Raw genomic sequence first — 57,671 nt, 5'->3', positions numbered from 1 at the left:
AAAGGCAGCATTCTGGTGCTGGCGGTGTGGGTGGATGTGAGCACGCGGACGGGGCGGCGGTGAGGGGTGTCTAAGCTGTTCGGACCTCGTTCAGGAGTTCGGGGTGTCGATCCAGCAGTCTTAAAAGCTTGATCAAAGAAAGGGGCGGTTTCGTCTTGCCGTTTTCATAGCGTGAAAAAGCATTGACACCACCGCCGAAAATTTCCGCTGCCTCGCGTTGATCAAGCGCCAGCTTCTTGCGAACCGTGGTGATGAACGCAGGGTCCACAAGCGATGCGTTCACCTGCCTGTTGAACTCAAGCATCGCATTGCTGACCCGTGTGGATTCGAACGAAGCCAGGACAACCTCGCCACACGCAGGGCAATAATCGCCCGTCACCAGAGGAATCAACGTCGATTCGGTTTTGTACGTGTATGGCATATCACGTCTGTCATGCATCAGCTCTGTAGCGCCACAGGATGGGCATTTCATGTTCACAGCTCCTTGAAGGACACGATGAGCACATCATCAATGACCGTCAGTTTCAGATAGATCTCACCCGCAACCGTCTTGCAACGATAAACGTCCTGCCAGATCCGATGGTCCGCATGCGTTGTCATGCTTTTGTAGAAGTCCGATGGCACCAACGCTCCGGCGATCGCGACAATTTCGTCAAAATCGAAACCTAGCGCCGCGCCCCCCATCAGAGCTGAACGCGTTGAGCGCACCTTACCGGCTTCAATCAGGCTTCTGACGACCGTTAGTTTGCAGTGAGGTGTCCTTTTCTCGATGCTCAAAAAATTAACCTACTTGGTTTAAATTGGCAAGTAGGTTAATTGAGATGACTCGCGCAGGCTACGCGGGGTTTGTAGCCGTGACAGAGGTTTTCGAGGTTTACGATGAATGCAGCCTAAACGATGCTGTTGCAGTTCTTACGCCTAGACAGAACCAGCAGTAGTGGCAACTTGAGATCATCAACATAAACCTGTTAGCTTAGAGCGAATGGAATCAGGAGACGTGCTAATCGTTACCAAGCTGGACCGACTTGGCCGCAACGCAATGGACGTGCGTCAAACGGTTGAACATCTGGCGGCAACTGGCATCCGTGTTCACTGCCTCGCCCTTGGCGGTGTAGACCTTACAAGTGCAGCGGGCAAGATGACAATGCAGGTTCTGGGAGCAGTAGCGGAATTCGAACGTGACCTGCTGATCGAGCGTACGCAGTCTGGGTTAAAGCGTGCGAAGGCAGGGGGAAAGAAGCTGGGCAGGCCTGAGGCGAAGGCCACGACTAAAGCAGTGTTGGAGCAGAGAGCGCTCAACAAGACGCAGGTGGAGGTCGCCGAGGCGCTTGATATCGGTATCGCTACAGTAAAGCGGCATTGGAACAAGGCATAAGACAGCGGTTTGGCCCTAGCGGCTTTCAGCGGCCTTTGAGCTCATATTTCGCCAAAGCGTTACGCGTTACCAGTCCCCGGAAATTAGGGGCATCAAAGAGCCCCCCCAATTGGTATGGTTTCAGCGAGTCTCCACATACCGTTCTGTATATTTCGCTCGCAATCTCAACTCCGTGGACCAAGACTGGAAAGTCTCGATTTTGGAACGGGATAGGCCTGCCATTTTCGGACCTTTTACGTACTGAGCGCGCACACACCTTTCTGGTTGTTTACCTCGGTACAGACAGTACAACATGGTGGTGGATTCCCTCCACGACACGCCCTATGAATAGGCGAATGTCAGCAACATCTGATTGCGTGATCGGCCATCTTTGCCCCGGATAGCTTGGCGACATATCAGCTTCATGAGCAATCTTGTTGCGCCTATCCACAATCAATCGAAGCCTCTCCTTGACATCCTTATCTGCAATGTAACTCCCAACCACTTCCCATAGTTTAATATCGGAAAAAAGCCTAACTGCATCAGCAATCTTGTCCGGCTGTTGAAACGAGAGAAAACTGTGCCTCTCTCGCACGTCAGCCTCAAACCAATCAAATGTCGTTGACTGGATACCCCCAAGCATTGCCCCGACTGAGACGCGATACTTTTCAAAAGCAGACGTTGAAGGGCGATGGCCTTTAATAACTTCTATCATGCCCGCAACGGTAAGCTCGTGAATGTAGAAGTCCAGTGCACTTACAGCGAGGACCACCTGAGCTCTAAGCAAGTCACTCGAATCTATTGCTGACGTCGTTAGCGATTGCAGAGCACTATAAAGCCCACCTAGGTGCTCTACTCGTACCAAACTCTCGCGAGCGGCCTCAAGGGCTTTCTGCATATTCAGTCAGCGAGATAATCCTATCAGCTGCCTCCGAAAAGAGAGTACCAAACTTCAACATAGATCTCTTTGTCCGCTCAAGCACAATGCCCGTCTGCTCTAACTGCTCATCGCTTAACGCGTAGACCGGCACCTTATGCTTCTGGGATAGCGCAATAAGGCCATTGAAGTCGGACATCTGGAGTAGCGGCTCTCCCGGCTCCACCCCTATGGACGTGTAAGCTTCTGCGTCCATCAGCATCCCACAAGCATCAAGCGCTGGCACAAGCTTAGTCTTAACACCCGCCTCGATCTCGTCAATCCATTTTTGGAAAGCAGCGGACGCAGTAACTCCCTCCCTGACCCTGTACTTCTGAATCACCGTCCCGAGAAACTTCGTCTCGATTACCGGAAATGGGTAAGTAGCTTTTTGCAGAACGTTAGTTGAGTGAGCCTGATTTGCCCACGCCTTCCACTTCGGAAGTACGTTAGACAACGAATCTGTAGCCATAACAGAGAAGTAGTCAGGACTCATGGGGACTAGGAAAAAATCACTAGTCATTAACAGATTCTGATTGATAGGGCCGAGACTTGGACTCATATCTACGATAATATAATCGCAGTCGTACTGCTTAGCGGTCAACTGAAAAAGATGATGAAAGGAGCCGGGGAGATTCTGAAGCGTCACTAACGAGCCGGATAGCTCTTGAGCAATACCCAAGGTGACTTCATACTCTGCTAGCCCTATATGCCCCGGTATTAAATGCAAATTAGGTTGACCTACAATTGCCTCACACTTAACAGGGGTGATTGGAGCAGGACGAGATTCAAAAGCGGGTGCTAAACCATCGCGAATATTCCTTACTCCGTCGGAGTTGTATATCTCCGCAAAATCGTCACTCCCTTTAAAACCTAGTACCATTCCAGTTAGATTGCACTGCGGATCACAGTCAGCGAGCAAGACCTTCTTACCTTTCTGAGCTAGCATCCAGCCCAGATTGAATGCGGTAGTTGTCTTACTTACCCCGCCCTTGTGGTTGAACAGGGAGATTTGAATAGCCAATGAATGTCGCTCCTTGCGTGCTTGGAAGACTGGACCTCCACGATGCTCGTCGAAGTGTCGAGATCTAATGCAGATCAGCCCAGCCAAGCTATCAAAGCGCCATCGCCGCGTCTACCGAAATACGGCCCGCCGAGGTACGTACAATCCCTACGTACAATCCAGAAACGAAAAAGCCCCGCAAGCGCTTGCCTGCGGGGCTTTACTTATAATGGCGGAGAGATAGGGATTCGAACCCTAGGTACCGGTGAAGGTACAACGGATTTCGAATCCGTCCCATTCGGCCACTCTGGCATCTCTCCAACGGCGCGCATCATAACAGCATCGAGGCGTAACGCGAAGCCCTTAGGCCATTTTTTTTCGTGCTATCAAACGCTTGCGTCGTTTTTACAGCTTAAAGCGGTACGCCCAGACGGTTGGCGACTTCTTCGTAGGCTTCGATGACGTCACCGAGGCCCTGGCGGAAGCGGTCCTTGTCCATCTTCTTGCGGGTGTCTTTGTCCCACAGACGGCAGCCGTCGGGGCTGAATTCGTCGCCCAGGACGATTTCGCCGTGGAAGACGCCGAATTCAAGCTTGAAGTCGACCAGTAGCAGGCCTGCGTCGTCGAACAGCTTCTTCAGGACTTCGTTGACCTTGAGCGACAGTTCTTTCATGCGGACCAGTTGCTCGGCGGTGCCCCAACCGAATGCCACGACGTGGGATTCGTTGATGAACGGGTCGCCTTTGGCGTCGTCCTTGAGGAACAGTTCGAAGGTGTACGGATCGAGCTTCGTACCTTCTTCGATGCCCAGACGCTTGACCAGGCTGCCGGCGGCGTAGTTACGCACCACGCACTCGACCGGGATCATGTCCAGCTTCTTGACCAGGCATTCGTTGTCGCCCAGCAGCTTGTCGAATTGGGTCGGAACGCCCGCTTCTTCCAGCTTCTGCATGATGAAGGCGTTGAACTTGTTGTTCACCATGCCTTTACGGTCGAGCTGTTCGATGCGCTTGCCGTCGAACGCCGAGGTGTCGTTACGGAACAGCAGGATCAAGCGGTCGGCGTCGTCGGTCTTGTAAACCGATTTGGCTTTGCCGCGGTAGAGTTCTTCACGTTTTTCCATGATGGGCTCCGCTTGCTAAGTAGTTGGGCTAGGCGATGTGTCGCCAGTCGAGCCCTGAATCTTGATCGGCCAGTTGCAGCCAGTCCGGGTCGCACCCGAGGGTGTCAACAAAACATTGCCGGGCCAGATGCGGCAGGTTGTTCTTGCTGCTGAGATGAGCCAGCACGAGGTGCTGCAAGCTCTGCCATCCCAGTTCGCTCACCAGGTTGGCGGCCTGATGGTTGTTCAAATGTCCCGTTTCACAGCCTACACGCTGCTTGAGAAAGACCGGGTAATGGCCCCGGGCAAGCATGTCGCGGCAGTGGTTGGCTTCGATCATCAAGGCATCCAGGCCGTGATAACGCTGCAGCACGTTCGGGCAATAAGACCCCAGATCGGTCAACAGGCCAAAGCGGCGTCGACCGTCATTGAAGACGAATTGCGTGGGTTCGAGCGCATCGTGCGAGACCGACACCACGTCGATGTCCAGCGCGCCGACCTGCAGTCGCTCGCCACCCGTGAGCAATCCGGCCGCCTCGACCGGCTTGCGCATCCCGCGCAAGGTGCCGCCACTGAGGTAGACCGGCAAATTGTAACGCCGAGACAGCAAACCCACGCCATGCACGTGATCGGCATGCTCGTGGGTCACCAGAATCGCGCTCAATTGTTCGCCGGCGACACCCAGCCGAGCCAGGCGTCGCTCGGTTTCCCGCAGGGAGAAACCGCAATCGACCAACACGTACGTATCGTTGCTTGCGACCAGCGTGCCGTTGCCACGGCTGCCGCTGCCCAGAACCGCGAAGCGCACTTAACCCAGGTTGTCTTGAATAACGCTCAATACGCGGCGGGCAACATCTGCCGGCGCAACGGTATTGATGTTCTTCTCGACCGTGACCTGAACGTTGTCACCCACCTTGCTCAGGCGAACCTGATAGCGCTCGGCGCGTGCATCAATCTCTTCCTTGCTGGTCTTGCTGCCGAACATGCGGCCGAAGAAACCGGGCTCGTTTTCAGGCTTCTGAGCCTTCTCTGCGAGGTTGATGTAGTACAGGCCCAGGCTGCGGTTGATGTCTTCGACACGCCAGTCACCCTGGTCCAGCGCACGGCCTACACTCGACCATGCACGATCCAGATCGGCACCCAGGTTCAGGACCGGGTTGCCGCTGCCGTCTTCACTCAGGGCGACACGGCTCGGGGTGTCAAAGTCACGCGCTGCCAGCAGGGAGATGGAACCGCCCTTCTCGGCGTTGCGGCTCATGCTGGCCAGCAGATCGTCGGTCAGCGCTGCATCCAGCCCCAGGTTGGTGGTGCGGTTCGGGAACGCCACATCGGCAGTGCTGCCTGCAGGACGCTCGACGCTGACCACATAGACTTCACTGGTGTTGCGCTGCACGCCCGGCTCGATACGGACCCGCACTCGGGTTTCCGAGTCGGCCGACACGCCGCTGGCGGTCAGACGCTTGGCCACCGAAGCGGACAATTCGTCGAGGCGCTGCCATGAGGAGCTGAACTCACCGGTCTGCGGACGCTCTTCAGCGATGCGAAAACCGTTGTCCTCGAAGTACTGATGGGCAACCGGCCAGACTTCGGCAGGCTGGCGCTGAGCCAGAATCCAGTGAGCGTCACCGCTCTTCTGCAGACTGAAATCGCTGGACTCGGAGGCGGTTCCCAGCGGCAACGGACGCGGAACGACGTATTCACCGTCCTTCTGCGTGCTGTCGGCGACATTGCGCGGGATCGGCAGCAGCGGGTCAAGGCGCTTGACGCCGGAAACGTCGGCAGGCACCTGCATCGGTGCTGTCTGGGACGCTTGAAGGTAATCACTGCCGCGATCACGGAAATAACCGTCTTCGCCCCAGAGCCAACCGCAACCGCTGGTGCTGGAGATAATCAAGGCAAGTGCAGAAAGTCCGGCCAATCGCTTCATTGCGTAGTGCTTCCTCAATTAAACCAGGACGCCGGACTGGCGCATGGCCTGTCGCAGCGGTTCGTGACAGGCTTCGCTGAGCCAGGTGAGCGGCAGACGGATACCGTCAGGCATCAGACCCATTTCATGCAAGGCCCATTTCACGGGGATAGGGTTGGATTCGATAAACAGTGTGTTGTTGAGCGGCATCAGCTTTTCGTGAATCGCACGGGCCGCTTCGGCATCGCCGCGCATGGCCGCAGCGCACAGATCGCTCATGGCGCGCGGTGCAACGTTGGCAGTGACAGAGATATTGCCCTTTCCACCCAGCAGCATCAATTCGACGGCAGTGGCGTCGTCACCGGAGTAGACCAGGAAATCGCTGCTGACGCCTGCAAGGATGTCACGGGCGCGCTGCAGGTTACCGGTGGCTTCCTTGATGCCGATGATGTTCTTCACGGCAGACAGGCGCACGACGGTCTCTGGCAGCATGTCACAGGCGGTACGGCCCGGCACGTTGTAGAGAATCTGCGGAATGTCGACCGCATTGGCGATATGGCTGAAATGCTGGAACAGGCCTTCCTGGGTCGGCTTGTTGTAGTAAGGCGTCACCAGCAGGCACGCGTCGGCACCTGCGGTCTTGGCGTTGGTGGTCAGTTCGACCGCTTCACGCGTCGAATTGGCGCCCGTACCGGCAATCACCGGAATGCGTCCAGCCACCTGATCGACCACGCGACGGATAACCTCGATGTGTTCGTTCACATCAAGCGTCGCCGACTCGCCTGTGGTGCCGACGGCAACAATGGCGTTGGTGCCCTCTTGCAAGTGGAAGTCCACCAGTTTGCTCAGGCTGTCCCAGTCCAGACGACCTTGTGCATCCATGGGTGTGACCAGTGCCACCATACTGCCCGCAATCATGCAACCGCTCCTGCCGGAAAAAGAGAGCCGTAATGGTACTGGCGCTATCATGCTTGTACAAGCGAAGTACCGCGCTCTGAGCATTCCCCTGAGCGATGGTTTTCGCTACCCTTCGTCCTTTGATCGGTACTGGTCACCTGCGCACCTCGCTCAATCGGTCGAATTTGTCGCCAGAAGCCCCGCCCCAGCGCGTTCCAGCCCAGCCATGGCCAGGCCATGCACGCCAGACGCACCGGGGCTCAGGTCGGTGTCTCGCGCTCTCGATTGTCGAAAAAGCCCCGCAAGACCAAAAAAGTACCGACCGCTCATCGTCTAGGAATGCTGCATGTCGTCCACCCCCACAGTTCGCGAACAATTCCTTGTCATCAGTGCCCTTGGCGCAAACCCCATGGAGCTGACCAACGTCCTGTGCCGAGCCAGCCATGAAAATCGCTGCTCGGTGGTTACCTCGCGCCTGACCCGCCACGGCGAGTGCAGCGCACTGATCCTTCAGGTTGCCGGCAGCTGGGATGCCCTGGCGCGCCTCGAAACCGGCCTGCCGGGCCTTGCCAAGAAGCATGCGTTCACGATCAGCGTCGTGCGCAGCGCCACCTCCGAGAGCCGCCCGGAAGCCCTGCCCTACGTGGCCTACGTCAGCTCGGCGTACCGCCCGGACATCATCAACGAGCTGTGCCAGTTCTTCATCGACCACAACGTCGAACTGGAGAACCTGATCTGCGACACCTATCAGGCCCCGCAGACAGGCGGCACCATGCTCAACGCCACCTTCACCGTCACGTTGCCTGCCGGTACGCAAATCAGCTGGCTGCGTGATCAGTTCCTCGATTTTGCCGACGCACTGAATCTCGACGCGCTGATCGAACCCTGGCGCCCACAAGCACCGATGTAAGGAATCCTCATGGCCGTTGCAGTAGATCAATCCGTTCCCGACTTCCAGGCAGCCGCCACCAGCGGCCAGACCGTCACCCTGTCAGAGCTCAAGGGCCAGCAGGTGGTGATCTATTTCTATCCGAAAGACAACACGCCGGGCTGCACCACGCAGGGCCAGGACTTTCGCGATCATATCGCGCAGTTCCAGGCTGCCAACACCGTCGTGCTGGGCGTGTCCCGCGACAGCCTGAAGACCCACGAGAACTTCAAGGCCAAGCAATCGTTCCCGTTCGAACTGATTTCGGACAAGGACGAAGCGGTCTGCCAACTGTTCGACGTGATCAAGCTCAAGAAGCTGTATGGCAAGGAATACCTTGGCGTCGATCGCAGCACCTTCCTGATCGACAAGAACGGTGTGCTGCGTCAGGAATGGCGTGGAGTGAAAGTGCCGGGTCATGTAGCCGAAGTACTGGCCCAGGCCGAAGCCCTGAACAAGGCTTGATGTGGCCAATCGCTGCGGTGCGCAATGTACCGCAGCGACATTCGCCCGACGCTACAGCAGTGGCGCCACGGTTGGCTCATTGCGCGGCCAGGCATCAAGGACGGCCTTGAACAGGGTCGCCAGCGGAATCGCGAAGAAAATCCCCCAGAAGCCCCACAGCCCGCCGAACAGCAGCACAGCGCAGATGATCGCGACCGGGTGCAGGTTGACCGCCTCGGAGAACAGCAACGGCACCAGCACGTTGCCATCCAGCGCCTGAATGATGCCGTGCACCATCATCAGGTAGATGAACTGATCGCCCCAGCCCCACTGAAACAGGCCGATCAATGCAACAGGCACGGTCACCACCACTGCGCCGACGTAAGGCACGACGACTGAAATGCCTACCAGCATCGCCAGCAGCGCTGCGTAATTGAGCCCCAGCGCGACGAAAGCGACGTAGGTCACGCCGCCGCAGATGAAGATCTCGATCACCTTGCCACGAATATAATTGGCGATCTGGCGATTCATTTCTTCAGCAACGCGATTGAGCAACGCCCTCTCGCGCGGCAGATAACCCCGCGCCCACCGCCCGATCATGCGGCGGTCCTTGAGGAAAAAAAACACCAGAATCGGCACCAGCACCAGATAGATCATGAGGTTGACCACCAGCGGCAGACTCGACAGGGACAGAGTGACTGCCAGTTGGCCGAACTTGCCGATCTCGCCACGAGCCACCTCGATGGCCTGCAGCACCTGCTCATCGGAGACCAGATGCGGATAGCGCTCCGGCAGCAACAGCAGCAGGGACTGCCACTTGGCGAGCATGCCCGGCAGTTCGTTGAACAGTGTAATGAGCTGGTGCCACAGCAATGGCACCAGCACCAGCAGGAACACCAGCAGCGCGCCGATGAACAACGCAAACACGAACCCTACCGCACCCACTTCCGGCACGCGAAAACGCTCCAGAAAATTGACCACGCCCTGCATCAGAAACGCCAGCACCAGCCCGGCCAGGACCGGCGCCAGCATTCCGCCCAGCGTCAGCACCAGGGTAAACGCCAGAAACAACAGAACGGCCAGAACCACGGCTTCTTCGTCAGAGAAGTAGCGTTGCACCCAACCGCGAAGCACATTGAACATCAAACATCCCTTTCAGAAAAATCGCGGCTGATTACGCCTTGCGCAGCCAGTAACGGTAGACTCCCGCTTCCACCTCTTCATGCACAAGCTCATGGCCAGCCAGCCTGGCAAACGTACGGAAATCACGCTGGGAACCAGCATCGGTCGCGATGACTTTCAGCACGGCACCGCTGGCCAGACGATTGAGCTCCATCTTGGCCTTGAGCAGGGGCAACGGACAGTTGAGTCCGCTCGCATCAAGCTCGGCGTCACACGCCTCGGGGCGCGCTACTGGGTCAGACATCGTTTCTCTCCTGGCGGACACATCGAATTACAAAGCTGGCTGCGAAAGGCATCGCTGGCCAGCCAGCAAGAATACCTCACTCTGGTCAGCACGCCATTTAGCCAGCTACAGTACAGGCTCTTCAGAAAAGAGCTCCGTGCATGAATTTTTTGCGTCCCACACTGCTCACGCTCGCCTGCCTGTTTTCCGTACCGAGCATGGCCGATGATCTGCCATCCCTTGGCGACGCGAGTTCTTCCATCGTTTCTCCCGAGCAGGAACACAAACTGGGCCGCGCCTGGCTGGGCCTGCTGCGTGGCCAGGTCAGCCAGCTCTCGGACCCTCAGCTAAAGGATTACGTCGAGACGACGGTCTATCGCCTGGCCGAAACCAGCCAGGTCCAGGACCGGCGCCTTGAATTCATTCTGATCAACAGCCCCCAGCTGAACGCCTTCGCCGCACCCGGCGGGATCATCGGCGTCAACGGCGGCCTGTTTCTCAATGCCCAGACCGAAGGCGAATACGCTTCGGTGCTCGCCCACGAACTCGCCCACTTGTCTCAGCGTCACTTCGCCCGAGGCATCGAGGCGCAGCAGCGCATGCAGGTGCCGGTCATGGCCGCCATGCTGGCCGGTATCGTGATGGCTGCCGCCGGGGCCGGTGATGCAGGCATCGCCGCGATTGCCGGCTCACAGGCTGCGGCCATTCAGGAACAGCGTCGTTTCTCGCGCCAGAACGAGCAGGAAGCCGATCGCATCGGCATCCTCAACCTGGAAAAAGCCGGCTATGACCCACGCAACATGCCGACCATGTTCGAGCGTTTGATGCGTCAGTATCGGTTCGATGCCAGGCCGCCAGAGTTCCTGCTGACTCACCCGGTCAGCGAGTCGCGGATCGCCGACACCCGCAACCGCGCCGAACAGGCCAAACCGGGCGGCAAGGAAGACAGCGTGCTCTATCAGCTGATGCGGGCACGGGTTGCGCTGATCTACGAGGAAACACCGGGCATCGCCGCCAAACGCTTCCGCGCCCAGCTGGTTGAAAACCCGAAATCGGAAGCCGCACGCTATGGCCTGGCCATCGCACAGATCAAGGGCGGTCAGCTCAATGAGGCCCGCGAGAGCCTCAAGCCATTGCTGGAGAAATCCCCGAACGACATCACCTACAACCTGACGCAGATCGAACTGGACATCACCAACAACCGCCTGCCTGACGCGCAGCAACGGGTCGACCGCATGCTGGCGCTGTACCCGAACAACTACCCGCTCAACGATGTGCGTATCGACGTGCTGCTCAAGCAGAATCGCACCGCCGAAGCCGAGAAAAGCCTTGAGGCGCTGCTCAAGACGCGCCCCGACGATCCGGACATCTGGTATGTCGTGGCAGAAACACGCGGTTTGAACGGCAACACGGTCGGTCTGCATCAGGCTCGCGCCGAGTACTTCGCACTGGTGGGTGATTTCCGTCAGGCCATCCAGCAACTGGACTTCGCCAAGCGTCGCTCTGCCAACAACTTTCAGCTGGCTTCACGTATCGACGCGCGGCAGAAGGACCTGATCGAGCAGGAACGCATGGTCAAGGAAATGATGAACTGACCGCACTGCACCCTCAGTCACAGAAACACAAAGCCCGACCTGACAGTCGGGCTTTTCGTTTGCGCGCCAATACACGTCAGGCGTTGCCTGCCTGCTTCATACGCGCCGCTTGGGTGAAATCCAGCATGCGCTGCAACGGGCGTATAGCGTTGGGTATCAGCGCCGGATCGACGAATATCTCGTTGGAGCCCTCTCTCAGGCACTGCAACGTGCGTTCAAGGGTGTTCATCGCCATCCAGGGACAATGCGCGCAACTGCGGCACGCCGCACCATTACCGGCCGTTGGCGCCTCGATGAAGACCTTGTCCGGGCACAGTTGCTGCATTTTGTAGAAGATGCCGCGGTCTGTGGCCACGATAAAGGTCTTGTTCGGCAAGCGTTGCGCGGCGGCGATCATCTGGCTGGTCGAGCCCACGACGTCGGCCAGTTCGATGACGGCCTCCGGTGACTCAGGGTGCACCAGAATCGCCGCGTCGGGATACAGCGCCTTCATGTCCTCGAGCTGCTTGGATTTGAATTCCTCGTGGACGATGCAGGCGCCGTCCCACAGCAGCATGTCGGCACCGGTTTCGCGCTGAATGTAGCGCCCAAGGTGCTTGTCCGGTGCCCAGATGATCTTCTCGCCATTGTCCATCAGGCTCTCGACGATTTCCAGGGCGCAGCCCGAGGTCACCACCCAGTCAGCGCGGGCTTTGACCGCAGCCGAGGTGTTGGCATAGACGACAACGGTACGCTCCGGATGCTGATCGCAGAACGCCGAGAACTCCTCCACTGGGCAACCGACATCCAGCGAGCAGGTCGCTTCCAGCGTCGGCATGAATACCCGTTTCTCCGGATTAAGGATCTTGGCCGTCTCACCCATGAAACGTACACCCGCCACCAGAACCGTGCTGGCTTTGTGGTTATTGCTGAAACGCGCCATTTCCAGCGAGTCAGCCACACAGCCACCGGTTTCCTCGGCCAACGCCTGTATCACCGGATCGCAATAATAGTGCGCCACCAGCACCGCATCCTGCTTCTTGAGCTCGGCTGCGATTTCGGCACGGTAATGGGCCTGCTCTTCTGGGCTCAACGCCTTGGGCTGTTTGGCATCAAGATGCGCTTGTACCAGAAAGCGTTCGGAAATCTGTGTCATGTTCGCGGGACCTGAAGGCGCTAGAGCGCGAGAGGCAAGTTTACACCCGAAAGACAGGCATTAAAAAAAGCCGGCGGCGCTCATTGTGACGAGACCTTCCGGCTTTTGCGCAGGCGGCAGTCCTGCGCATGAAGGTGGGGCCGATTCTAACTTTAAAAAGCTGATTTAACAGCAGTTTTAAAGAGCGCCCGCACAATGAGAATGACTCGTATTTTGTGAAGCGGTATGCCGATCATTCTTAAGAAATCGATCCTTTAAAGGTGCGGAACGACGGTCTTGCAATTACCCGTAATGGGCTCTCCTGAAAATGCCTTGTGAACGAACTTCAGCGAATCGGTCAGCGAGCCGTTTACCGTCCCCGAATGATCCAGTTCGGGATAAAAATGCCATTCGATTCGGCTGCCTGCTTTACAGGCATCAGCCACCAAAGCGGTCTGCTGGTCAACGGAGACGTCGTGATCTCGCCCGCCGGTCCCGATGAAGATTGGAATATCCGACTTCAATGTCGGGTAGACCGACGCGAGGTTTATCAGGTCGAGCACGGGCTTTGGTGAACGCTTGAAACTGTTGTCGAACGTCAGATGATCCGCAATCACTTGCTGTTCGATGGCATGGAGACAGGCGCGCTGGCTGAGTTTGTATGCTGCAATCGCACGCTCGCTCAGGTAGTCGGCAGCTACAAAAGATGGATCGAGCAACGTCCCGGTATTGAGCCTCAACAGGTTATACGAGAACGTCGACGGCGTTGATCCGCCCGCCTTGCTTGATCGTTTGTGCACACCGGCGTAAGGCGTGCCTGTAGCGACCACGCCAACAATACTCAACTCAGGCGCATACGTGCTGGCATAGACCGCCGTGGCGAAAGCTGCACGTCCACCTTGAGACTGACCGAATACCACAACCCGTTTCGAGAGGGGGAAACCGCTGCCCATGACGGCTCGAATGCTGTCGAGAATGTCAAATGCGAGTGGACGAGTCAGCCCATATGGGTGCGGCCCTGGCGTACCAAGCCCCTGATAATCGGTCGCGACCACAGCGTAGCCTTGCGCAAGCCATTGATTCAGGTAACGGGTATCACGCGCGCTTCGCCCTGCGAAAGACGGCGCGCAGACATCGGCACTGCCCACCGTGCCATGTGCCCACGCCATCAGCGGCCAGCCACCCGCCGGCGGATTGCCCTGAGGAATGAACAACGCACCAGAGACGATGACCGGCTCAAGGCCTTCAACGCCCTCGGTGGAGGTGTATAGAAAGCGGATATTTCTGGACGCTTCCTCAAGACTCTGCGAGGCCGCCATTGGCTCGGCGCGCAGCATCTTTCCCGGTACCGCTGGCACGCTTTCGGTCCAGATGTAAAAGTCCGGGACACCGCCATCGCCCACAGAAATGCGATCAACGGCGCCACTGCACCCGCTCTGCAGTGCCATCAGCATCAGCAACACGAACAAAGCGCTCATCAAACGGCACATCGAGCCATGCAGTGGGTACATATCAGCCTCGTCTTCCAGCGCGTTTAAAGCCCATTGATAAAAAAGCCTCCTACCCCTTTCCGGCAACAAAGCCTGTCGACGCTACCGGCTTTTCTGCCCCTCTTCCCATGAAGAAATGTTAACCGGAGACGCGAATTCTTTAAGTTACGCTTATCGACGCACTGACTGCAGGCCCCCCCGCCGACACACTGTATGAAGGTCTGGTCCCGCTCCAAACGGCGATCACGACCTTCTGCGCAGTACATGGATCCGCTAAAACATGAAAAAGATTACCTGCTTACTCACCCTGCTTCTTGCATCCAGCGGAGCAATGGCCGGATCGACGCTTGATGAACAGAATATGGTCTCTTACATCGATAGCCGCCGTGCAGAACAGATAGCGCTACTTGAGCAACTTGTGAACATCAACAGTGGCACCGACAACGCAGCCGGTGTCATACGAGTCGGCAACATCATGAAGCAGAAATTCGAAGCCTTGGGTTTCGACACCCGCTGGCATGAACTGCCGACGGAAATGAAACATGCCGGAAGCCTCGTCGCGCGGCATGAAGGAAACAGGTCTGCAAAACGACTGTTACTGATCGGCCACCTGGATACGGTTTTCCCGGAAAACAGCAACTTCCAGACGTTCACTTACACCGAAGGCGGCAAGAAAGCCAAAGGCCCTGGGGTGATCGACGATAAAGGCGGCATGGTGACAATGCTCTATGCCCTTCAGGCCCTGAAGAGCACCGGTGCGCTCGACACCATGAACATTGTGGTCGTACTGGTCGGCGACGAGGAGTTTGCCGCCAAGCCAACCACCCTTTCAAGAAGCGTACTGATAGACGAAGCGAAAAAAAGCGACATTGCGCTAGGGTTCGAATTCGCTCTGTCGCCCAACCAGTTGGTGACTGATCGCAGAGGCTTGAGCGAGTGGTTTCTGACCAGCACCGGTCTGGATAACCACTCTGCGACCATCTTTCAACCTAAAACCGGCTATGGCGCGGTGTATGAATCGGCTCGTGTGCTTGACGAGATTCGCTCGACGCTTTCCACCGAAGACGGCCTGACCATCAACCCCGGCCTGATGCTTGGCGGCTCTACTGCAAGCGAGGACGTCGCGAGCGGGCAAGGCACGGCTTCCGGCAGAAAGACCACGGTGGCCAAATCAGTGCTCGTGCACGGCGACCTGCGCTTCAAGAACGACGAGCAACGACAATCGGCAGAGACTCGGCTGAAGGAAATCGTCAGCCGCCCGTTACCGCAGACCACCAGCGAAATAACGATCAAGGCGATCATGCCCGTCATGGCCGAACGCGACAGCAACCAAAAATTGCTGGAGGCCTACAGTCGCGTGAGTCGAGACCTGGACGGCCCGGCGCTGGAGTCTGCACCGTCCGCTGACCGGGGTGGAGCAGACGTGTCCTATGTAAACCCTTACGTGAGCGCCAGCCTTGATGGACTGGGTGCCTGGGGCACTGGCGCGCACAGTGAGAACGAAACACTGGACGTGAGCTCTCTGCCGATCGCGACCAAGCGGGCTGCGATTTTCATGAGCCGTTATTGATAACGCGCTTTCGCAGCGTTTGTATTTCGCTCTACGGGCGTCCGGAGCATCGAGCATCCGCGGCGATTCACGCATTCGATGTTTCGAGCGATAGCCACACGTCTTATTTCTCGATTCAGCGTAAACAAAAATTCATTGTGAAAACTACCGAAACGCCTGCACTGTCATGCGTAAACTCCGCCTGCTGATGTGATCTGTCTTTCGTCAAACGCTGGATAAGGGCACTGTCGCATCAGGTACAACCGTACATTCGCCGGTCAATGACTCCATGAAATCCTGACCGACAGAGTCGGCAATCAGAACCGGAGAAATGGTCATCATCGCCACGCAGGGATTGATAAGAATTTAAAAATGATTGCACACACGATACGAAGAATTCTTGCGTTGGCTTTGACATCGGTGGCCATGACAGGATGCGCCATTCCTGAATCCGAAGCGCTGAACAATCCCTCCCATCAACCGACAGCGACACGCCCGTCCACACACTTGAAACTGGACATTTACACCTCCACGAAAATTGACGCGATCCTGAAAGCCCAACAAGAAAGCCTTGAGCCGACAGACCAGAGAGCCAACGCGATTTCAGCGTCTTTCATGGGTACGCCGTATCGCGCCAACATGCTGAAGGGTTCGAACAACGCTGCAGAACAGTTGGTCATTGATTTTAGAGGGCTGGATTGTTTTACCTATCTGGAATACGTGGAAGCGCTGAGAAAATCCTCATCGAAACCGGATTTCGTACACAACCTGATCGAGACCCGTTACAAAAACGGCACCCTCGGTTTTTTGAACCGCAGGCATTTCTTCAGCGACTGGGCGAGCGATAAAGACCACAGCCTGGCAGACGATTTGACTGCTCAGATAAGCCCCCACGCAGTCAGCATCGAAAAGAACCTCAATGCAAAGAGCGATGGGACGTTCTACCTCCCCGGTTTGCCCACAGTCAGGCGCATGATCACGTATATCCCCAGCAAGTTCGTCGACAAAAAAGTGATCAGTCGCTTGCAGACGGGTGATTACATCGGTCTCTACACATCGCTTCCGGGGCTTGACGTGACTCACGTCGGTTTCTTCATAAGAACGGACAAAGGCCCGGTTTTGAGGCATGCCTCGTTGAAAAAAGGAAAGGTGGTCGACCTGCCCTTTCTGGAGTACGTGTCGCAGAAACCGGGAATCATTGTTTACAGATCCAAAATACAAGCTGACTCATCACCTCCCCTCCTGACACATCTCCCGCGGGATGGCGCCAGACATTTACCTATCACGCCTTAACGTTCTTTCTATTAGAAATCTTCGTGAAGAAGGCTAATCTGAGTGGGCGTGGCGAAAGCCGTGTGGTTTTACCCTGATGATAAGAATGCGCTCAAACCTGCGTTGCGCGTTGTGGGCCCGTCTCGCAGCAATCTGTTCACCGCAATGCAACGCAACGTATCCGTGGAGATGGCCTGATCATTGGTCGAGAGACGGGTATGAACGCAGCGCTGTTGAGTTCCATCCCTACTGTCTGAAGTCCCGCGAGTGGACCGGATGGCGGCACGCAATGACAAAAAGGTGTACCAAGCATGTCAACTGAATCGAAATGCCCCTTCAACCATGCTGCTGGCGGCGGCACCACCAACCGTGACTGGTGGCCCAAGCAGCTGAACCTGAAGATTCTGCATCAGCATTCCTCGCTCTCCGACCCGATGGGCGAGAGTTTCGACTATGCCAAAGAATTCAAGAGCCTTGATTTCGAAGCGGTCAAACAGGACCTGCGTGCTGTCATGACTCAGTCCCAGGACTGGTGGCCGGCAGACTTCGGCCATTACGGCCCGCTGTTCATTCGCATGGCCTGGCACAGCGCCGGGACTTACCGTACAGGTGACGGCCGTGGTGGTGCAGGTGCCGGTCAGCAACGCTTTGCACCGCTCAACAGCTGGCCCGACAACGTCAGCCTGGACAAGGCACGTCGCCTGATCTGGCCAGTCAAGCAAAAGTATGGCCGCAAGATTTCCTGGGCTGACCTGATCGTGCTGACCGGTAACGTCGCGCTGGAGTCCATGGGCTTCAAGACGTTCGGTTTCTCCGGCGGTCGTCCGGATGTCTGGGAGCCGGAAGAAGATGTGTACTGGGGCTCCGAAACCACTTGGCTGGGTGGCGAAGAGCGCTACGGCGCGCAGAAGAAAATGCAGCAGCCGGGCGACGGTACGCTGGTGGCCGAGCCTGAAAACCACGCGAACGAAGAAAGCCGCACCGATAAAGGCGAGCGAAATCTGGAAAACCCGTTGGCCGCAGTGCAGATGGGCTTGATCTACGTCAACCCGGAAGGGCCTGAAGGCGTGCCTGATCCGGTTGCGTCGGCGAAGGATATCCGTGAAACCTTCGGCCGCATGGCGATGAATGACGAAGAGACCGTGGCCCTGATCGCTGGCGGTCACGCCTTCGGCAAGACCCACGGCGCAGGCCCCGCCGACAACGTCGGTCCTGAGCCCGAAGCCGCCGGCCTTGAGGAACAGGGATTTGGCTGGAGCAACAAGTTCGGCACCGGCAAGGGTGGCGACACCATTACCAGCGGCCTCGAAGTGACCTGGACGTCGACGCCGACGAAATGGAGCAACGAGTACCTCGAAAACCTGTTTGGCTTCGAATGGGAACTGACCAAAAGCCCGGCTGGCGCGCATCAATGGACACCCAAGAATGGCGCGGGCGCTGGCAAGATTCCTGATGCCCACGACCCGGCCAAGCGTCATGCGCCCAGCATGCTGACGTCGGACCTGGCGCTGCGCTTCGATCCGGCCTATGAGCAGATCTCACGACGCTTCCTGGCCAATCCTGATCAACTGGCCGACGCATTTGCCCGCGCCTGGTTCAAACTGACTCACCGCGACATGGGCCCGCTGGCCCGTTATCTCGGCCCGGAAACACCTGCTGAAGAGTTGCTGTGGCAGGACCCGATTCCGGACGTCGATCACGCGCTGGTAGATGACCAGGACATCGCCGCACTCAAGGCCAAAATCCTCGCGTCGGGCCTTTCGGTCCCGCAGCTGGTTTCAACCGCATGGGCAGCAGCCTCCACCTTCCGTGGCTCGGACAAACGCGGCGGTGCCAATGGCGGTCGTCTGCGCCTGGCGCCACAGAAGGATTGGGCTGTGAACCAGCCTGAGCAGTTGGCAGGTGTCCTGAAGACACTTGAGGGTATCCAGAGCGAATTCAACGCAGCCCAGTCGAGCGGCAAGAAAGTTTCACTCGCTGACCTGATCGTCCTGGCAGGCAGTGCAGGTGTCGAGCAGGCTGCGAAAAATGCAGGCCAGCACGTCACGGTTCCGTTCACCCCGGGCCGCGCAGACGCGTCTCAGGAGCAGACCGACGTCGAGTCGTTCAGCTTCCTGGAACCGATTGCCGATGGCTTCCGCAATTACCAGAAAGGGCATTACAAAGTCTCGGCAGAATCGTTGCTGGTCGACAAGGCGCAACTGCTGACCCTGACCGCACCGGAGATGAGTGTGCTGCTGGGCGGTCTGCGGGTCTTGAACATCAACGTCGGCCAGAGCCAACACGGCGTGTTCACTGACAAGCCGGGCACCCTGACCAACGACTTCTTCAAGAATCTGCTGGACATGAGCGTCGAGTGGAAAGCGACCTCGGGTGCCAACGACACCTTCGAGGCTCGTGATCGCAAGACCGGCGCCGTCAAATGGACCGGCACCCGTGTCGATCTGGTCTTCGGTTCACACGCTCAACTGCGTGCGATTTCCGAGGTTTACGGCAGTTCGGATGCGCAGGAGAAGTTTGTCAGAGACTTCGTCGCGGCCTGGACCAAAGTGATGAATCTGGATCGCTTCGATCTGGCTTGATGTTCTGGATGCATCAAGTGCTCAGGAACGCCTCCCTTGTGGAGGCGTTTTTTTGTCTGATATCGAGCAAAAAGCCCCGCCTGCACGATTAGATTACAGATTTCAATCTCCCCTTGCCGCCGGCAGCGACCTCGGAAAGCACCTAACGGTTGGGCAGCGCAGACGTCAATAACGTGCAAGGCAACGTCGGACGGTTGATCGCCAATACACGGAAGTTCAAAGACAGTCTTGGCTACTGATCGCGGTTCAGCAACAGCAGCAGCTAGCTGACGCCGCAGCCAGGTCGTTGAAGGATAGCTTCGCACCCGTCTGACCACGCCTGCAACGCGCCTTAGATGCTGCGCAACACCCACTACCTTCCCGCTGGTTCCAGCAACACGAATGCCTTCGATCAATCAAGCTGCAAGGTACTCGTGACGCAGACATACGACTTTCAACAATCGACAAGCTATCAAGCACATCCACTACCAAGGACGAGAAATGAGGAAAAAGTGCATCTGGCGAAGGCGTCGAAACGATCTACGCTTACCCTCAAACTGATCTCCCGGATTCGTCGTTTGTTCACTTAGATCAGAATTTTTGTGCACCCTCAGGCAAACACCTTTGGCTGAGGGTATAAGAGGTTCGCAATGCTATACAGCGTTCAACTGGTGGGCTGACGCGCTAGCCAAACTCCAGTAGCCGCCCTCTCGATCAAAAGGCCGGTCGGTGCAGCGCGGCGCGACATCGAGAGTGCTTACTGCTCTCGTCAGCGTGAACATCTGAAGGACTGAACAACACACTAATGGGGGCAATTTTTTGCGTCTACCCCCCTTTGAAGCAGCAAGGAGTGCGAGCTTTTGAAGGCCAACGGTTTCAATGTACTCAGCAGATGGATTGCGCCTGTTTTGCTGGTAGGACTGCTGATCAGTTATGTCGCCAGCCTTGAACAATCCAAAATAATCGACCGAGAAACAAATGGGGCACTTGAGGAAGTAGGAAGAGTTTTCGGTGACAGTCTGCAGGCCCGACTCAGGATCTATGAATATCGCCTGCGAGGCCTGCGCGGAGCCATCCATATGCTCGATCTGGATCATGTCAACAGCAGTCAGATGAGCCGCTACAGCCAAGGACGGAACATAGAGAAGGAATACCCTGGCGCGCGAGGATTCGGGTTCATTCGGCGAGTTTCAGCTAAAGAGGAGTCCACGTTTCTTACCCGAGTAAGAGCGGATGGAAATCCCCAATTCAGTGTGACCCAGCTCAATAGACATTCCGGTGATCGATTCATCATTCAATTCATTGATCCACTGGCGCGCAATGCTCAGGCACTGGGGCTGGATATTGCCTCTGAAGAGCGACGTCGCGATGCAGCTGTTCATGCCATGCGCACCGGAGTTGCAACCCTGTCTGCGCCCATCACACTGAAGCAGAACAGCGAAGACCATTTGCGTTCCTTTCTTTTCCTGCTCCCCGTGTACCGCACGCCTGAAACACCAGCTGATGTGGAACAGCGTGAAGCAGCCCTTATTGGCTGGACTTACGCACCTCTGGCCATGCGGGAGGTCATCAGCAACCTCGACCCAGCCAACCAGAGACTGCATTTGGCGCTTTATGATGTAAGCGATGGCGAACAGTTGCTCTATCAGTCTCCTGGCGGTACCTCGGAGCCGGAGGTTGTGCATACGCACACCCTGAAACGCGAGATATATGGACGCGTGTGGCGTATTGAAATCGCAGCTTATCCTAGTTTCGTAAGCGGACTCGGTGCGGCTCCAGCCAGCCGGGTATTTTTGATCGGGATTATGGCAAGCCTTTTTTTGACGGGGCTGATCGCCACCTTGATGCTCTCACGTCAGCGCAAGCAGCAGGTGATTGCGGGCCAAGCCAGACTGGCAACCATCGTTGAGAACTCCAGCGATGCCATCATTGGTGAAGCGCTGGATGGAACGATCATTACCTGGAACCGAGCGGCCGAGCAGATGTTCGGTTACAGCGAGCAAGAGGTACTGGGCAATCCGCTTGCTCCTCTTCTGGTTCCCTCCTCTCGGGTTCATGAGGACGAGGAGCTGCTTGAAGGCGTCGCGCGAGGTGAGCGGGGTTCGACCCTGGAAACCCAGCGCCTGCACAGAGAGGGTCATCTGATTGACGTGACCATCACCTGCAGCCTGATCCGCGAAACGGATGGAACCATTCTGGGCGCTGCCAAAATGATGCACGACATCACTGACCGAAAGCGCGTCGAGCGCTACCTGATGGAGTTCAACGCCCAGCTTGAGCGGCAAGTTGCTGAACGCACCGCCGAACTCTCCAGACTTGCCGGCCTGCTGCAGGCGGTACTTGATGCCTCCTCGAAAGTGTCAATCATTGCCACCGACCTCCAGGGACAGATCATCGTCTTTAATCGAGGCGCCGAATTGTTACTGGGCTACAGCAATTCGGAAATGCTCAGGCGCAGAACGCCCATGGATTTCCATCTTCAAAAAGAAATCGATCAGCGCTCCAAAGAACTGAGCATCGAATATGGCGTGCCAATCGAAGGTGTGGATGTCTTTTGCTACAAAGCAGCCATGGAGGGCTCTGAAACGCGAGAATGGACCTATGTACGCAAAGACAGCTCAACGATACCGGTGTCGATGATCATCACCCCGATCCGGACAGCCGAGGGTGAACTGACAGGCCATCTGGGCATTGCTCAGGACATCACAGAGCGACTTCGCAACAGCGCAGAGATACAAGCCGCCAAAGCGAGCGCAGAGGCCGCCAATGCGGCCAAAAGTCTGTTTCTGGCCAATATGAGCCATGAAATTCGTACTCCCATGAATGCAGTGATCGGCATCGCCCATCTGCTCTACAACACGCCCTTGAATGAGCAGCAACGCCAATTGCTATCAAAACTGCAGATTGCCGGACGATCCCTGATGGGGATCATCAACGACATTCTGGACATTGCCAAAATCGAGGCCGGAGAATTGCGGCTGGAAAGCAATCCCTTCAACCCGCGGCAACTGCTCTCCGAGCTGCGCGACCTGTTCACCCCACAAGCTCAAGAAAAAGGTTTGCACTTTGCCGTCACCGTCCTCACTCAATTACCACCACGGCTAATTGGCGATGCCTTGAGAATTACTCAAATCCTGATGAATCTAGTGGGCAACGCTTTGAAATTCACGGCTGAAGGCGGTGTCGAGGTGACCGTGAGTAGTGAGAGCCTGGATGCTGACGGTTGCTGGCTTCGATTTACTGTTCGCGACACAGGTTGTGGCGTGGCGCCTGACGTGCTTGATCAGCTGTTTTCTCCATTTACCCAGGCTGATGCTTCCACTACCCGGCGTTTTGGCGGCACCGGGCTTGGGCTATCAGTGGTACGCGGGCTGGCCGAGCAGATGGGAGGCCAGGTGGGTGTAGAAAGTGAACCTGGCTCAGGCAGTGCGTTCTGGGTCTTGCTGCCCTTCAAGGTAAGCAAAAGCGATATCGAACCCTCGGGAATGCCAGGTAGCCTGGAGGTACTTATCATTTGCGAGGACACATACGCGTCCAAAGCTCTGCAACGGTTGTGCCGCGGCTTTGGCTGGCGCGCGACCTGCCCTGTGGACGAACAAGGACAGCGCAGCGTTTTGGAGCAACTCAATCAAGAAGGCCATCCGCAACCTGATGTGCTGCTGCTGGAGTGGCAAAGCCCGAACACACAGGACATTCAGCGCCTGATCAAAACCACGCATATCCCTGTCATTCTGGTTACCGAGCCTTCGACCAAGCTGGAACTGGAACTGGTCGCCACCAAAGTGCTGCTTAAACCATTGGACAGCTCCGCACTGTTTAATGCCGTCAACACGTGTGTTGCGGAATACCAAGGCAGTACTGAAAGGGTCATCCAATCGACACGCATGGACACCACCGTCAACCAGTGGCTCACAGGACTGAACCTGCTGCTCGTCGATGACAGCGAAATCAATCTGGAAGTCGCAAGCCTCCTGTTGCAACAACAGGGCGCTTTGGTACAGACCGCAGCAAATGGTCTGCTAGCTCTGGAAAGTCTGCGTAAAACCCCCGATTTCTTTGATGCTGTTCTGATGGACGTGCAAATGCCGGAGATGGACGGGTACGAGGCGACGCGACGGATACGAAGCGAACTGGGTCTCACACGGCTGCCCATCCTGGCACTGACGGCAGGCGCACTGGCCGAAGAGCGGCGGCGGGCTGAACTGGCAGGCATGAACGACTTCCTGACCAAACCTCTGGAACCTGTAGCCCTTATCAGAGCCATACGCCTGGCGGTTGAGCGAGCCCGTGGCGCTCCGCTGTCGGTGGGCAAAACCTCGCAAAATATACAGCCGACCGCGGAGTGGCCTCAGATAGAGGGAATTGAAATAAAAGAAGTTGCCGACAGGCTTGGAAATGACCTGCCATTATTTCTGACCTCCCTTCGACGCTTTTTTAGCGAGTTTGCCAGGTTCGGAGATAGAACATCGGCTTTGCGCCTAATAGATTCAGCCCCAAGTGAGTTGATTGCAGATCTACACAAACTGCGCGGCGTTGCTAATTTGCTAGGCGCATCGACGCTGGGAAAACTTGCCGGGCAGGCGGAAACGCTGCTGCTCGACGGAAAGGATCCATCGCATGCTTTGGAAGCGGTAAGCGATGACTTTTCGCTGTTTCAGAATCGGTGTGCACATTTGCAGAACGCCCCCTTGCCTACCCCACGTGCCGATAACGACATAGAGACAGCGACACAGGCATTGGCGATTCTACAAAAACTGCTCAAACACCACGATATCGCGGCACTGGATCAGTTTCCGATGGCAGTTACGGCTCTACAGGCCGCCGCTGGCGCCGCATTGGTTGAGCAACTTTGGCAAGCTATTGAAAGCCTTGAGTTCGAGAAGGCCTTGCTGTTACTCGAGCGCGCCGATTTGCGAACGGAGTCTTGAGATGCAATCTACCCCCAGCTTATTGATCGTGGATGACGACATTTCTGCCATCCGGGTACTGAGCAAAACCTTGCAAGGGCTTGGTCAGATACGCTTTGCCACCGGAGGTGCTCAGGCCCTGAAGATGATTCAGGAACTGCGCCCGGACTTGATCCTGCTTGATGCAGAAATGCCGGAAATAAGCGGATTTGAAGTTTGCGAAATCATTAAGGACGACCAACTCCTTAGAGACATTCCCGTTATATTCATCACAAGCCATACTGAAACTCGAATAGAAGAAGCCGGGCTGGCGCTAGGGGCGGTCGACTTCATCGGGAAGCCTATTCAACCGTCAATCGTGACAGCCCGCGTAAAAACACATCTACGTCTGAAAATGGCCATTGATCAGCTCAATCTGTTGGCACAGACGGATGGCCTTACCGGATTGGCCAATCGTCGTTTTCTTGACCAGAACATTGAGCGCGAATGGCTGCGTGTCCGGCGTACTCAAAGTGCGTTTTCACTATTACTGCTGGATATTGACTTTTTCAAGCGTTACAACGATGCCTACGGCCATTTGAAAGGCGACGAATGCCTGATTACCGTCGCTCACGCTTTAAAGGATTGTGTGAATCGATCCACGGACTTGGTGGCCCGCTATGGAGGTGAGGAGTTTGCGATTCTCTTGCCCGACACAGGAGCAGAAGGCGCATGCAGGTTGGCGGATGAAATTGTCACTCATATCTTCAACCTGGGCAGGCCTCACGAGACCAGTGAATGTGGCCGTTTGACCGTTTCTATCGGGGTGGCCAGTCTTGAAGCTGGCACAGACACTGTCATAAACAGTGCAAAGACTGTCGCCACTCCGTCCGACTTGATGGTGGTGGCATTACTGGCAGAAGCTGATCGCGCCCTCTACAAAGCCAAACATGACGGTAGAAATTGCAGCAGGCTGGTACCAATAACGCTCAAGGATTGAGGTGATCAAGACGACAAAGCAAGAGGCTGCGGGCTCGATCAAACAAAACCAGTGGACTTGCCCCTGCAAAACCGGACACTAATACCCAGCCCCCACAATCGCAACAGGCTAAGTCGCGCCATGCGAGCGGCTGGACTGATAGGTATGACTCAGCAGACTACGATGGCATTCACCTCCAGCAGATGTTTGCGGAGTCGGCCTGCATATTCCTCGGCGACAGCCGCCTTAACGCTCGCGCGCTTGGCCAGCGCATGCCGCCACTCGGCAATGCGGCCAAGTCCATCAAACAACGGATGACCTGGTTCGAATCCCAGTATGTCGAAGTAGCCCATTAAAGCGAACGCCCACCATCAACAATAATTTCCGTTCCCACAGTCCAACAGGACTCGTCCGATGCCAGATACAGAACCGCCTTGGCGACTTCTTCAGGCGTACCGAAACGGCCAAAGGGTATCGTCGCAGCGATATCTTTATTCACCTGCTCGCGATAGGCATCGGGGATGCCCAGCTTGTCGTACAGCGGAGTATCGATCGGGCCAGGGCTGATCGCGTTTACACGAATACCCCGCGGGAGAAGCTCGCTGGAGAGCGTTTTCGACATGCTCAGAAACGCCGCCTTCGTTGCCGCATAAACGGATGAACGCGCGTCGCCCAAGTGTGCACTTACCGAGGTATTAAGAACCACCGATGCAGGATTGGAGAAGACCGGCAGCAATGCTTGCAGGAGGAAGTAAGGGCCTTTGACGTTGATGTTGAAGGAGTGATCAAACATCTCCTCGTTCCAGTCTTCGATTGGCATCCAGACGGATACTCCGGCATTGAGGAAGGCAACGTCGAGCTGCCCGTAATGAGACTGGACAGCCTGCGCCAGCTCCTTCTGGGCTGCGACATTAGCTGAGTCGGCTCGCAGCACCAGGACTTCGCTACCTAAAATGGCTTGAGCATTTGCCATGGACTCAGGATTGACACCTGTGACGATCACGCGTGCGCCTTCGGCGAGAAATTGCTTGGCGGTCTCCAGACCGATGCCGCTGGTGCCGCCAGTGATGAGGGTACGCTTGCCTTGTAAGCGGGACATGTCAATTTACTCTCGTTTGTGACGGTCAGCCGGACGACTGACCTTCTGAGAGCAACTATATGTTCATGCCACTGCGCTGATAAGATGGGGCTAATAGCATAGGACTCATGCGAAATCTGCATGAAAAGAGGCGTGATGGACCGGTTATTACTGATGAGCTGCTTTGTGCGCACTATCGAGACAGGTAGTTTTTCCGCTGCGGGACGTGATCTGGGGCTAGGGCAACCGAACGTCAGTCGTTACGTCGCTGCACTTGAAGACCATTTGCAGACCAGGCTGCTTCACCGATCCACTCGAAAGCTGACGCTCACGCCCGAGGGTGAACGGTACTACGCAGATGCGCGGCGTATTCTGGACTCGGTGGAACAGTCAGAGTCCTCTCTGAGAGGGAACGTAACGCCGTCTGGGTTACTGCGCGTCGCTTGCCCGACCGCATTGGCTCACACCTTCATCGTGCCGCACGTCGCGAGCTTTCTAGGGCGCTATCCCGAATTGTCGCTCGATCTTCAAATCAATGATCGCTACGTCAATCTCGTCGACGAGGGTGCAGAACTCGCGATTCGTATTGGGCATCTGGAGGACAGCGCAATGCGAGCCCGGCCACTGGCATGGTTCGAGCGTGTGTGCGTTGCCAGCCGTGCGTACCTGGAGAAACGCGGCTCTCCCTCTTCGCCTGATGACCTGAAGGACCACGACTGCCTTATTTACACCCTGCTCTCTACCGGAACCAATTGGCGGTTTAAAGACAGTGAAGTCCCGATCTCCGGACGACTGCGTGTCAACTCGCCTGAAGCGATACGGGAGTACGTCAATGCAGGATTGGGAATCGCGCAGGGGCCTCGATGGCTTTACGAGGAAGGGTTGAAAAGTGGCAATCTTCAGTTGGTGCTTAACGACTACGTGGCACCACCTGTCCCGATCCAAATCGTCTACCTGGCAAATCGGCTACTGCCCCAGCGAGCCATCGTTTTCATGGATTTTATGGCAGATGTTCTTGCAAAGAGCTCTGCATTCGATAAGCGCCCGAAGTAGCCTTCTATCCCATGGCCAAGGACGGACGGAGAACCAGCAGCAGGCTGCTGACCATTCCCGGCTCCGACCTGACAATCTTCAAGGCAAAAAAAAAATCTGGAAATCCGCATTTTCATGGGCCTTCCAGATTTTCGAAATGGTGGGTCGTGTGGGATTCGAACCTACGACCAATTGGTTAAAAGCCAACTGCTCTACCAACTGAGCTAACGACCCTCTGTTGTGTGGCGCGTATATTACTGATTTTTATGAGTAATTCAACACCTATTTTAAAAAAACTTAAAAATAACGCGTCGGGTCTGCTACGCCCGCTGCGGCGAAGCCTTCTGCACGCAGGCGACAGCTGTCGCATTTGCCGCACGCGCGGCCCTGATCATCGGCCTGGTAGCAGGAAACCGTCAGCGCGTAATCGACGCCCAGCGCAGTGCCGGCCTTGACGATGTCGGACTTGCTCAGGTTCTGCAGGGGTGCGCGGATGGTGAAGCCCTGCCCTTCCACACCGGCCTTGGTCGCCAGGTTCGCCATACGCTCGAAGGACTCAACGAATTCGGGGCGGCAATCCGGGTAGCCCGAGTAATCCACCGCGTTAACGCCGATGAATATGTCGCGCGCGCCCAGCACTTCTGCCCAGCCCAGCGCCAACGAGAGGAAGACGGTGTTGCGGGCCGGCACATAAGTCACCGGAATGCCTTCAGAGGGTGCCTCAGGAACCGCGATGGAGCTGTCGGTCAGTGCCGAGCCGCCGATGCCATTGAGATTCAGGCCGATCACCTTGTGCTCGATCGCACCCAGGTCGCGCGCGACCTGCGCGGCGGCATCGAGCTCGGCGCGATGACGCTGACCGTAGTCGAAGCTCATGGTGTAGCACGCATAGCCTTCGGCTCGGGCCATCGCGACGACCGTTGCAGAGTCGAGGCCGCCAGACAGCAGGATTACGGCTCTTTTCTCAGTCATGTTCAATTCAGTCATCTCAGCGCCCCGGCTCGTCGTCCCAAAGAAATTTGTGCAGTTGCATCTGCAAGCGTACAGGCAGGTTGTCCGCCACGATCCAGTCGGCCAGATCACGGCCTTTCAGCTCATGATGGCTGGCGGAAAACAGAACCTCGCCGGCCCGGCGATCAAGCCCGTATTGAATGAGCTTGGAAACGGCCCAGTCGTAATCTTCCCGCGAACAGATCACGAATTTGACCTGATCGTTGGGCGTGAGCAGTTCCATGTTTTCGTAACGGTTGCGCGTGACCTCTTTCGACCCGGGGGTCTTGAGATCGACGACGCGGCTGACACGGGGATCGACCGCCGAGATATCCAGCGCACCGCTCGTTTCCAGCGAAACCTCGTAGCCTTCGTCACACAGGCGCTTGAGCAAAGGGATCGCATTGGGCTGGGCCAGCGGCTCGCCGCCGGTCACGCACACGTAGCGAGGACGATAGGCCGCGACCTGCCCCATGATGTCGTCCAGCGTCTGGATGGTGCCGCCAGTGAAAGCGTAGGCGCTGTCACAATACTGGCAGCGCAAGGGGCAGCCGGTCAGGCGTACAAATACGGTGGGGAGCCCAGCCGTACGGGTTTCACCCTGTAACGAGTGAAATATTTCAGTAATGCGTAATGTGTCTTGCATATCAGCCACGGGCGTAACAGCTAAACAGGCCGTCCGCCTCCGTCAGGCACTTCAAGGAACCCTGCACTCGCAGAATCCAGAGAAGCGTAATGTGTGTACCGGAATTTCGGGTGCGAGATTCTAACGAAAAAAGCCGCGACGAGCGCGGCTTTCTTGATTTGCGAGTCAGGACATCAAAGCCGCTGAAGGTCTCGCTGCGCCAACTGGGCGGCAGAAGTACCCGGATATTGGGCAACAACCTGCTGCAGAATGCCTTTAACCTTGTCATTGTGACCCAGGCGGCGCTCTACATCGGCCAGTTTGTACAGCGAATCAGGAACCTTGGCGTGCTTGGGGTATTGCTGACTCACTTTGGCGAATGCCTGACCTGCGCCTTGAAGGTCGCCCTTGGCCAGATTCACTTCACCCAGCCAGTACTGAGCGTTGCCCGCATACGAACTGTTGGGATACTTGCGCAGGAAAGCGGTGAAGGCCTGACTGGCCTTGTCGAAATCCTTTGCCTTTATCAGATCGAAGGCTGCTTCGTAATAAAGCTTTTCCTTCGCCGGGTCAGGAGGCTCGGTGCCTGCTGCCGGTGCCTGAGCGGCTTGAGCCGACGGCGTCCCACTGGCGTCTACAGCGCCACCAGAAGGTTGAGAATTATTGGTAGCCGGAGCGGCAGCGCCACTGGCTATACGCTGATCGAGTTCCTGATAACGCTCCAGAGCTTCCTGCTTCATGCGCTGGATATCGTTTTGCTGAACCTCGACAAGCCCGCGCAAACGCGCGATCTCTTCCTGCATTTGCTGCAACTGCATGAACAGCTGACCTTGTGCCGAGGGAGGGGGTGTAACCCCTCCCCCGGCATAGGCGCCGGACGTGCCATAACCCGCTGGCGGATAACTGCTGCTGCCAGAGCCAGAATTGTTATCGACCACAGGAGCCGCACCCAACGCTGAAAGCGGAAGGGCGAGGGCCAAAACGGTTAGAGCACGTCGGCACGTTCGCATGTCAAATTACTTACGCAGTTCGACGCGACGGTTCTGAGCCCACGACTGCTCGTCGTTGCCGGTAGCAACTGGACGCTCTTCGCCGTAGGAAACCAGTTCCAGCTGAGCTGGGGAAACACCTTGCAGTACCAGGTAGCGCTGAACGGCTTTCGCACGACGCTCGCCCAGTGCCATGTTGTACTCACGAGTACCACGTTCGTCGGTGTTGCCTTCCAGAACAACGCGAGCGCCGTTGGATTTCAGGTCTTTAGCGTGCACGTCCAGGGAGCGCATGGCTTCTGGCTTCAGGTCCGAACTGTCGTATTCGAAGTAGAAGGTGGTGATTGCGCGCAGAGCAGCTTCTTCGCTCAGGGAACCGTCAACAGCACCAGTGTTGGCGCCGTAACCAGCGTTAGGGTCGACAGCGCCAGCACCGGCATTGTCGCCGCCTTTGGACGAGCAACCTACAGCTACAGCCATGGCCAGAGCCAGCGCAGCAAACTTACCAAACTTCAGCATTTCCATCTTGAAACTCCTAATGAACCCCAGTGTGTTAAGCAAATCGTGTAGCGCCGCGTCAGTTCAGGTAAGGGGACCAGGAAGGTTCTCTGACTTCGCCTTGAGCGGTAGGAAGCGGGAGCCTTACGCGTCCGTTAATGGACACGAGCATCAAGACTCCCCGGCCCTGCTGGCGGGTGGCGTAGATTACCATGGTGCCGTTGGGCGCAACAGTAGGCGACTCATCAAGGTTGCTATCTGTGAGGATTTTTACGCTTCCGCGGGCCAAATCCTGCACTGCGACCTTGAAATTAGTGAAGCCGTCCTGCCTGTGAATCATCACCAGCGTCTTTTCATCGGCTGACAATTTCGGATTGGCGTTGTAGTTACCCACGAACGTAACACGTTCGGCACCACCGCCGTTGATATTGGTTTTATAGATTTGCGGCTTTCCACCACGGTCCGACGTGAAGTAGATCGTCGAGCCATCCTTGCCGAAGAACGGTTCGGTATCGATGGAGGAGTCGTTGGTCACGCGGCTCAACTGACGCGAAGCCAGGTTGATCACGTAGATTTCCGGGTTGCCGTCCTTGGACAGAACGAATGCCAGCCTGGTGCCATCCGGCGACCACGCAGGCGCACCGTTCAGGCCTTCGAAGTTGGTGATCTGCTCGCGACGACCAGTGTCGATGTGCTGAACGAAGATGCGCGGACGCTTCTGTTCGAACGATACGTACGCAATGCGCTTGCCGTCCGGCGCGAAGCGCGGCGACAGAATGGGCTCACGCGACTGCAGCAGCGTTACCGCACGCGCACCGTCGTAGTCCGAACGCTGCAGGGTGTAACGCGTATTGTTTTCCGAGAAACGCTCTGCCGTGACGTACAGCATGCGCGTCGAGAACGCCCCCTTGATGCCGACTAGCTTCTCGAACGACTGGTCTGCAATGTAGTGCGCCATGTCGCGCAACTGGTCATTGGTGCCGGAAACATTACCGGTCAGGACCTGTTGCTCGGTAGCAACGTTGAACAGCGCGTATTGAATCTGCAGGCGACCGCCTGCAGGAACAATGTTGCCGACCATGACGTACTGGGCACCCAGTGCTTTCCAGTCACGGAAAATGACTTCGCTGGCCTGGGTCGGCAAGCTGATCATGTTCTGCTTCGGGATCGGCGAGTAGTAGCCGGAGTTGCGCAGGTCATTGCCAATGATCTCCGCCATGTCTTCCGGCAGCACGTTGCCGCCCTGCCAGCCAAACGGCACGACAGCGATCGGTGTGGCACGGTCACTGCCGCTGGTGACCAGAATGTTCTTTTCTTCTGCGGCCGCCACTCCGGCTGCACAGCAGAGAACGAAAAGCAGTCCTCGAAAAAGGTTGATCACAAGGCTAGATCTCCAGGTGTGAATGTCATCTTGAATGAACGATAGGGAGCGAAGTCAGCGGGCTTCAGACCCTGCATTTCTGTCAAACGCCCAATGTTTTTCACCGCAGCAACCGCAGAACTGTCAAATGGCCCGTCCCCGCTGGACTTGGCAATCGACACAGAGGCGATTGTGCCGTCCGGCAACATGCCGATCTGCAACGTTACCGACATGTTGTTACGTGCCGATGGAGGACGACTCCAGCCTTCGGATGCACGCACGCGGATCAGATCGTCGAAACTGCCGGCGGTTTCGTCGCCACGTTCGTCTGCCAGAGCCTGTTGCCGTTCCGGTTTGTCGGACAGCAGATCGGCCAGTGCCTGCGCCTTCTTGTCTTCTGCAGATTTACGGGCAGCTTCCTGCGCCTTTTTAGCGGCGGAGTCCGCAGCGGCTTTCTTCTTCGCGTCCTCGGCAGCCTTCTTCTTGGCGTCTTCGGCGGCCTTTTTCTTGGCCTCGTCAGCAGCCTGCTTCTTGGCTTCCTCGGCAGCAGCCTTCTTGGCGTCTTCCTCGGCTTTCTTCTTCGCTTCGTCTTCGGCTTTTTTCTTGGCTATGTCGGCCAACTGCTTCTCTTCAGCCTTTTTGGCGTCGGCGACCTTCTTGGCCTCATCAGCTTTCTTGGCATCGTCGGCCTTTTTGGCCTCTTCCGCTTTCTGCTCGGCCTTCCTGGCTTCGTCCGCCGCCTTTTGTTCTTCCGCTTTTTGAGCTGACTCTTCTTTCTTTTGTTCCGCAGCTTTAACAGCTTCCTGCTTCAACTGCTCGATTTTCTTCTGTTCCAACTGCTCGACTTCAGTCTGTCGTGCAGCGGTCTTCTTCGCCTCGCCAGCAATTTTCTGGTTGGTCTGGGTCGTCGCCTGACTTTTGGACTTGAGCTGATAGAGCGTTGCCTGAACGATAGGCTTGGCTTCAGGCAGGTCGGGCGTCATCGCAAAGCTCACAAAGAGCATGCCGAAAATCAGGATGTGCAACGCCACAGCCCAGACACTGGGCCAGAAATAGCTTTCCGAGGCAGACGGCTCTCGAATCGGCTGCATCAGGGGGCCTCGGTAATCAAGCCAACATTCCCTACCCCGGCTTTCTGCAACCCACCCATCGTGCCCATGACCGAACCGTAATCAACGGTCTTGTCACCACGGATGAACACCTGCGTCTGCTTGCCGGCATCACGCCCGGCAGCAACGATCTTGGTGACGGCGGCAGTCAGCTGCGGCAAGGTCATTGCCTTGTCCATCTGCTTGTCTGTGTCGACTTCGCTGCCAAGGTTCCAGTAATAGGTCTTGTCAGCCTTGATCGAAATGGTCAGGACCTGATTGTTGTTGTCCTGCGGCAAAGCCTCGCTGGAGACCTTGGGCAAGTCGACCTTCACGCCCTGGTTGATCATGGGAGCCGTCACCATGAAAATCACGAGCAACACCAGCATCACGTCGATGTAGGGCACTACGTTCATTTCGGCGACCGGCTTGCGTTTTCTGCGTCGATCTCGAGCGATTAAAGCCATGGGGAATTACCTGCTCACTCTTCGCTGGTGTGCACTTTACGGTGCAGGATGGCCTGGAACTCTTCAGCGAACGTGTAGTAACGGCTGATCAGAGTCTCGCTGCGCGCGGAGAAACGGTTGTAGGCAATAACGGCCGGGATTGCCGCGAACAGGCCGATGGCTGTTGCGATGAGGGCTTCTGCGATACCTGGCGCCACAGTGGCGAGGGTCGCCTGCTGAGCGGTTGCCAGACCACGGAAGGAGTTCATGATCCCCCAGACGGTACCGAACAGACCGACGTACGGGCTGGTAGAACCCACGGTCGCCAGAAACGAAAGACCGGATTCCAGCTTTTCTTCCTCGCGGGAAATGGCGACACGCATGGCCCGGGCCACACCTTCCATCACCGCATCAGGATCGACACCTGACTGCTGACGCAGGCGGGAGAACTCCTTGAAACCTGCACGGAAGATCTGCTCGACGCCCGAGTCCGGATCAGGGTTGCTGCCTGCCTGACGGTACAGCTTGGACAAATCGATACCGGACCAGAAACGCTCTTCAAAGCTGTCCAGTGCGCGCCGACCTGCACGCAGCATGTTGCTGCGCTGAAAAATCACGATCCATGAAGTGACCGAGGCGGCCACCAGAATCAGCATTACCAACTGAACAACAATGCTGGCATTGCTGACCAAACTCCACATGGAGGAATGGTCGACGACGTTAGCTTCCACGCTTTATCTCCTGCTCTGAATGTGTGCCCGCGCCGCTCTGATCGGCAAAGGCCGCTCGCAGAGCTTCGGGAATGGCCCGGGGTTTCAAACTATCGGCGCTTACACACGCCACCAAGAACTGCCCCTCGCAGAGCAGCGTTGCATCCGACGCCCGCCTGACTTGCTGTTGAAAGCGCAGGCTGACACGGTTCAATTCGGTTACTTGTGCACTGACGAGCAATTCGTCATCCAGCCGCGCAGGCTTGTGATAACGCGCTTCGCTGGAGTGCACGACAAACAGCAGGTTGTCCTGCGCCATTGCGGACTGAGCGAAACCAAGGTCGCGCAGCCGCTCGGTACGAGCCCGTTCCATGAACTTCAGATAATTGACGTAGTAGACGATGCCGCCAGCATCGGTGTCCTCGTAATAAACGCGACAGCGATGTGCGAACGACTGAACCCCGTTTTGCGCGCGCATACTCTAGTGCTTACTCCTCACGTTGCCAATCGGGTCAGGCAACTGTTTTTCAACGACTTGCCGCTCGCCACCTGTAACGCCCACGAGACTGGCAATGTGACACACAGACGGCGATTAAATTGCATGACGTCACATTTAATCAGCCGGATCATCAACAAACTCCTCGGCGGTCGGCAGCTCCCCCATCCTGGAAGGGATGTTCAGCCCGAAGTGCAGATAGGCATGACGGGTCACGACCCGACCGCGTGGTGTGCGCATCATATAGCCTTGCTGGATCAAATAGGGTTCCAGTACGTCCTCAATCGTATGCCGCTCTTCACTGATGGCAGCCGCGAGACTGTCGACACCCACCGGACCACCGTCGAATTTCTCGATCATGGTCAACAGCAGGCGTCTATCCTGATGATCGAAACCGTGCTCGTCGACGTCAAGAAGGTTCAAGGCCTTGTCTGCGGTCTGCCGGGTAATCTGCCCGTTGCCGCGCACTTCGGCGAAGTCACGCACACGACGCAGCAGACGGTTGGCGATACGCGGGGTGCCTCGCGCACGGCGTGCAATTTCGAACGCGCCTTCCGGCTCGATGACCAGCCCGAGAATGCCGGCGGACCGGGTCACGATCGTCGACAGGTCGGCGATGCTGTAGAACTCCAGGCGCTGGACGATTCCGAAACGGTCACGCAACGGATTGGTCAGCATGCCCGCACGGGTGGTCGCGCCGACCAGTGTGAACGGCGGCAGATCGAGTTTGATGGACCGTGCGGCAGGCCCCTCCCCGATCATGATGTCCAGCTGAAAGTCTTCCATCGCCGGGTACAGGACTTCTTCCACAATGGGCGACAGCCTGTGAATCTCATCGATGAAGAGCACGTCGTTGGGTTCAAGATTGGTCAGAATCGCGGCCAGGTCACCGGGCCGTTCGAGCACCGGCCCGGACGTGCTCTTGATCGAGACCGACATTTCCTGGGCGATGATATTGGCCAGCGTGGTCTTGCCCAGACCTGGAGGCCCGAAGATCAGCGTGTGATCCAGAGACTCATTACGGCCTCGCGCAGCCTGGATGAACAACTCCATCTGCTCGCGAACCGTGGGCTGGCCAATGTAGTCAGCCAGACTCAGCGGGCGAATCGCACGGTCAAGCTGTTCGTCGCGATCACGGCCGCCGGTAGCGGTTATCAAACGGTCAGCATCTATCACTTATCCCATCCCCTTCAATGCACGCCGGATGAGATCGGCACTGCTCAAATCTTTTTCCTTGATGGCGGAAACGGCCTTGCTCGCCTCTTGAGGCTTGTAGCCCAGCGAGATCAGCGCGCTGACCGCATCGGACTCGGCCGACGCCACGGGCTCAGCCTGATTCGGACCACTGGAAACCAGCGTGAATGTCCCGGGTAGCGATTCCCAGGCCTTGAAGCGGTCCTTGAGTTCCACCAGCAGGCGCTCGGCAGTCTTCTTGCCGACACCGGGAATGCGGGTCAGCGCGGAGGTGTCCTGGGCCTGAACGCAGCGCACCAGTTCATCGACTTCAAGACCCGACATCAATGCCAGCGCCAGCTTGGGACCGACACCATTCAGACGGATCAGCTCTCGAAAGAGTTCGCGCTCGCGCTTTTCGTAAAAGCCATACAGCAGGTGCGCGTCCTCACGAACCACGAGATGGGTATGCAGGGTCACGGGCTCACCGACGTGAGGTAGCCGGTAGAGCGTAGTCATCGGCACCTCCAGCTCGTAACCGACGCCATTGACGTCCAGCACCAGATGCGGAGGCTGTTTTTCGGCGAGAAAGCCGCGTAAACGTCCAATCACGTTTCAGATCCTTTCGTGTTGCCTGTCGCTTGCGCGAAAAAGTTGAGAACAATCATCACAGAGCCAGCAAGCCCTGCAAGTAAAAAAATGCGTGCGAATGATGCAGTCACAGACGCAACCTGCCGCCCCGGCTGCGGGCAGTGCTCAAGCCGTGGGGGAGAAGACTGGAACGTGTGTGCGCATGGCACAACGCAATGGCCAGGGCATCGGAAGCATCGATCTGTGGTTTCTGGGTCAGTTTGAGCAGATGCATGACCATCATCATCACCTGCTCTTTATTGGCACCACCGGTGCCCGCCACAGCCTGCTTGACCTGGGTCGCCGTATATTCGGCGATCTCGAGTTCTTCCTCGGCCCCCGCCACGATGGCAGCGCCTCGGGCCTGGCCAAGCTTGAGCGCGGAATCGGCGTTTTTCGCCATGAAGACTTTTTCGATGCCCATGGTCACCGGCCCGTACGTCTTGATCACCTCGCGAACACCGCGATAGACGATCTGCAAACGTTCGTGCAGCTCACCACTGCCGGTGCGAATACACCCCGATGCCACGTAGACACAGCCACGGCCGGTATCACGCACCACGCCATAGCCAGTGATTCGCGAACCGGGGTCGATACCAAGAATAAGAGTCATAACGCCTGCAGCTAGAGAAGGTGACGCAACACAATGAGCGCAGCATAAAGGCAGAAGCCGGAGGCCGATAGCCGCATGTCACTCACGGCTTCGTTCCCCCGGCTTCGACTACAGCGTAGTTAATGGCAATCAGCCCAGTTGTTCCATGACCTCGTCCGGGATTTCCGCGTTGGAATAAACGTTCTGCACGTCATCCAGGTCTTCAAGCATGTCGATCAGCTTGAGTACCTTTTCGGCGGTATCCAGATCGAGCACGGCACTGGTGGTCGGCAACATGACGATTTCCGCATCGGATGCCTTGAAACCGGCCGCTTCCAGCGCGTTACGCACTGCATAGAATCCAGAGAAGGACGTGAAGACATCAATGGAACCGTCTTCATTGGTCACAACGTCGTCGGCATCCGCCTCCATTGCCGCTTCAATCAAGGCATCCTCATCGACACCAGCCGCGAAGGAAATCTGCCCCTTGCGATCAAACAGATAGGCGACGGAGCCGTCGGTGCCCAGATTGCCACCGCACTTTGTAAACGCGTGACGCACGGCAGCTGCCGTCCGGTTGCGGTTGTCAGTCATGGTCTCGACCATGATCGCCACGCCACCGGGGCCGTAGCCTTCGTAACCCAACTCTTCGACATCATCACCATCGGACGCGCCAACGCCACGCGCCACAGCACGATCAATGGTGTCACGGGTCATGTTCGCACTGAGCGCCTTGTCCAGCGCCAGACGCAGACGCGGGTTGGAGCCTGGATCGCCTCCACCCTGACGGGCGGCAACGGTCAGTTCACGAATCCACTTGGTGAAGATCTTGCCTTTTTTGGCATCCTGACGCTCTTTGCGGTGCTTGATGTTCGCCCACTTAGAATGACCTGCCATCTCTCGCTCCAGATTCTTTTCGAAACACCTTCACTTTTCGCCCATGCATCAGGCAAAAAGTTTCACTCCATTCGGGCAATGCAGGGCGTATCCAGGATACGCCCTGCCCGGCATCACTCGGCCTTTGGCTGTTCGCGCAGGCGAATGTGCAGTTCACGCAGGGCCTTGGCATCAACGACACCCGGTGCCTGGGTCATGACGTCCGCAGCGCTCTGGGTTTTCGGGAAGGCAATGACTTCACGAATCGACTGAGCGCCAGTCATCAGCATGACCAGACGGTCCAGACCGAACGCCAGACCGCCGTGCGGTGGCGCGCCGTATTTCAAAGCGTCCAGCAGGAAGCCGAACTTCTCTTGCTGCTCGTCTTCGGCGATGCCCAGCAGACGGAATACCGCCTGTTGCATTTCCTTGCGATGGATACGGATCGAACCGCCACCCAGTTCGGTGCCGTTCAGAACCATGTCATAGGCACGGGACAACGCCGTGGCCGGGTTCGCTTCCAGCTCTTCAGGTGTGCACTTGGGTGCAGTGAAGGGGTGGTGCAGCGCGGTGAAGCTGCCGTCGTCGTTCTCTTCGAACATAGGGAAGTCGACGACCCACATCGGAGCCCACTCGCAGGTGTGCAGTTTCAGATCGTTACCGACCTTGATCCGCAGTGCGCCCAGCGCTTCGCTGACGATCTTGGCCTTGTCGGCACCGAAGAACACGATATCGCCATCCACCGCACCCACACGATCAAGGATCACGTTGAGGTTGGCTTCAGGGATGTTCTTGACAATAGGCGACTGCAGCCCGTCCACGCCATTGGCGCGTTCGTTGACCTTGATGTACGCCAGGCCCTTGGCACCGTAGATGCCGACGAACTTGGTGTAGTCGTCGATCTGCTTGCGCGGCATGCTCGCCCCGCCTGGAACACGAAGCGCAGCGATGCGGCACTTCGGATCGTTTGCAGGGCCGCTGAATACCTTGAACTCGACTTCCTTGAGCTGATCGGCAACGTCGACCAGTTCCAGTGGGTTACGCAGGTCCGGCTTGTCGGAACCATAGCGACGCATGGCTTCTTCGAAGGTCATGTGCGGGAATTCGCCGAATTCCAGATCAAGGACTTCCTTGAACAACTGACGGACCATCTTCTCGGTCAGACCGATGATGTCTTTTTCGTCGAGGAAACTGGTCTCGATGTCGATCTGGGTGAATTCCGGCTGGCGGTCGGCACGCAGGTCTTCATCGCGGAAGCACTTGGCAATCTGGTAGTAACGGTCGAAGCCGGCGACCATCAGCAGTTGTTTGAACAACTGAGGCGATTGCGGCAACGCAAAGAAGCTGCCTGGGTGTGTGCGGCTCGGGACCAGATAGTCGCGAGCGCCTTCCGGCGTAGCGCGCGTCAGGATCGGCGTCTCGACATCGAGGAAGCCGTTGTCATCCAGATAGCGACGGATGCTGGTCGTGATGCGCGAACGAAGGCGCAGCTTTTCAGCCATTTCCGGGCGACGCAGGTCGATGAAGCGATACCGCAAGCGGGTTTCTTCGCCGACATCGGAGTATTCGTTAAGCGGGAACGGCGGCGTTTCCGACTCGTTCAGCACTTCCAGCTCATAGCCCAGCACTTCGATGGCACCCGAGGCCATGTTGGGGTTCACGGCACCGGCAGGACGCGCACGGACCTTGCCGACAACCTTGACCACATATTCGCTGCGAACACGGTCGGCAGCGGCGAAGGTGTCTGCACGATCAGGGTCGAACACCACTTGAGCCATGCCTTCACGGTCGCGGATATCGAGGAAGATAACGCCTCCATGGTCACGGCGACGGTGGACCCATCCGCAAAGGGTAATTTCCTGACCTTCCAGGCTCTCGTTCAGTTGGCCGCAATAATGGCTGCGCATCATGATGGTGGTTTCACTTCTCGTAATTCGAAAATTCGGTGGGGCTTTCGCTCCTGGCTTGCGCTCAATAGTGCAAGGCACCGGCACACAGTTCAAGCCAGCCCTCGCCCACGCAGAGTCATGCCTGTTAGCAAGGCGGAGGATTATATAGAGTTAATCGATGCCGTGCAGCCGAACGAACCTATCCCGTCAGGATAAGTTCGTGGCTGCCCCGTGCGCTGAAGCGGTTCGCTCGCGACACCGGGAAGGCGCGGCCCCGCCAGAGGCGAGCCCGCAGAATGAGGGGGTCGAGCTAGGCCTGGTAGATGTCCAGACGATCGGTCTTAAGAAGATGCGCCACACAGACGACGCGAATCAGACCGCTGAAATTCTTTACACCGCCGTAGCGCAGATGAACCTCTCTATCAATGTAGGAAAGCACGGCGTTCACCGAGCAGTTATTGGAGTGTGCAATGCCGGACAATATGTTCCAGTACACATTTTCGAGACGCAGGCAGGTTGCCAGCCCATTGAGCCGAACCGACTTGGAATGGGGTTGTGCCAGCGTCATGTTGAAATCCTCGACGAAAGGATCGTCGCGTATCGTCGCATGACGACTTAAATCTTTGACCTCACGTTCGACACCTCGTGACATCATCTTGATCTCCTCTGAAAGTTAAGTTCGGAACAGGAAAAAGAAACATTTATAAACAAGTGAATACCTGACCTATAAAGCCCGATCCATAAACTTATATCCAGCGGCGATTGCACTTACTCTTCGTAGGAGATGACTACAGGAGACTAAGGAATATCAAGATTTTCGGCAGCGATAATTCAAAAAGCCGCCACGGAGGCAGTTGATAGTTATAGAGGTATCAAACAAACAGACGAAATCAGCCAGGCCAAGGGCTGGAGACCCATAGAAAAAGAAGGCAGCGGAGCTGGTGCTGACGAGCGGCACAGCGTGCCACTCGCCGATATCATTACTTCGACTCAAGCATCGAACGCAACATCCATGCAGTTTTTTCATGAACCTGCATGCGCTGTGTCAACAGGTCCGCGGTAGGCTCATCACTGACTTTATCCAGCAACGGAAAAATACTACGCGCCGTGCGGACAACAGCCTCTTGACCCTGAACCAGACTTTTGATCATATCTTCGGCACTTGGCACGCCCTCTTCTTCCTTGATGGTCGAAAGACGCGCATAGGTCGAATAAGTACCCGGCGCAGGAAAACCCAGTGCACGAATACGCTCGGCAATGGAGTCGACTGCCAGAGCCAGTTCATTATATTGCTCTTCAAACATCAGATGGAGCGTACGAAACATTGGCCCACTGACGTTCCAGTGAAAGTTGTGGGTCTTGAGATAAAGCACATAAGTATCCGAAAGCAGATGCGAAAGACCGTCAACGATCGATTTGCGATCTTCTTCACTGATACCAATATCGATTGCCATGTTTCATGTCCTTTTAGTGAGGATTGGAAAGCAGTAACCACCGCTACTCTATCAAGAGAACACGAGTCGCGCAGCTTCTGTCGACGCGCCGCCAACGGCCGACGCATCCGCAGAAGAAATACCGCAGACGTCAGCCAGGCCCTTTTTCTGACATCTGTGAGAATCAGGATCGAAAAATCCGACAGCAAGCCGTTGCAAGGCTCTGTTTCGGTGCTTTCAGGGCGGGCGATGGTGAGGGTTACGCTGCGGTTCATACGCCGTTTTTAACTGCGTAAACGACTAATTTGAGTAGCATCGGGCTTTGCTGTTAAATACACCGCGTGTCGCTGAAGCATTGTCATCCGGCTTGGCGCATAGGCTGGCCCATCGCTCGTGTATCACGCCTCCTCCTGTTCAGAAGCGTACCGGGCGTTACCCGCTATTTCTTGTAATCCTTCTTGACCTGTGAGCTTTTTAAAATGTTGAAAATTGTCCACCTGGTAACGGGAGCAGCAGCTCTGTTGCTTTCTTTCATCCCCAGTCTGCGTAGCGAAGCAGTCGCTCCCTACCTGCAACAGCCTGACGCGCTTTTTCTGGCTTTTCTGGGGCTACTCAACCTGATTCTCGCTCCGGTAATTCCCTACTGGAATCGAGGTACACGTCACACGCTGCAAAATCTGGTCAGTGCATTGCTTGTTCTTGCCGTTGTGCTGCAAATCCTCACGTTGCTTGTTCCACTGCAATACATAGCAGGCCAGCCAGCGATCATTGCCGGTTTGGTAACTGCTATCGTCGCCGTCGCCCTGCACCTTGGGGTGAGCTTCTACAGACCCTCCCCTTCGCCCGCACCGCAGAGCCATGACATGGGCAACCGTGATACCGGCACTGTGAAGTGGTTCAACACCTCGAAAGGCTTCGGCTTTATCTCGCGTGACTCCGGCGACGATATTTTTGTGCATTTTCGCGCCATTCGCGGTGAGGGTCACCGCGTGCTGGTCGAAGGTCAGCGCGTAGAGTTCTCCGTGATGAATCGAGACAAGGGCCTGCAAGCCGAAGATGTCATCGCGGCGCTACCCCGCCGCTGATTACCCAAGGCATAAAAAAACCGCGACCTCTATAGGAGGCCGCGGTTTTTTTATGCCTGTCAGTAATGAGGTGGCGGCGCGTCTTCTTCGTAGGTTTCGAACTGATTGCCCAGTTCTTCCTGCCGCTTGAGCATGGCCGCCACCTGCAGTTGCAACTGGTCAAGCTCGCGTCGTTGCGCCACCAGTACGTCGTTCAATGCCTGAATAGTATCGTCCTGAAAGGTCAGACGGCTCTCAAGCTCCATGACTCGCTCATCAAGGTTCATGATTATTCCCCCTCAAATCGGAAATCAGCAGTCAATACAGGCTTCAGCCTTTCACGAATGGCAGCAAACGCCTCATCCGTATAAGGAACGGCCGGGTGCTTGCCCCATACCGGCGCAGGCCAGGCAATGTCGTCGCGCTTACGTACGATGACGTGCACATGAAGCTGGCTGACGACATTGCCAAGCGCCGCAACATTGAGCTTATCAGCGCTGAACACATCCTTGAGCATCTGCGACAAAGTGGTGGTTTCCTGCCAGAGCTGCAGTTGATCCTGCGCGGAAAGCTCAAAAATCTCACTGATGTCGGCGCGACGTGGCACAAGAATGAACCACGGGTAGTTCGAATCATTGGATAGCAACAGCCGACACAATGGAAAGTCGCCAAGGGACCGGGTGTCTTGCAGCAGACGTGAATCCAGAACGAACACGATAAAAGCTCCTGATTGCCAGATAAATGGCTGGCCTGCCCTGTGGATAGCAGGATGCCTGAAGATTGCCGGGAGGATACGCGGGATCGGGCGACGCTTCACCCCGCCAGGCGCGGCATCGGGCAATGCACTGAATAACAGCTGACAACATCCCGCCTTCGTTCGCACCAGAATGCAGCCGAAGCTTCTGAAAGCGCACTGAATTGAACCGCGCGCGAGCGTCAGAAATCAGCACCGGGTATCAGGAAATAAGTACTCGATCCGTTTTGATCACTCAAAAACCTGAATCCGGGTCATGAAAATGAAACAGGGTCTCGATCAACATGAACCTCGAATGAGTACCGCTCCAGAGTCAGGCAGTCGCGTCGGACAGTGCACCAAAACCACACACTGATGTTGCACGACCAACACTGAGGGTGCGTGATTTACACAAATGCAGGTGTGAACAGGTAACAATTCCGGACGCTGCCGCCATTTCGAGGTCTGATACGTGTCGTGTGTGAAAAATTTATTATGGAAAATTTCACGTTAAAACAATCAGATACAGCGTAAAGTCGACGCTGATTCTGATTTTTCACAATTTTTTTTCATTCGATGGAATTTTGTGCACGCTTGTTGCTATATCACCCATATGGTCACTGTGCTTCTGGCGGAAAACAGAAGCGAAACTGACCAAGGGAAAACAGTTCGCCTCATGCAATGACGCTGTCGACCGGCAGGACCGGGCCGGCCCTTTCTTGAGGCCATTGCCTGGAACCGCCCGAAACGGCTCAAGCAAAGCGCCAACAGGGATGACGCACCCAGCGACACCGCCGTAAAGATTCCGAAAGGATAGGGCTGCACCTATCGCAAGCACCGTCAGCGTGATGTAGTTTTTCCGCCGACATAAAAATAGAAAAGGCCGCCCAGATAAAAAAACAGGTGGGACGGCTTGAGTACCTTCTAAAAACCAAAGGAGCAATCACGATGAGAGTGATGAAGTGGAGCGCAATCGCACTGGCCGTTACCGCAGCCAGCGCCCAACTGGCAACAGCGGCACCGTTCGTCAGTGATCAGGCTGAAGCCAAGGGTTTTGTTGAAGGCAGCACGCTCGACCTGAAATTGCGCAATTATTATTTCAACCGCGACAACAAAGGCGCCGGCAACCAGGATCAGCGTGACTGGACCCAAGGCCTGTGGACCAATTTCAGCTCCGGCTACACCCAAGGCACTGTCGGCGTGGGCGTGGAAGCATTCGGCTATTTTGGACTGAAACTCTGGGGTCCTGACACCTACTCTGGATCCACCAACCTGGTTACAGATCGAAATGGCGGCAACGAAGACACGCTTGGCAAGCTGGGCGGCGCGGTAAAATTCCGAGTCTCCAAAACCGAGCTTAAAATCGGCGACATGCAACCTACCAGCCCGGTATTTGCGGTCGGCGGATCTCGACTGTTGCCACAGACCGCCAGCGGTATAAGCCTGCAAAGCAGCGAGATCAAAGGACTTGATCTTGAGGGTGGTCACTTCTATTCCGGCACGAGCCAGAACGACACAAGTCATGACGGAAGCATCTGGGCAAACTACGCCGGTGTACGGGCTAACAGCGCAGATTTTGCTGGCGGCAAATACGCTATCAATGATGCTTTGGGCGTTGCGTTCTATGCAGCCAAACTTGAAGACGTCTGGAATCAGTACTACGGAAACGTTAACTACGCGCTGCCGCTGGGCAACGAACAATCTCTTGCTTTCGACGCCAACCTCTATCGCACCGTGGATGAAGGCAGCGCAAAAGCAGGTTCAATCAGCAACACCACTTACTCCCTCTCTGCAGCCTACTCGTTCCTGGCAGCGCATACAGTTACCGTCGCCTTCCAAAAAGTTAACGGCGATACGCCTTTCGATTACATAGGCATTGGCGACAACAACCGCGGCGGCGACTCGATTTTCCTTGCAAACTCCGTCCAGTACTCTGACTTCAACGGCCCTGGCGAGAAATCCTGGCAGGTACGCTATGACCTGAATATGGCCCCGTATGGCGTTCCTGGTCTGAGCTTCATGACACGTTACCTCAATGGTGACAACATCGACGGCACCGGCCTGGCTGCAAACTCCGTCTATCGCAAAAATGATGGCAGCCCAATTTATGGCGCTGACGGCAAGCATCACGAGACCAACCTGGAAGCCAAGTACGTCGTACAGACAGGCCCAGCAAAGGACCTGTCCTTCCGCATGCGTCAAGCATGGCACCGTGGCAACGATGCTCAGGCTGACGGCGACGTCAACGAGTTCCGCCTGATCGTCGATTACCCGATTTCGATCCTGTAATCACGGTTCTGCACTCGGCAATACGAAAAGCCCGGCCCATGCCGGGCTTTTTCTTACCTGCGCGAAAGCTCGGCCGCACAACCCGAAGGACCGCCCTGCCCTGTACGCCACCGGCACATCACCGTACAATCCCGAGTCATTTCCAGTCTCAGCAACCGACAACGGCCAACCATGCGCACCAGTCAATTTTTGCTCGCCACACAGAAAGAAACCCCTTCCGATGCGGTCGTGGTCAGCCATCAGCTGATGCTGCGCGCCGGTATGATCCGCAAGCTCGCCTCCGGCCTGTACACATGGCTGCCGATGGGCCTGCGCGTGCTGCGTAAGGTAGAAGCCATCGTTCGTGAGGAAATGGACGCTGCAGGCGCACTCGAAATCCTGATGCCGGGTATTCAACCCGCAGAACTGTGGCAGGAGTCCGGCCGCTGGGTGCAGTACGGCCCCGAACTGATGCGTCTGGTCGACCGCCACAACCGTGATTTCTGCTTGGGCCCGACCCACGAAGAAGTCATCACCGATCTGGCCCGCAACGAGTTGAACAGCTATAAGCAGCTGCCGATCAACCTGTACCAGATCCAGACAAAATTCCGTGACGAGATCCGCCCACGCTTCGGCCTGATGCGCGGTCGCGAGTTCGTCATGAAGGACGCCTACTCGTTCCACGCCGATCATGCGTCGCTGCAGGAAACCTACGACCGCATGCATCAGGCTTACAGCAATATCTTTACCCGCCTGGGCCTGAAATTCCGTCCGGTCGAGGCGGACAACGGTTCGATCGGTGGCGCAGGTTCCCACGAGTTCCACGTATTGGCCGAGTCCGGCGAAGACGACATCGTGTTCAGCGATGGCTCCGACTACGCGGCCAACATTGAAAAAGCCGAAGCCGTTCCACGCGAAACATCGCGCCCCGCCCCGACTGAAGAGCTGCGTCTGGTCGACACGCCGAACACCAAGACCATCGCGCAACTGGTAGAAGGCTTCAATCTGCCGATCGAAAAGACCGTCAAGACGCTCGTGGTGCATGCCGCCGAAGAAGGCAAGCTGGTGGCGCTGATCATTCGTGGCGACCACGAACTCAACGAAATCAAGGCCACCAAACTGGAGCAGGTCGCAGACCCTTTGGTGATGGCGTCCGAAGCCGAACTGCGTGACGCCATTGGTGCAGGCGCAGGCTCACTGGGCCCGCTCAACCTGCCACTGCCTTGCATCATCGATCGCTCGGTCGCGCTGATGAGCGATTTCGGTGTCGGAGCCAATATCGATGACAAGCACTACTTCGGCGTCAACTGGGAGCGCGACCTGCCGGTTCCGGCCGTTGCCGATCTGCGCAACGTGGTTGCAGGTGATCCGAGCCCGGATGGCAAGGGCACGCTGGAAATCAAGCGTGGCATCGAAGTCGGCCATATCTTCCAGCTGGGCACCAAATACAGTGAAGCCATGAAGTGCCAGGTCCTGGGCGAGAACGGCAAGCCGGTCAACCTGTCCATGGGTTGCTACGGCATTGGCGTATCCCGCGTGGTTGCCGCAGCCATCGAACAGAACAGCGACGAGAACGGCATTATCTGGAACGACACACTGGCGCCCTTCCAGATCGCCCTGATCCCGCTGCGCTACGAAACCGACGCCGTGCGTGAAGCGACAGACAAGCTGTACGCCGAACTGAAAGCCGCCGGTTTTGAAGTGCTGCTTGATGACCGCGACAAGAAAACCAGCCCCGGCATCAAGTTCGCAGACATGGAACTGATCGGCATCCCGCATCGCATCGTGGTCAGTGATCGCGGTCTGGCCGAAGGGAATCTGGAATACAAGAGCCGTACCGAGTCGCAACCGCAAGCCATTGCAGTTGCTGACGTGCTGTCGTTCATCCAGGGCCGCGTGAAACGCTGAGTCAAAAGGCGCATCGACATCGGTCGGTGCGCCACTCATCACAGGCCCCATCCGCATCAAGAGATCCCATGCTCAAACGAAGCACCCTAAGCCTCGGCAGTGCCGTTCTCTGCGGCACTTTCCTCGTCGGCGGCTGTGCCAATCAGTTGTCGCAGCGCAGCGAACATGAGGAACGTGTCGAGCGAAAATTGCTTGAGCACACCTTGCAGGTCGACATCGGCGAACCCAAGACACTGGAGTTGCCTCAACGTCGCGTGCGCATCCACGAGCACAAGTCGTTTGAAGTAACCGACTTTGAAGTCACGCGTCATTATGATCGCTATACGCCCTATCAGCCCTGGCGGGAGATCTATGAAATTCCGTTGGGCGCAGTCGCGGTCGTGGCGGGCGTGGGCGCCAACGTGGTCAACGTCTTCGCATTGGGCAGTCTGCCGGAAAGTGTGACCAAGGACTGGATCAGCTACGGTGTCGCCGGAATGAACCCGTTCATGAACGCGCCCTCTCACGGACGTGCTCAGCAAAACCTGGCAGGTATCGATGAGGTCCAGAAGGACAAGCGCATCGAGAACTCCACACTGCCGTGGAACGAGCGCTCGGTAATGGTCAAGGCGGGTAACGAAACCCACGAGATGGCCACTGACCGCAACGGCGTACTGAGGCTCAACCTGCTGGACAGCCCGTTCGCAGAGCAGGACCTGAGCCGCGTCACTCGTCTTTACATCAATGTCGAAGACGAACAGGACAACGCACACGCCAATGCGAGCCTGCCAATCAGCCATTCATTGCGCGGAAAATTACTGGAAGCGCATGCGTTGATCTACGACGATCTGGAAGATGATGAAGTGAGCCAGTGGGTGCATCGGGTCAAGCGTCTGTCGGACCTTGGTCTCGAAGAAGAAGCCAGCGAACTGGAACAGAGCCTCATCGAACTGACTCGCAACGATCCACAACTGCAGAATGAGTTTCTGAAGTCCCTCGCCAAGGATGCAGGTCGTCTGGTTGCGGTTCCCGCAGAAACGCCATGAGCATCAGGCTCCGCAATCCTGCGGAGCCGCCTGTTACCGCTTAAACAGTTCCAGCTGCTCGTGGGCTGAACGCAAGTCGTGCAGGCGCACACCCACACCCAGCAGCCGAACCGGCTTTCCTCCCCGCGCGAAGGCCTGCGCCAATAACTGTTCATAACTGCCCAGATCCCTGCCAGCGCCAGTCTGCTCCAGCGTGGTCTGAGTGAAGTCATGGAATTTCACTTTGACGAAGGGTTTGCCTGGACGGTACTGGCCTTCCATTCGGGCCATGCGATGGGTCAGTGTTTCCAGCAAGGCAGGCAGCTTTTCCAGGCAACTGGCCAGATCGGGCAGATCCTTCTCGTACGTATTCTCGACACTGACCGACTGACGCCGACTGTCATTCTGCACAGGCCGGTCATCGATGCCATGCGCAAGACTCCAGAGCCTTTCGCCAAAACTGCCGAACTCGCGCACCAGCGCCAGCTTGCTACGACTGCGCAGATCCGCGCAGTCGACAATCCCCAAACGGCCCAGCTTGTCGGCAGTGACCTTGCCCACCCCGTGCAGCTTATTGACTGGCAGTAATGCGACAAAGTCTTCGACCTGATCCGGGGTAATGACAAACAGCCCATTCGGCTTTTTCCAGTCGCTGGCGATTTTGGCCAGAAACTTGTTGGGCGCAACACCCGCCGACACGGTGATGTGCAGCTGATTGGAGACCCTTCGCCGAATATCCTGGGCGATGCGCGTTGCACTCCCGGAAAAATGGCTCGAATCGGAGACGTCCAAAAACGCCTCATCCAGAGACAGCGGCTCGATCAGGTCGGTGTAATCACGAAATATCGTCTGGATTTCCTTCGACGCTTCTTTATAGGCATCCATGCGCGGCTTGACGATGGTCAGGTCCGGACAAAGCTTGAGGGCATGTCGAGAAGACATGGCAGAACGCACGCCATACGCACGTGCCTCGTAGTTACAGGTGGCGATAACACCTCGCCGTTCTGCCGAGCCTCCTACCGCCAGGGGCTTGGCTGCCAGACTCGGGTCGTCGCGCATTTCGATGGCTGCGTAAAAGCAGTCACAGTCGATGTGGATGATTTTGCGCTGCGTCATGACCTGATGAAGTTTTGATATCCATGGCCACGCAGTATCTCACTGCTATCAACAGGTGACACGCTCGTCCTCAAAATGCCAGATGAAAAGGCAGCGTTTACGCCCTTTTTTAAGCGTGAACGCCACCTGAAGCCCGACGGGCCGGGCGCCAAAGGTCCTTCACTCATTCGCTTCGCCTCGCTAACCAATTGAAGGAAAAGCACTTTTCTAAAACTAATCATTGACACCCCGACAACTCTCTGTAGAATGCCGTCACACAGACGCGGGATGGAGCAGTCTGGTAGCTCGTCGGGCTCATAACCCGAAGGTCGTCGGTTCAAATCCGGCTCCCGCAACCAAACATCAAGAAAGGCTACTCGAAAGAGTGGCCTTTTTTGTGCGCACTCATAAAGCATCGACGCGTGCTTCTATATAGAAGGACCGAGCCAAAGTTGGATGCCTTCGTGGATAGAAGCATGACGCGAGGTTATTTTCAGCTTTCCAGCATTAAGGGTTGACACTTTTGCGTTCGGCTGTAGAATGCCGCCACACAGACGCGGGATGGAGCAGTCTGGTAGCTCGTCGGGCTCATAACCCGAAGGTCGTCGGTTCAAATCCGGCTCCCGCAACCAAACATCAAAGAAGGCTGCTCGAAAGAGCGGCTTTTTTTGTGCCTGATGAAAAACCCTCTCGCATCACCCGTAACTGTCTGACAAAAAAGACTATTTTGTCCAGGCGCTGAAGCCCTATCATCACTGCCGTCACGCAATGTTTCCATTTGCGACAGTTTTTTCACATCCTGCCGATAGGCTTATAGCTAAGCTGAATCAGACCTGAATCACGGCTGAACAGCGGCGACCCGGTCTATTCGCTATTCGCTCGTTAGGCGTTGACGCGCTAACATCCTGAAATATTTTTTGCGTAGGGATTGGTAACTTGGCTGTATACCTCCATCCTGTCGCGCACGATCCAAGGAGTGATTGATGCGCGACAACACGTCAGATTCCAATGAAGCAGTAAATGCCGATCAACCTGGCAAACCCGCACGCCTGAACTGGCGCGAGTTGCTGAGCAAGTATCGCCAGCCTATCGGGCTGGCTGTGATGCTGTTGCTGTTCGGCCTGGCGCTGATCGCCTGCCGGCACATGCTCATCGAAATGGACTGGTATGCGCTGCATGACTCCCTGTTCGCGGTGCCCCTGCCCTCTCTGGGCGGTGCCTTGCTGGCTGCGATAATCGGCTATGTCATCCTGATGGGTTACGAGTTGTCGGCCAGTCGCTATGCCAACGTCGACCTGCCGACCAAAACACTGATCCTCGGTGGTTTCACGTCGTTTGCGATTGGCAACGCGGTGGGCCTGTCGATGCTGTCGGGTGGCTCGGTCCGCTATCGCCTGTATTCGCGACATGGGATCGGCGCGATTGAAATTGCCCGCATGACCGTGTTCGCCAGTCTCTCGCTGGGCTGCGCGCTGCCGCCGCTCGCAGCGCTGGCAACCCTGAGCAATCTGTCCGGTGCATCACTGGCCTTGAAGCTTCCTGTGGAAGTGCTCGCGGTCATCGCAACCGCAGTGTTGGTCGGCAGCATTCTCCTGGCGGTCGCCATCTATCGTCGCCGCATGCCAGAACAGGACATCCCCCACAACATTCTTGTGCGCCTGGGTCGTCGCACCCTGCGCCTTCCAGATCTGCGCCTGACCCTTATCCAATTGGTGATCACTGCACTCGACGTGGCGGCGGCGGCTCTGGTGCTTTACCTGCTGCTGCCCCAGGCGCCACCGTTGGGCGCGTTCATGCTGATCTATCTGCTGGCACTGGCGGCTGGCGTACTCAGCCATGTTCCCGGTGGCGTCGGCGTCTTTGAAGCGATCCTGCTGGCTGCGTTTGCCAACGAGCTGGGAGCAGCGCCCCTGGCAGCCGCCCTGCTGTTGTATCGCCTGATCTACGTCGTGCTGCCACTGCTGCTGGCATGCCTGACACTGCTGTTCACCGAAGCTCAGCGATTACTTCCGACGCGGCAGGCGATGCGCGTCGCTTCAGGTCTGGCGGCACCGATCCTGGCACTACTGGTTTTCTTGTCGGGGGTGGTGCTGCTCTTCTCTGGTGCCACCCCTGAAATCGATACCCGACTGGAAAACGTCGGCTTCATGATTCCCCATCGCCTGATCGACGCGTCGCACTTTGGGGCAAGTCTGGTGGGCGTCCTGTGCCTGCTGCTTGCTCAGGGCCTGCGCCGCCGATTGTCCGCTGCGTGGATCCTGACCGTGGTTCTATTGGTGGTGGGCGCCGTGCTGTCGATGCTGAAAGGCTTTGACTGGGAGGAAGCCAGCCTTCTGCTGCTCACTGCTGTCTTGCTGATGACCTTCCGCCGCTCGTTCTATCGCCCGAGCCGCCTGTTCGAAGTACCCTTCTCGCCGCTCTATCTGATCGCCAGTGTCTGCGTGGTCGGTGCGTCGATCTGGCTGCTGCTGTTTGCTTATCAGGACGTACCTTACAGCCATCAATTGTGGTGGCAGTTCACGCTGGATGCCGACGCCCCTCGCGGCCTGCGCTCGGCGCTGGGCAGCGCGGTTCTGCTGGTGGTGGTCTCCCTGACCTGGCTGCTGCGTACCGCCCGCCCGGTCATCAAGCTGCCCGATGCAGCCGATCTGGACAAGGCAGCCGAGATTCTCAAAGCCTCCAGCCAGCCTGACGGCGGGCTGGTGCTGACCGGTGACAAGGCCATCCTGTTTCACCCGGCCGGCAACGCTTTTCTGATGTACTCGCACCGCGGTCGCAGTCTGGTGGCGCTGTATGACCCTATCGGTCCGACACAACAGCGTGCCGAGCTGATCTGGCAATTCCGCGACCTGTGCGACGTTCACCATGCACGCCCCGTGTTCTATCAGGTGCGCGCGGAAAACCTGCCGTTCTACATGGACATCGGACTGACCGCTATCAAGCTGGGCGAGGAAGCCAGAGTCAACTTGCTGAAATTCGATATCGACGCCAAAGGCAAGGAGATGAAGGACCTGCGCTACACCTGGAACCGTGGTGGTCGTGATGGTCTTTCGCTGGAAATCTACGAACAGGGCGAAGCGCCGATCGATGAACTCAAAGCGATCTCCGACGCATGGCTGACCGGCAAGAACGTGCGCGAGAAAGGCTTCTCGCTGGGACGCTTCAACCCCGAGTACCTCAAATACTTCCGCATTGCGATCGTTCACTTCCAGGGCAAGCCAGTGGCGTTTTCCAACCTGCTGGAAACCACCAGCCACGAACTGGCCAGCCTGGACCTGATGCGCTCGCACCCGGATGCGCCAAAACTGACCATGGAATTCATGATGGTCGGGTTGATTCTGCACTACAAGGCGCAGGGCTATTCCCGCTTCAGCCTGGGTATGGTGCCCCTGTCCGGCCTGCAGCCGCGTCGTGGGGCCCCCCTGACCCAGCGTCTGGGCTCGATGATCTTCCGTCGTGGAGAACAGCTCTACAACTTCCAGGGGCTGCGCCGCTTCAAGGACAAGTTCCAGCCCGATTGGGAACCTCGTTATATGGCCGTGCCTGCCGGACTCGATCCGCTCGTGGCACTGGCTGACACTGCCGCCCTGATTGCAGGCGGTCTGACTGGATTGGTGAAACGCTAATGATTCGACGCTCCTGGCGCCTTTTGCTTGCAGCTCTGGTAATTCTTCTTTTGGTCGCACTGGGAGTCTGGATATGGAGCCGCCCCGCTCCACCCGCCACACTTGAGCACTTGAATCTGAATGACGGGGCCGCGTTGACCAGCGTTACACCGGCCACCCGCATCAAGACCCGTATCGCGCTGGCTGTTACCGCCGAGGAGATGCTCACCGACAAGCAACTGCTGGCCATCAGCAAAGACGCTTCGGCGCGCATCGTTCAGGTTGTTCTGCCTAAAGACGATTGCGTCATGCAGCAGAAAACCTTTCAGAGTGCCCTCGAAAAACTCGACGGCCCAGCGCTGGTGGTGGGCGGGATAGGCCCGGGCGCGACCCTGGCATGGCGCTGGCTGGCCGGGCAGACTGACGACAAGGCTCAGGCGATCTCGGTAGGCTTCGCCCTGGAGCACGTGTCCAATCCGCCACCGGTGGTGGATGAAGGCGACACGCCGCCACTCATCTGTGACGTGCCGCTGCCTCAGAAGGCACCGCACGGGCACTGGCTGGCGGCCTGGAATGACGCGCCGGATGATCCGAGCGCAGCATTCGTACGGGATCAGACGAACGCCGACACCAGCATCAGCGATTACGATATTCCCTTGCCGCAGGTTTTGAACACCGAACTGCGCCACCTGCTGCTGGGCGAAAACGATGCAGGCGGGCTGGGCATTCCGGTCGTTGAAGTACCGGCCAGCCAACCATCCGACACCGTCACGCTGTTCATGTCCGGTGACGGCGGCTGGCGCGATCTGGACAAGGTCGTGGCGGGCGACATGGCGAAGATGGGCTATCCCGTGGTCGGCATCGATGTGCTGCGTTACTACTGGGAACACAAGACACCCGAGCAGACCGCCATCGACCTCACCGACCTGATGAACCACTACCGTCAGAAATGGGGCACCAAACGCTTCATCCTTGCCGGTTACTCGTTCGGCGCCGACGTGATGCCTGCGATCTACAACCGTCTTGCGACGGACGATCAGAACCGTGTGGACGCAATCATCCTGCTGGCATTCGCTCGCTCCGGCAGTTTCGAGATTCACGTGGATGGCTGGCTGGGCAACGCGGGCAAAGAGGCGACCACAGGACCTGAGATGGCTAAGCTGCCTGCTGCCAAAGTGCTCTGCGTCTACGGCATCGAAGAGAAGAAGGACAGCGGTTGCACCGATACCACAGCGGTGGGTGAAGCGGTCCAGCTGCCCGGTGGTCATCACTTCGATGAGGACTACCCTGCCCTGGCCAAACGCCTGATCGACGCCATCAACAAGCGTCAGGGCAAGACTGGCGCTCAATAACCGGTCAGTTATCCGAGACCAAAAAAAATCCCGGCACCGTAAGGTCGCCGGGATTTTTATTGGCAGGGTATATCCGGCAGCTTACATCTCGACTTGCGTACCCAGCTCGATCACGCGGTTGAACGGCAGTTTGAAGAAGCGCAGGTTGCCGTTGGCGTTCTTGAGCATGAAGGCGAACAGTGCTTCGCGCCAGCGAGCCATGCCTACCATCTTCGACGGGATAACCGTCTCGCGGCTCAGGAAGTAGGTGGTACGCATCGGGCTGAAGTCCAGCTCAGCCAGGTGACACAGAGCAAGCGCAGCGGGCACGTCCGGCTCGTCGATGAACCCGAAGTGCAGGATCACGCGATAGAACCCCTCACCGTACGACTCGACCTCGAAACGCTGCTGAGCCGGGACCCTCGGTGAATCCTCGTAAACAACCGTCAACAGCACGACCTGTTCGTGCAGTACCTGGTTGTGCAGCATGTTGTGCAGCAGCGCATGCGGCACGGCATCGGAACGAGCCGTCAGGAACACCGCCGTGCCTTGCACGCGATGCGGCGGCTGCACACGGATGCTGCCAATGAAGATCGGCAGCGGCAGACCGCCCTCGTCGATGCGCTCGGCGAGCAACTGTTTGCCGCGCTTCCAGGTGGTCATGAGGATGAACAGCACAGCCCCCGCCAACACCGGAAAGGCACCACCCTGGAAGATCTTCGGCACGTTCGCGGCGAAAAACAGACCGTCAACCAGCAACAGCCCCACCAGCAGCGGAACGGCCAGCAATGGCGGCCATTTCCACAGCAGCAGCATCACCGAAGACACCAGAATCGTGGTGCAGAGCATGGTCCCGGTTACCGCCACACCGTAGGCAGAAGCCAGCGCGCCGGAAGACTCGAAGCCGATCACCAGCATGATCACGCCCGCCATCAGTGCCCAGTTCACAGCGCCGATATAGATCTGGCCCTGCGCATCACTGGAGGTGTGCTGAATGTACATGCGCGGAATATAGCCAAGCTGGATGGCTTGCAGCGTCATGGAAAACGCACCGGAAATCACCGCCTGGGAGGCAATGATCGTCGCCATAGTCGACAGGCCGATCAGCGGCAGCAGCGCCCAACCCGGCGCCAGCAGATAAAACGGATTGCGAACAGTCTCGGGGTTGCCCAGCACCAGCGCACCCTGACCGAAATAGTTGAGCAGCAACGCCGGCAGCACGAGGATGAACCACGCCCGCGAGATGGGCTTGCGACCGAAGTGGCCCATGTCGGCATACAAGGCTTCGGCGCCGGTCAACGCCAGCACTACCGCGCCCAGAATGGCGACACCGATGCCCGGATGAATAATGAAGAAGCGCACACCCCAGACAGGGTTCACCGCCTTGAGCACTTCCGGCGACTGCATGATGCCGTAGACACCCAGTGCGCCCAACACGACGAACCAGGTGACCATTACCGGACCGAACAGCACACCGATGCGCGCCGTACCGTGCCTCTGAATCAGGAACAGCCCGATCAGCACCACTAGCGCCATCGGCACGATCCAGTGTTCCAGCCCGTCGAACGCCAGCTCCAGACCTTCCATTGCGGACAGTACCGAGACGGCAGGCGTAATCATGCTGTCGCCATAGAACAGGGCCGCACCGAACAGGCCGAACACCACCATCATCATCTGCAATTTGGGGAATCTGGCCGTAGCCCGCCGCGCCAGCGCAGTCAGGGCCATGATGCCGCCCTCGCCCTGGTTGTCGGCGCGCAGGATGAAGACCATGTACTTGAAGGACACCACCCAGATCAGCGACCAGAAAATCAGCGACAGTACGCCCAGAATCGCGTCATGCGTGACCTCGACCCCGTAGCCGCCCTGAAACACCTCCTTGAGCGTATACAGCGGGCTGGTGCCGATATCGCCATACACCACACCCACCGCCGCGATCAGGAGTCCCACAGGCCTGGCAGCCTTTCCAGAACCTTCATGACTGTTTGTTTGACTCATCCACTACTCCCGGAAACCAGACATGAGGCTCAAAGCACTATGAACTTCACAACACGTAACAATTCAGAACCGCCCAGACATTGACATGCCTCGACGCAATGGCGCGAAGCATAACGCAGCACTCGTCGTAATTCTCTTCCAAAGACTGGTCATCGTGCGCGGTCACCGCTAGAATTGCGCACTTTTTGATCAGAGGCGCAACCAAGCGCCCAACCGGTGCCTGCACGTAGTGTCCAGGCCCCTTCACGCCGAGGTTCGCCATGTCCACCGTCACCACGCCATCCGCCCCCAAGGTCGGGTTCGTTTCTCTGGGTTGCCCGAAGGCTTTGGTCGATTCCGAACGGATCCTGACTCAATTGCGCATGGAAGGTTACGAAGTCGTCCCGACTTACGAGGACGCCGACGTGGTTGTCGTCAATACCTGCGGCTTCATCGATACGGCCAAGGCTGAATCGCTGGAAGTGATCGGTGAGGCGCTGGCGGAAAACGGCAAGGTGATCGTGACCGGCTGTATGGGCGTGGATGAAAGCGTCATTCGCAACGTCCACCCGAGCGTGTTGTCGGTGACCGGTCCTCAGCAGTACGAGCAGGTCGTCAATGCCGTGCACGAAGTCGTGCCGCCGCGCCACGATCACAACCCGCTGATCGATCTGGTGCCGCCGCAAGGCATCAAGCTGACGCCGCGCCATTACGCGTACCTGAAGATTTCCGAAGGCTGCAACCACAGCTGCAGCTTTTGCATCATTCCTTCGATGCGCGGCAAGCTGGTCAGCCGCCCGGTCGGCGATGTGCTTGACGAAGCCAAGCGTCTGGTCAAATCCGGCGTGAAGGAATTGCTGGTCATTTCTCAGGACACCAGCGCCTACGGCGTCGACGTCAAGTACCGCACCGGTTTCTGGGACGGCCAGCCGGTCAAGACCCGCATGACCGAGTTGTGTCAGGCGCTGGGCTCCATGGGTGTCTGGGTACGATTGCATTACGTTTATCCGTATCCGCACGTTGATGAGCTGATCCCTTTGATGGCCGCGGGCAAGATCCTGCCGTATCTGGATATCCCGTTCCAGCACGCCAGCCCCAAGGTCCTCAAGCTGATGAAGCGTCCGGCCTTCGAGGACAAGACCCTTGCCCGCATCAAGAACTGGCGCGAGCAGTGCCCGGATCTGATCATCCGTTCGACCTTTATCGTCGGCTTCCCCGGCGAAACCGAAGAAGACTTCCAGTACCTGCTGGACTGGCTGACCGAGGCCCAACTGGACCGCGTCGGCTGCTTCCAGTACTCACCCGTCGAAGGTGCGCCTGCCAATCTGCTGGACGCTGCCGTTGTGCCGGATGACGTCAAACAGGACCGTTGGGACCGCT

51 protein-coding genes, 4 tRNA genes and 2 pseudogenes (2 of these 57 only partly in view) are annotated in these 57,671 nt (G+C 57.0%); 21 read left to right on the top strand and 36 right to left on the bottom strand.

Annotated elements, in window-relative coordinates; translation table 11 throughout:
- On the top strand, window positions 1-63 hold the end of the coding sequence (locus tag JTJ32_RS01635; RefSeq protein WP_184319046.1) for a sugar ABC transporter permease. Its footprint begins 1,074 nt before the window's first position; only the last 63 of its 1,137 coding nucleotides appear in the window; its start codon lies beyond the left edge, outside the window; it ends in the stop codon at window positions 61-63.
- 7 nt (window positions 64-70) lie between these two features.
- On the opposite strand, the gene JTJ32_RS01630 is transcribed toward JTJ32_RS01635, so the two are convergent.
- Together JTJ32_RS01630 and JTJ32_RS01625 are read right to left on the bottom strand one after the other, a co-directional pair.
- The gene (locus JTJ32_RS01630; protein ID WP_210040509.1) at window positions 71-472 is read right to left on the bottom strand and encodes a type II toxin-antitoxin system MqsA family antitoxin; all 402 of its coding nucleotides are present in this window, start codon (window positions 470-472) and stop codon (window positions 71-73) included.
- Between the two features lie 2 nt (window positions 473-474).
- The gene (locus JTJ32_RS01625; protein ID WP_184320136.1) at window positions 475-771 is read right to left on the bottom strand and encodes a type II toxin-antitoxin system MqsR family toxin; all 297 of its coding nucleotides are present in this window, start codon (window positions 769-771) and stop codon (window positions 475-477) included.
- A gap of 202 nt (window positions 772-973) precedes the next feature.
- Between JTJ32_RS01625 and JTJ32_RS01620 the strand changes: the two are divergent.
- Window positions 974-1,375, top strand: a pseudogene (locus JTJ32_RS01620) (recombinase family protein); the annotation flags it as partial.
- Window positions 1,376-1,643: 268 nt separating this feature from the next.
- Here JTJ32_RS01620 and JTJ32_RS01615 read toward each other — a convergent pair.
- From JTJ32_RS01615 to dapA, 7 genes are all read right to left on the bottom strand, one after another.
- Window positions 1,644-2,252 carry a HEPN domain-containing protein gene (locus JTJ32_RS01615; RefSeq protein WP_210040507.1) on the bottom strand — a complete coding sequence of 203 codons (609 nt, stop codon included), beginning with the start codon at window positions 2,250-2,252 and terminating at the stop codon, window positions 1,644-1,646.
- Window positions 2,236-3,294, bottom strand: a complete 1,059-nt coding sequence (locus tag JTJ32_RS01610) for a ParA family protein (protein ID WP_210040505.1) — start codon at window positions 3,292-3,294, stop codon at window positions 2,236-2,238. The genes JTJ32_RS01615 and JTJ32_RS01610 overlap by 17 nt, the downstream gene beginning before the upstream one ends.
- A gap of 209 nt (window positions 3,295-3,503) precedes the next feature.
- Window positions 3,504-3,593, bottom strand: a tRNA-Ser gene (locus tag JTJ32_RS01605).
- Window positions 3,594-3,685: 92 nt separating this feature from the next.
- Complete coding sequence (gene purC / locus JTJ32_RS01600) at window positions 3,686-4,396, bottom strand: phosphoribosylaminoimidazolesuccinocarboxamide synthase (protein ID WP_004879213.1); 711 nt, start codon at window positions 4,394-4,396, stop codon at window positions 3,686-3,688.
- Between the two features lie 28 nt (window positions 4,397-4,424).
- Entirely contained in the window at window positions 4,425-5,183 is a 759-nt protein-coding gene (locus JTJ32_RS01595) for an MBL fold metallo-hydrolase (protein ID WP_004879212.1), read from the bottom strand.
- Entirely contained in the window at window positions 5,184-6,302 is a 1,119-nt protein-coding gene (bamC, locus tag JTJ32_RS01590; protein ID WP_099229811.1) for an NlpB/DapX family lipoprotein, read from the bottom strand.
- Window positions 6,303-6,320: 18 nt separating this feature from the next.
- The gene (dapA, locus tag JTJ32_RS01585) at window positions 6,321-7,199 is read right to left on the bottom strand and encodes a 4-hydroxy-tetrahydrodipicolinate synthase (RefSeq protein WP_004879206.1); all 879 of its coding nucleotides are present in this window, start codon (window positions 7,197-7,199) and stop codon (window positions 6,321-6,323) included.
- A 325-nt stretch (window positions 7,200-7,524) separates the two neighbouring features.
- On the opposite strand from dapA, the gene JTJ32_RS01580 reads away from it, so the two are divergent.
- Together JTJ32_RS01580 and JTJ32_RS01575 are read left to right on the top strand one after the other, a co-directional pair.
- Window positions 7,525-8,088: a glycine cleavage system transcriptional repressor gene (locus JTJ32_RS01580; protein ID WP_004879204.1), complete on the top strand. Its 564-nt coding sequence runs from the start codon at window positions 7,525-7,527 to the stop codon at window positions 8,086-8,088.
- Window positions 8,089-8,097: 9 nt separating this feature from the next.
- A complete protein-coding gene (locus JTJ32_RS01575; RefSeq protein WP_122208440.1) occupies window positions 8,098-8,571 on the top strand; it encodes a peroxiredoxin in 474 nt (157 codons plus the stop codon).
- Between the two features lie 51 nt (window positions 8,572-8,622).
- Here JTJ32_RS01575 and JTJ32_RS01570 read toward each other — a convergent pair whose 3' ends face one another.
- Together JTJ32_RS01570 and JTJ32_RS01565 are read right to left on the bottom strand one after the other, a co-directional pair.
- The gene (locus JTJ32_RS01570; RefSeq protein ID WP_099229807.1) at window positions 8,623-9,693 is read right to left on the bottom strand and encodes an AI-2E family transporter; all 1,071 of its coding nucleotides are present in this window, start codon (window positions 9,691-9,693) and stop codon (window positions 8,623-8,625) included.
- A 31-nt stretch (window positions 9,694-9,724) separates the two neighbouring features.
- Window positions 9,725-9,976 (bottom strand): sulfurtransferase TusA family protein, encoded by a 252-nt coding sequence (locus tag JTJ32_RS01565; RefSeq protein WP_004879200.1) that lies wholly within the window; start codon window positions 9,974-9,976, stop codon window positions 9,725-9,727.
- Between the two features lie 140 nt (window positions 9,977-10,116).
- Between JTJ32_RS01565 and JTJ32_RS01560 the strand changes: the two genes are divergently transcribed.
- The gene (locus tag JTJ32_RS01560) at window positions 10,117-11,550 is read left to right on the top strand and encodes a M48 family metalloprotease (RefSeq protein ID WP_099229805.1); all 1,434 of its coding nucleotides are present in this window, start codon (window positions 10,117-10,119) and stop codon (window positions 11,548-11,550) included.
- A gap of 76 nt (window positions 11,551-11,626) precedes the next feature.
- On the opposite strand, the gene nadA is transcribed toward JTJ32_RS01560, so the two are convergent.
- Together nadA and JTJ32_RS01550 are read right to left on the bottom strand one after the other, a co-directional pair.
- Complete coding sequence (gene nadA, locus JTJ32_RS01555) at window positions 11,627-12,685, bottom strand: quinolinate synthase NadA (RefSeq protein ID WP_210040504.1); 1,059 nt, start codon at window positions 12,683-12,685, stop codon at window positions 11,627-11,629.
- Between the two features lie 254 nt (window positions 12,686-12,939).
- Window positions 12,940-14,175, bottom strand: coding sequence for an alpha/beta fold hydrolase (locus JTJ32_RS01550; RefSeq protein WP_408004567.1), 1,236 nt, complete (start codon window positions 14,173-14,175; stop codon window positions 12,940-12,942).
- A 259-nt stretch (window positions 14,176-14,434) separates the two neighbouring features.
- Between JTJ32_RS01550 and JTJ32_RS01545 the strand changes: the two genes are divergently transcribed.
- From JTJ32_RS01545 to JTJ32_RS01525, 6 genes and pseudogenes are all read left to right on the top strand, one after another.
- Window positions 14,435-15,724 (top strand): M20 family metallopeptidase, encoded by a 1,290-nt coding sequence (locus JTJ32_RS01545; RefSeq protein WP_099229801.1) that lies wholly within the window; start codon window positions 14,435-14,437, stop codon window positions 15,722-15,724.
- A 366-nt stretch (window positions 15,725-16,090) separates the two neighbouring features.
- Window positions 16,091-16,996: a DUF1460 domain-containing protein gene (locus JTJ32_RS01540; protein ID WP_408004566.1), complete on the top strand. Its 906-nt coding sequence runs from the start codon at window positions 16,091-16,093 to the stop codon at window positions 16,994-16,996.
- Between the two features lie 290 nt (window positions 16,997-17,286).
- Window positions 17,287-19,557, top strand: coding sequence for a catalase/peroxidase HPI (gene katG / locus JTJ32_RS01535; protein WP_184319027.1), 2,271 nt, complete (start codon window positions 17,287-17,289; stop codon window positions 19,555-19,557).
- 149 nt (window positions 19,558-19,706) lie between these two features.
- Window positions 19,707-19,793, top strand: a pseudogene (locus tag JTJ32_RS26650) (type 4 pilus major pilin); the annotation flags it as partial.
- Between the two features lie 603 nt (window positions 19,794-20,396).
- Complete coding sequence (locus JTJ32_RS01530) at window positions 20,397-24,464, top strand: CHASE domain-containing protein (protein ID WP_236059146.1); 4,068 nt, start codon at window positions 20,397-20,399, stop codon at window positions 24,462-24,464.
- A 1-nt stretch (window position 24,465) separates the two neighbouring features.
- Window positions 24,466-25,422 carry a diguanylate cyclase domain-containing protein gene (locus JTJ32_RS01525; RefSeq protein ID WP_184319024.1) on the top strand — a complete coding sequence of 319 codons (957 nt, stop codon included), beginning with the start codon at window positions 24,466-24,468 and terminating at the stop codon, window positions 25,420-25,422.
- Window positions 25,423-25,571: 149 nt separating this feature from the next.
- Here JTJ32_RS01525 and JTJ32_RS01520 read toward each other — a convergent pair whose 3' ends face one another.
- Together JTJ32_RS01520 and JTJ32_RS01515 are read right to left on the bottom strand one after the other, a co-directional pair.
- Window positions 25,572-25,754 carry a hypothetical protein gene (locus tag JTJ32_RS01520; protein WP_236059145.1) on the bottom strand — a complete coding sequence of 61 codons (183 nt, stop codon included), beginning with the start codon at window positions 25,752-25,754 and terminating at the stop codon, window positions 25,572-25,574.
- Window positions 25,754-26,500 carry an SDR family oxidoreductase gene (locus JTJ32_RS01515; RefSeq protein WP_184319021.1) on the bottom strand — a complete coding sequence of 249 codons (747 nt, stop codon included), beginning with the start codon at window positions 26,498-26,500 and terminating at the stop codon, window positions 25,754-25,756. Before JTJ32_RS01515 ends, JTJ32_RS01520 begins: the two co-directional genes overlap by 1 nt.
- 135 nt (window positions 26,501-26,635) lie before the next feature.
- On the opposite strand from JTJ32_RS01515, the gene JTJ32_RS01510 reads away from it, so the two are divergent.
- The gene (locus JTJ32_RS01510; protein ID WP_210040500.1) at window positions 26,636-27,532 is read left to right on the top strand and encodes a LysR family transcriptional regulator; all 897 of its coding nucleotides are present in this window, start codon (window positions 26,636-26,638) and stop codon (window positions 27,530-27,532) included.
- A gap of 137 nt (window positions 27,533-27,669) precedes the next feature.
- On the opposite strand, the gene JTJ32_RS01505 is transcribed toward JTJ32_RS01510, so the two are convergent.
- The 17 genes from JTJ32_RS01505 to JTJ32_RS01425 all read right to left on the bottom strand — a co-directional run bounded on the left by JTJ32_RS01505 (window position 27,670) and on the right by JTJ32_RS01425 (window position 41,327).
- Window positions 27,670-27,745, bottom strand: a tRNA-Lys gene (locus JTJ32_RS01505).
- A 63-nt stretch (window positions 27,746-27,808) separates the two neighbouring features.
- Window positions 27,809-28,483 (bottom strand): 7-cyano-7-deazaguanine synthase QueC, encoded by a 675-nt coding sequence (queC, locus tag JTJ32_RS01500; protein ID WP_184319015.1) that lies wholly within the window; start codon window positions 28,481-28,483, stop codon window positions 27,809-27,811.
- Between the two features lie 16 nt (window positions 28,484-28,499).
- On the bottom strand, window positions 28,500-29,147 hold the full coding sequence (queE, locus tag JTJ32_RS01495; RefSeq protein WP_099229789.1) for a 7-carboxy-7-deazaguanine synthase QueE: 648 nt from the start codon (window positions 29,145-29,147) through the stop codon (window positions 28,500-28,502).
- Between the two features lie 173 nt (window positions 29,148-29,320).
- Entirely contained in the window at window positions 29,321-30,136 is an 816-nt protein-coding gene (gene ybgF / locus JTJ32_RS01490) for a tol-pal system protein YbgF (protein ID WP_054998489.1), read from the bottom strand.
- A gap of 6 nt (window positions 30,137-30,142) precedes the next feature.
- Window positions 30,143-30,640 (bottom strand): peptidoglycan-associated lipoprotein Pal, encoded by a 498-nt coding sequence (gene pal, locus JTJ32_RS01485; RefSeq protein WP_025994450.1) that lies wholly within the window; start codon window positions 30,638-30,640, stop codon window positions 30,143-30,145.
- 52 nt (window positions 30,641-30,692) lie between these two features.
- On the bottom strand, window positions 30,693-31,994 hold the full coding sequence (gene tolB, locus JTJ32_RS01480; protein WP_099229785.1) for a Tol-Pal system beta propeller repeat protein TolB: 1,302 nt from the start codon (window positions 31,992-31,994) through the stop codon (window positions 30,693-30,695).
- Window positions 31,991-33,064, bottom strand: a complete 1,074-nt coding sequence (gene tolA, locus JTJ32_RS01475) for a cell envelope integrity protein TolA (protein WP_099229783.1) — start codon at window positions 33,062-33,064, stop codon at window positions 31,991-31,993. Before tolA ends, tolB begins: the two co-directional genes overlap by 4 nt.
- Window positions 33,064-33,528: a protein TolR gene (gene tolR, locus JTJ32_RS01470; RefSeq protein ID WP_002554654.1), complete on the bottom strand. Its 465-nt coding sequence runs from the start codon at window positions 33,526-33,528 to the stop codon at window positions 33,064-33,066. Before tolR ends, tolA begins: the two co-directional genes overlap by 1 nt.
- Before the next feature lie 14 nt (window positions 33,529-33,542).
- Window positions 33,543-34,238 carry a protein TolQ gene (tolQ, locus tag JTJ32_RS01465; RefSeq protein WP_004879148.1) on the bottom strand — a complete coding sequence of 232 codons (696 nt, stop codon included), beginning with the start codon at window positions 34,236-34,238 and terminating at the stop codon, window positions 33,543-33,545.
- Window positions 34,228-34,695 carry a tol-pal system-associated acyl-CoA thioesterase gene (gene ybgC, locus JTJ32_RS01460; RefSeq protein ID WP_004879146.1) on the bottom strand — a complete coding sequence of 156 codons (468 nt, stop codon included), beginning with the start codon at window positions 34,693-34,695 and terminating at the stop codon, window positions 34,228-34,230. The genes tolQ and ybgC overlap by 11 nt, the downstream gene beginning before the upstream one ends.
- Before the next feature lie 135 nt (window positions 34,696-34,830).
- Window positions 34,831-35,889 carry a Holliday junction branch migration DNA helicase RuvB gene (gene ruvB, locus JTJ32_RS01455; protein ID WP_099229781.1) on the bottom strand — a complete coding sequence of 353 codons (1,059 nt, stop codon included), beginning with the start codon at window positions 35,887-35,889 and terminating at the stop codon, window positions 34,831-34,833.
- Window positions 35,890-36,498, bottom strand: coding sequence for a Holliday junction branch migration protein RuvA (gene ruvA, locus JTJ32_RS01450; protein ID WP_004879141.1), 609 nt, complete (start codon window positions 36,496-36,498; stop codon window positions 35,890-35,892).
- Between the two features lie 106 nt (window positions 36,499-36,604).
- The gene (gene ruvC, locus JTJ32_RS01445) at window positions 36,605-37,129 is read right to left on the bottom strand and encodes a crossover junction endodeoxyribonuclease RuvC (RefSeq protein ID WP_004879140.1); all 525 of its coding nucleotides are present in this window, start codon (window positions 37,127-37,129) and stop codon (window positions 36,605-36,607) included.
- A gap of 129 nt (window positions 37,130-37,258) precedes the next feature.
- Window positions 37,259-38,005 carry a YebC/PmpR family DNA-binding transcriptional regulator gene (locus JTJ32_RS01440; protein WP_210040498.1) on the bottom strand — a complete coding sequence of 249 codons (747 nt, stop codon included), beginning with the start codon at window positions 38,003-38,005 and terminating at the stop codon, window positions 37,259-37,261.
- 113 nt (window positions 38,006-38,118) lie between these two features.
- Window positions 38,119-39,894, bottom strand: coding sequence for an aspartate--tRNA ligase (aspS, locus tag JTJ32_RS01435; protein WP_025994454.1), 1,776 nt, complete (start codon window positions 39,892-39,894; stop codon window positions 38,119-38,121).
- Window positions 39,895-40,183: 289 nt separating this feature from the next.
- Window positions 40,184-40,528, bottom strand: a complete 345-nt coding sequence (locus tag JTJ32_RS01430) for a ribbon-helix-helix domain-containing protein (protein ID WP_180274416.1) — start codon at window positions 40,526-40,528, stop codon at window positions 40,184-40,186.
- Window positions 40,529-40,853: 325 nt separating this feature from the next.
- Window positions 40,854-41,327: a Dps family protein gene (locus JTJ32_RS01425; protein ID WP_004879132.1), complete on the bottom strand. Its 474-nt coding sequence runs from the start codon at window positions 41,325-41,327 to the stop codon at window positions 40,854-40,856.
- A gap of 458 nt (window positions 41,328-41,785) precedes the next feature.
- Between JTJ32_RS01425 and JTJ32_RS26570 the strand changes: the two genes are divergently transcribed.
- Window positions 41,786-42,391: a cold-shock protein gene (locus JTJ32_RS26570; RefSeq protein ID WP_122500773.1), complete on the top strand. Its 606-nt coding sequence runs from the start codon at window positions 41,786-41,788 to the stop codon at window positions 42,389-42,391.
- Between the two features lie 59 nt (window positions 42,392-42,450).
- Here JTJ32_RS26570 and JTJ32_RS01415 read toward each other — a convergent pair whose 3' ends face one another.
- Complete coding sequence (locus JTJ32_RS01415) at window positions 42,451-42,657, bottom strand: SlyX family protein (protein WP_099229775.1); 207 nt, start codon at window positions 42,655-42,657, stop codon at window positions 42,451-42,453.
- 2 nt (window positions 42,658-42,659) lie between these two features.
- Entirely contained in the window at window positions 42,660-43,085 is a 426-nt protein-coding gene (locus tag JTJ32_RS01410; protein WP_099229773.1) for an HIT domain-containing protein, read from the bottom strand.
- 966 nt (window positions 43,086-44,051) lie between these two features.
- Between JTJ32_RS01410 and JTJ32_RS01405 the strand changes: the two genes are divergently transcribed.
- The 3 genes from JTJ32_RS01405 to JTJ32_RS01395 all read left to right on the top strand — a co-directional run bounded on the left by JTJ32_RS01405 (window position 44,052) and on the right by JTJ32_RS01395 (window position 48,304).
- Entirely contained in the window at window positions 44,052-45,392 is a 1,341-nt protein-coding gene (locus JTJ32_RS01405; protein WP_184319009.1) for an OprD family porin, read from the top strand.
- A gap of 171 nt (window positions 45,393-45,563) precedes the next feature.
- Window positions 45,564-47,279 carry a proline--tRNA ligase gene (locus tag JTJ32_RS01400; RefSeq protein WP_099229767.1) on the top strand — a complete coding sequence of 572 codons (1,716 nt, stop codon included), beginning with the start codon at window positions 45,564-45,566 and terminating at the stop codon, window positions 47,277-47,279.
- 68 nt (window positions 47,280-47,347) lie between these two features.
- Window positions 47,348-48,304, top strand: a complete 957-nt coding sequence (locus tag JTJ32_RS01395) for a hypothetical protein (RefSeq protein WP_099229765.1) — start codon at window positions 47,348-47,350, stop codon at window positions 48,302-48,304.
- Window positions 48,305-48,337: 33 nt separating this feature from the next.
- Here JTJ32_RS01395 and dinB read toward each other — a convergent pair whose 3' ends face one another.
- The gene (dinB, locus tag JTJ32_RS01390; RefSeq protein ID WP_210040497.1) at window positions 48,338-49,399 is read right to left on the bottom strand and encodes a DNA polymerase IV; all 1,062 of its coding nucleotides are present in this window, start codon (window positions 49,397-49,399) and stop codon (window positions 48,338-48,340) included.
- Between the two features lie 261 nt (window positions 49,400-49,660).
- Between dinB and JTJ32_RS01385 the strand changes: the two genes are divergently transcribed.
- The 4 genes from JTJ32_RS01385 (at window position 49,661) to JTJ32_RS01370 (ending at window position 54,335) form a co-directional block, all read left to right on the top strand.
- Window positions 49,661-49,737: transfer RNA gene (locus JTJ32_RS01385), tRNA-Met, on the top strand.
- A gap of 196 nt (window positions 49,738-49,933) precedes the next feature.
- Window positions 49,934-50,010 (top strand) — tRNA-Met (locus JTJ32_RS01380).
- Window positions 50,011-50,361: 351 nt separating this feature from the next.
- The gene (gene mprF, locus JTJ32_RS01375) at window positions 50,362-53,004 is read left to right on the top strand and encodes a bifunctional lysylphosphatidylglycerol flippase/synthetase MprF (RefSeq protein ID WP_184319000.1); all 2,643 of its coding nucleotides are present in this window, start codon (window positions 50,362-50,364) and stop codon (window positions 53,002-53,004) included.
- Window positions 53,004-54,335 (top strand): virulence factor family protein, encoded by a 1,332-nt coding sequence (locus JTJ32_RS01370; protein ID WP_184318997.1) that lies wholly within the window; start codon window positions 53,004-53,006, stop codon window positions 54,333-54,335. Before mprF ends, JTJ32_RS01370 begins: the two co-directional genes overlap by 1 nt.
- An 81-nt stretch (window positions 54,336-54,416) precedes the next feature.
- Here the strand turns inward: JTJ32_RS01370 and JTJ32_RS01365 are convergent, their stop codons facing one another.
- Window positions 54,417-56,312: a potassium transporter Kup gene (locus JTJ32_RS01365; protein WP_099229757.1), complete on the bottom strand. Its 1,896-nt coding sequence runs from the start codon at window positions 56,310-56,312 to the stop codon at window positions 54,417-54,419.
- 260 nt (window positions 56,313-56,572) lie between these two features.
- Between JTJ32_RS01365 and rimO the strand changes: the two genes are divergently transcribed.
- Window positions 56,573-57,671 carry the 5' portion of a 30S ribosomal protein S12 methylthiotransferase RimO gene (rimO, locus tag JTJ32_RS01360; RefSeq protein WP_210040495.1) on the top strand. It continues 245 nt past the right edge of the window, so 1,099 of the gene's 1,344 nt are visible here — the first part of the coding sequence; its start codon is at window positions 56,573-56,575; its stop codon lies off the right edge, out of view.

This window comes from Pseudomonas alliivorans (genome assembly GCF_017826695.1).
Classification (GTDB): domain Bacteria; phylum Pseudomonadota; class Gammaproteobacteria; order Pseudomonadales; family Pseudomonadaceae; genus Aquipseudomonas; species Aquipseudomonas alliivorans.
This window is presented reverse-complemented; position numbering and strand designations above follow the sequence as displayed.

Bases quoted from the DNA above. Each gene is read 5' to 3' on its own strand.
- tolR (WP_002554654.1), bottom strand. From the start codon at position 33,528: ATGGCTTTAATCGCTCGAGATCGACGCAGAAAACGCAAGCCGGTCGCC.
- JTJ32_RS01365 (WP_099229757.1), bottom strand. From the start codon at position 56,312: ATGAGTCAAACAAACAGTCATGAAGGTTCTGGAAAGGCTGCCAGGCCT.
- JTJ32_RS01400 (WP_099229767.1), top strand. From the start codon at position 45,564: ATGCGCACCAGTCAATTTTTGCTCGCCACACAGAAAGAAACCCCTTCC.
- JTJ32_RS01425 (WP_004879132.1), bottom strand. From the start codon at position 41,327: ATGGCAATCGATATTGGTATCAGTGAAGAAGATCGCAAATCGATCGTT.
- tolA (WP_099229783.1), bottom strand. From the start codon at position 33,064: ATGCAGCCGATTCGAGAGCCGTCTGCCTCGGAAAGCTATTTCTGGCCC.
- nadA (WP_210040504.1), bottom strand. From the start codon at position 12,685: ATGACACAGATTTCCGAACGCTTTCTGGTACAAGCGCATCTTGATGCC.
- JTJ32_RS01615 (WP_210040507.1), bottom strand. From the start codon at position 2,252: ATGCAGAAAGCCCTTGAGGCCGCTCGCGAGAGTTTGGTACGAGTAGAG.
- JTJ32_RS01515 (WP_184319021.1), bottom strand. From the start codon at position 26,500: ATGTCCCGCTTACAAGGCAAGCGTACCCTCATCACTGGCGGCACCAGC.
- JTJ32_RS01580 (WP_004879204.1), top strand. From the start codon at position 7,525: ATGTCGTCCACCCCCACAGTTCGCGAACAATTCCTTGTCATCAGTGCC.
- queE (WP_099229789.1), bottom strand. From the start codon at position 29,147: ATGCAAGACACATTACGCATTACTGAAATATTTCACTCGTTACAGGGT.
- dapA (WP_004879206.1), bottom strand. From the start codon at position 7,199: ATGATTGCGGGCAGTATGGTGGCACTGGTCACACCCATGGATGCACAA.
- ruvC (WP_004879140.1), bottom strand. From the start codon at position 37,129: ATGACTCTTATTCTTGGTATCGACCCCGGTTCGCGAATCACTGGCTAT.
- JTJ32_RS01405 (WP_184319009.1), top strand. From the start codon at position 44,052: ATGAGAGTGATGAAGTGGAGCGCAATCGCACTGGCCGTTACCGCAGCC.
- JTJ32_RS01560 (WP_099229805.1), top strand. From the start codon at position 10,117: ATGAATTTTTTGCGTCCCACACTGCTCACGCTCGCCTGCCTGTTTTCC.
- ybgC (WP_004879146.1), bottom strand. From the start codon at position 34,695: ATGCGCGCGCAAAACGGGGTTCAGTCGTTCGCACATCGCTGTCGCGTT.
- JTJ32_RS01415 (WP_099229775.1), bottom strand. From the start codon at position 42,657: ATGAACCTTGATGAGCGAGTCATGGAGCTTGAGAGCCGTCTGACCTTT.
- JTJ32_RS01525 (WP_184319024.1), top strand. From the start codon at position 24,466: ATGCAATCTACCCCCAGCTTATTGATCGTGGATGACGACATTTCTGCC.
- JTJ32_RS01430 (WP_180274416.1), bottom strand. From the start codon at position 40,528: ATGATGTCACGAGGTGTCGAACGTGAGGTCAAAGATTTAAGTCGTCAT.
- JTJ32_RS26570 (WP_122500773.1), top strand. From the start codon at position 41,786: ATGTTGAAAATTGTCCACCTGGTAACGGGAGCAGCAGCTCTGTTGCTT.
- JTJ32_RS01370 (WP_184318997.1), top strand. From the start codon at position 53,004: ATGATTCGACGCTCCTGGCGCCTTTTGCTTGCAGCTCTGGTAATTCTT.
- queC (WP_184319015.1), bottom strand. From the start codon at position 28,483: ATGACTGAGAAAAGAGCCGTAATCCTGCTGTCTGGCGGCCTCGACTCT.
- aspS (WP_025994454.1), bottom strand. From the start codon at position 39,894: ATGATGCGCAGCCATTATTGCGGCCAACTGAACGAGAGCCTGGAAGGT.
- purC (WP_004879213.1), bottom strand. From the start codon at position 4,396: ATGGAAAAACGTGAAGAACTCTACCGCGGCAAAGCCAAATCGGTTTAC.
- JTJ32_RS01570 (WP_099229807.1), bottom strand. From the start codon at position 9,693: ATGTTCAATGTGCTTCGCGGTTGGGTGCAACGCTACTTCTCTGACGAA.
- katG (WP_184319027.1), top strand. From the start codon at position 17,287: ATGTCAACTGAATCGAAATGCCCCTTCAACCATGCTGCTGGCGGCGGC.
- JTJ32_RS01545 (WP_099229801.1), top strand. From the start codon at position 14,435: ATGAAAAAGATTACCTGCTTACTCACCCTGCTTCTTGCATCCAGCGGA.
- JTJ32_RS01520 (WP_236059145.1), bottom strand. From the start codon at position 25,754: ATGGGCTACTTCGACATACTGGGATTCGAACCAGGTCATCCGTTGTTT.
- dinB (WP_210040497.1), bottom strand. From the start codon at position 49,399: ATGACGCAGCGCAAAATCATCCACATCGACTGTGACTGCTTTTACGCA.
- JTJ32_RS01440 (WP_210040498.1), bottom strand. From the start codon at position 38,005: ATGGCAGGTCATTCTAAGTGGGCGAACATCAAGCACCGCAAAGAGCGT.
- JTJ32_RS01510 (WP_210040500.1), top strand. From the start codon at position 26,636: ATGGACCGGTTATTACTGATGAGCTGCTTTGTGCGCACTATCGAGACA.
- JTJ32_RS01565 (WP_004879200.1), bottom strand. From the start codon at position 9,976: ATGTCTGACCCAGTAGCGCGCCCCGAGGCGTGTGACGCCGAGCTTGAT.
- ybgF (WP_054998489.1), bottom strand. From the start codon at position 30,136: ATGCGAACGTGCCGACGTGCTCTAACCGTTTTGGCCCTCGCCCTTCCG.
- JTJ32_RS01395 (WP_099229765.1), top strand. From the start codon at position 47,348: ATGCTCAAACGAAGCACCCTAAGCCTCGGCAGTGCCGTTCTCTGCGGC.
- JTJ32_RS01630 (WP_210040509.1), bottom strand. From the start codon at position 472: ATGAAATGCCCATCCTGTGGCGCTACAGAGCTGATGCATGACAGACGT.
- mprF (WP_184319000.1), top strand. From the start codon at position 50,362: ATGCGCGACAACACGTCAGATTCCAATGAAGCAGTAAATGCCGATCAA.
- JTJ32_RS01575 (WP_122208440.1), top strand. From the start codon at position 8,098: ATGGCCGTTGCAGTAGATCAATCCGTTCCCGACTTCCAGGCAGCCGCC.
- JTJ32_RS01550 (WP_408004567.1), bottom strand. From the start codon at position 14,175: ATGTACCCACTGCATGGCTCGATGTGCCGTTTGATGAGCGCTTTGTTC.
- pal (WP_025994450.1), bottom strand. From the start codon at position 30,640: ATGGAAATGCTGAAGTTTGGTAAGTTTGCTGCGCTGGCTCTGGCCATG.
- bamC (WP_099229811.1), bottom strand. From the start codon at position 6,302: ATGAAGCGATTGGCCGGACTTTCTGCACTTGCCTTGATTATCTCCAGC.